Raw genomic sequence first — 57671 nt, 5'->3', positions numbered from 1 at the left:
GACAGAGAGGGGCTGATTGAGCAATTTAAACTGGATGGGCGTGTAAAGGTATTTTTGATGAGTTTAAAAGTCGGCGGAGTCGGATTGAATCTTACAGAGGCGGATTATGTGTATTTAATTGATCCTTGGTGGAACCCGGCGGTAGAAGACCAAGCGATCGATCGTATTTACAGAATGGGACAGAAAAAAAATGTAATAGCAGTGCGATTGATCTGTAAGGAAACAATAGAGGAAAAAGTGTTGCAATTACAGCAAAGTAAGAGTGAACTGTTCACTAAACTGGTCGATTCGATAACCCTGACTAAAACATCTTTCTCTAAAGAAGCGTTGTTGCAATTATTATCCCGTTAAAAAGTCCTAAATCTTATACAAGACTAGGACTTTTCCAGGTATAAATACCTCCTAAAAAGGAGGTAAGGAAAGGTTGATATGTATGTTTGTGCTGCGTGGATAAGCGCGCGCATATTCGTCATAATAATATTCAGGATGTCTTTCTAAGGGTATATTTGCCATTAGCTGTATGCGGGCTCTTCCAAGATCGACATTCGCTAAGAAGGCCGGAACATTTGGTGTGAAAATCCAACGATTGCTTGACCAATATACATAGCCTCCACGATAGGGGTCGTAGAACGTACAATAATCCCTGAAATAAACATGATGTCTCGCTCGATAACGATGCGCACGGGCCCACCTGGGATATCCATAGTGATCATAACGGCGGTGCTTTTCGTAATATCTTGCCTGTTTCTTATAGTGTTTATGGCGTTTTTTATAATAATCTCTGTCGTATCGGTAGTGGTGCCGATGCCGATCATCGTCGTCATCATCATCCCAACGCTCATGCCCATATCCTCGGCCATGCCCTCTCCCATGTTGCGCTAATGCCTCTGAGTAGCTAAAAATCGATAAGAGGACCACACATAAAGTAATAAATCTTGCTGTTTTCATGTTGTTCATTTTACATCCTATTGGAATAGATGTTGGAAAAAAGGTTTAATTTTTTTTACAAAGTATTTTTTAAGAATCTTCTATAAAACCTGTCGCTTTATTTTTTGAAAGTCGTTTTTGATGATTGAATTTTATAATATATTTGATGATCAGCATCAATTCTTGCCGCTCCTTATTAGGGGTTAGTTCTACAATATGACTTGCTAAAATAGTTAGTAATAGAATCGCGATCGTTTCTTTCGCCAAACACTACGGTTTTTTTGTTTAAGACGGAGCTTTCAGGCTCAAGAAAGCATTGCGAAATTCATAATCATAAATTGATTCGTTTTTTAATTTGCTCATAATGAGTTATGTATAGCTATTTGTGCAGGCTCTACTTTAGTGTGAAAGGAAACAAGGATTCTGATATCTCTTTTTAGCTCATTTTCGATTCGTTAATTATTATGAAATTCGCAAAAAGATGACTGATTTATTTTTAATATACTTATTGTCAAACGTTTAGTATGTCTATTTGAACTCGTGATCTAGCGTTATTTTGATGTAAATCGGATTTTGATGAGTTGTTTTTTTTTGATACTATAAGCATTATAACGGCGCGAAAATGACACTTTGTCAGCGGTGTTTAGGGCGTTCTGAGGCAATGAAACCTAATTCACTGCAGGATATTATTAGCTGTTTTTGATAGGGTGTAATATTTTACCAATGTTTGAATATGATAATATGTGTAGTTGCTTATATCGTGGGGTAAAATAAATCGAGATGCAGAATCAAGGTAGTTAAATGAGAAATATAAAGAGAACGAAGAACAACCGGAATTCTTTTAAAATAAAAAACCCCACTTGGGGAGTGGGGCCGAAACCTAAGTTTCAAATCAACCTAAACCTGTCCTCTTTTTAGCATATATCGTGCCAATATTGAAGAAAGATGAGGCTTTACAGCCTATTTTTAATTCAAAAACGGCTTTGCATGTGTTTGTTTTAAGATATGTGAGTAGCCCTTAATTGGTTACGGGTAAGTCGTGCTGATTAACGCATGTAAATAAAACTATAAGTAACTAATAAGTTACCTTTTTATGGGTGATTTGTATACTTGTTGTTGTAACATTTGTCAATCGCGAACGACTAATGTTCAAAAAATAGATCAGATGAGTATAAGCAAACAGTTATTTGTATGTATTTTGATGCAGTTGAGTGCTTGCGTTGTGTTTGCGCAACAAGTGGGTGGACCGGGAAAGATAAAGGGGCAAGTAATAGATTCCTTAACGAACAAACCTATTGATTTTGCGACGATAACCCTTTTAAAAAGTACATCATCACAGTCCGTCACCGGGGCCCTTGCAAACGAAGGAGGGTCATTCAGTCTAGACAAAATACCCCTAGGGAAATATAAGTTGATTATCAGTGCGATGGGATACAGTCCAAAAACAATCAGTCCGATAGAAATTACAGAGCAGCTTACTTCCTTAAACGTGGCCAATGTGTTATTAAAACCTTCCGCAACCGAATTGCAAGCGGTTGAGATTACGGGGCAGGTGCCTGTGGTCGAAAATAAAGTGGATAGACTTGTCTATAATGCAGAACAAGATGTTACAGTAGCTGGTGGAAATGCCGCCGATGTGTTGCGGAAAGTTCCTTTGTTATCAGTAGATATGGATGGTAACGTGTCCTTACGGGGAGATCAAAACGTTCGTATCTTTATTAATGGAAAACCGTCCGGGGCCATGACGAACAATGTAGCGGACGCGCTACGTATGATTCCGGCTGATCAGATTAAGAACGTTGAAGTTATTACGAGTCCTTCAGCGAAATACGACGCCGAGGGCACTTCGGGAATCATCAATATAATTACTAAAAAGAAAGACGTTGTGGGTGTGAACGGTTCCATTTCGGGAGGTATTGGCACGCGCCAAAACAATTTCAACGGAAACGTAAATGTGCGAAAAGGCAAGCTGGGCGTTACCGCTAATTTGGGCGCTATGTGGGGTTGGCCCGTTACAACGGATGTAACCTTTGATCAACGATCTTTGACAGATCAGCCATTGATTTCGCAAAACAGCGCCAGTACCACGAAAAGAGGTGGAGGAAGAGGTAGCTTAAGTGTTGATTACGACATAGATGATAAGAATATTATTACATCCTCTTTCAATTACAATCAGTTTCGAATGGAAACAGATGGAGATATGACGTCCATTTACGGTGGGATTAACCAAATTTTAAGTAATTCGAGAAACCAGATTAAATTTCATGGCTTTGATTGGAGTGCCGATTACACCCATAAATTTGAGAAAAAGGGGCAGGAATTGACATTTGCCGGCCAATATTCTAAAAACAACAATAATACTGATTACAATACCTTATATAGACAGCAGGGTTTTAGGCCCAATGAAATGGGCTATAATAATGGTGTAAATGATGAACTCACCTTTCAGGTAGACTATACTCATCCTTTTAAGAAGGTCGTACTGGAAGTAGGTGCAAAAGCGATCCTTCGAGATATCTCTTCCGACGTCACGGTCGACACCATGCTGCAGAATGGTTCATATATCAATCATGCACAACGATCTTATGATTTCGGTTACAAACAAAATGTGGGTGCCGGTTATTTTACGGTGAGTGTTCCCTTTGCTAAAGATTATGAATTGAAAGCGGGTGCGCGTTATGAATATACACTGCTTGACGGTGATGCAGTAGCAAACTTTCCGGCCTTTGAAAACAATTATCACAACCTGCTTCCCAGCGTGGTGTTATCGAAAAAGCTGGGGCAGATGTCTAATGTTAAACTAAGCTACAACCAGCGTATCCAAAGGCCAAGCTTGTTCTACTTGAATCCCTTCCGTAATGAAGCAGATCCGGTGAATCAACGGCAGGGAAATCCTGAATTGGATCCCGAGCTATCGCACAACGTTGAATTGGGTTATTCAACCATGATCAAAAGTACGATTCTGAATGCATCGCTTTATTATAGGCGTACAAATGACGTTATAGAGTCAATATACACCAATATTGGAACGGAGGAGCAACCAATCGTACTGCAGAGTTTTGAAAATATCGGACGGAATAATTCATTTGGTACCAACCTGTTTGCTTCTGTCAATCCGATTAAGATTTTGACGTTAAGAGGTAACCTGAATTTGTATACTTATGATATTAACCTTCAAAATATCGATGACAACTTAACTTCGCAAGCAGGTAATGTTTACTGGATGTACCAGGCTTTCCTAAGTGGTACGGTGAATTTAAAAGGAGGGCTTATTGCGGAAACGTTCCTTATATTGAATGCGCCGAGACGTACTTTTCAAGGTTACAACCCTGCATTTAATATGTGGAGTATTGGTATGAAAAAAGAAATATTCAAAAAACAGGCAAGTATCGGGTTGAATATTATCGATCCATTTAATGAGAAAAAGAATTTCAGATCAAAAATTCAAACCGCTAGCTATAAGCAAGAATCGAATTTCGCCGTACCATTCCGTTCCTTCGGTATAACATTCAGCTGGAAATTTGGTAAAATGAATTACAATGCTAAACCGCGAAAAGAACGAGGTATACAGAACGACGATCAAAAAGCGGGTGAAAGTGGACAAGGGCAACAAATACAATAAAGCATAATATCATACCGACTTAAGGAGCTGGGCTATTTATTTAGCCCGGCTTTTTTGTTCAAAATAAACTGATTGCCTCTTCTGTTGAAGTGAGGTCGTGAATAAAGGCATTTGTTAAGCTGGTAGGTCAGAGATAGAATGATTATGGCGCAATTTTTTTTGTATGAGAAAGTAAAAATAGGTTAATTCGTGTAACAATATAGGCTTAAACAGATCAAATGCAAAAATACCAAACCAAATGCTTCCAACGCATTACAACAATCAACACATATGAATAAAAAAAAGCTAGTAATAGGCAGTATGCTGATTGGTCTACTTGGCTCGAGCAGTTTACTGAATGCCCAAGAAAAAATCCAATTCAAAGAATTTAAGCTCGACAACGGATTAGATGTTATTATGCACCAGGATAAAACCACCCCTATTGCAGCCGTTTCTGTGCTTTATCACGTGGGTTCAAAAAATGAAAAACCCGATCGTACGGGATTTGCACATTTCTTTGAGCATTTGCTATTTGAAGGAAGCGAAAATATTGGCAGAGGCGAATTTATGAAAAAGATACAGGGCATAGGAGGGACGCTAAATGCCTATACCTCAAATGACCAAACCTATTACCATGAAGTCGTTCCGTCTAATTATTTGGAAACTGCCTTGTATATGGAAAGTGAACGAATGTTACACGCAAAGATCGACTCAGTTGGAGTGGAAACGCAGAGAGAAGTTGTTAAAGAAGAAAAACGCCAACGAATGGATAATCAGCCTTATGGTTCCATACTGATTGAAGTCTTAAAACGAGCCTATCACAAACATCCGTATCAATGGGCACCCATCGGCTCCATGGATCACTTGAACGCTGCTTCCTTGCAGGAGTTTATGGACTTTTATAAAACCTACTATGTACCTAACAACGCCGTTTTGTCCATCGCCGGAGATATCGATTACGAACAAACGGAAAAGTGGGTTCGTAAATATTTTGCAGAAATACCCAAGGGAGAAAAAGAAATTGTGCGGCCATCAATCGTAGAGCCCAAGCGAAATCAGGAAATCCGTGATGTCGTCTACGATAATATCCAATTGCCGGCAGTGGTGGAAGCATACAACCTTCCGCGTAAGGATAGCCCTGATAGTTACGCACTCAACATGTTGTCTACCTATTTAGCGGGTGGAAAAAGTTCGCTGCTTACAAAAGAAGTAGTGGATAAGCAGCAGAAAGCGGTACAAATAATGGCTATGCCTTTAGATTTGGAAGATGGCGGCCTATTCCTATTTTTAGGGATTGCTAATATGGGTGTCAGCGCTGATTCATTAGAAGTTGCGATTGATGCACAGATTGAAAAACTCAGAACTACCGGAATAACCGATAAAGATTTTGCGAAATTAAGGGCGCAAACAGAAAACGCTGTGGTAAGCCGTCACGCTTCCGTTGCCGGTATCGCCGAAAGCCTGGCCGAAGCGAAGGTGTATTATGGTGATGCAGAAGAAATCAATAAAGAGCTGGCCAATTATAATAAAGTCACCAAGGAGGATATACAACGCGTAGCCAGAGAATACCTGAACAAAGACGGTAGAGTCGTGTTACATTACCTACCTAAAAAAGGAGAAAGCAAATAGATGGGTTGTTTCTAATAAAAATTAAGACTCGATAGCCACGAGCTTCCAAAAAAATAGTTATGAATCGTCCATGTTTAAAATTTCATTTTCATCTCACAGGAATATCAAATTTAAAGCATGGTAAGCTCCATCTGACCGATGGAATAAAAACCGGTTCGCGGTTCATGAGTGCGAAATAGTAAAATATAATTGACGAATAATTATTTACAGATGAAAAGAATTTATATATATACACTGCTATGTTTTCTATCAACCGGCCTTTCTCAAGCGCAAGTTGATCGTACGAAATATCCTGAGCCTGGTCCCGCTCCTCAAATTAATATTGGCGATGCTGAAACTTTTACACTGCCTAACGGATTAAAAGTATTTGTTGTTGAAAACCATAAACTGCCCCGTGTTACCTATTCGCTAGTGTTGGATCGTTCACCTTTGCTTGAAGGCGAGAAGGCTGGTTTAACCAGCTTGGTAGGAGATATGCTGATGGGAGGTACAAAAAATCGGACGAAAGACCAGATCGACGAGGAGATCGATATGATTGGCGGAAAAATTTCTTTCGGATCTACCTCCGCTAATGCAAGCTCATTAACCAAGTACCAAGATAAACTGTTAACGTTATTTGCAGACATTCTATTGAACCCGTCATTTCCCCAGCCGGAACTTGATAAACTGAAGAAACAGGCAATTTCCGGCATTGCAAGCTCAAAAGATAGCCCGGATGAAATTTCGGAAAAGGTCTCCAACGTTGTATTATATGGTAAAGACCATCCCTACGGAGAGTTTGCAACCGAAAAAACAGTTTCCAATGTGCAGCTATCTGATATCAGAGAGTACTACAATGCATACTTTAAGCCGAATATTGGATACTTGGCAATTGTTGGTGATATTACAATAAAAGAAGCAGAGCGTTTAACTAAGCAATATTTTGGCGCCTGGCAAAAAGGAGAGGTCAAGAAGCGGGAATGGCCCGTACCTGCTGCGCCGCAAAAAAATGAAGTGATTTTAGTCAACCGCCCTTCGAGTGTACAATCCGTTGTTAACGTAACTTATCCGCTTGCGCTCAAACCTAACGACGCTGATGCAATTCCTGCTCAATTGTTGAACAATATCTTAGGCGGAGGTTCTGCGGGGCGTTTGTTTCTAAACCTTAGAGAACGTAAAGGCTATACGTATGGTGCCTACTCTTCTTTATCGCCTGACAAAATCGTCGGAAATTTCAGCGCCGGGGCGAGTGTTCGGACGGAAGTGACAGACAGCGCTGTATACCAGTTTTTGGAAGAACTGAAACGGATCGATAAAAAGACCATTACTGAACAAGAATTAACCGATTCCAAAGCTATATTAAGTGGTAGTTTTGGCCGTTCGTTGGAACAGCCCGCTACCATTGCCCGCTTTGCCATCAATACGGAGCTGCAAAATCTTCCTAAAGATTATTATAAGAATTATCTTAAAAACCTAAATGCCGTTACCGTTGAACAGCTCAATACCTTAGCCCCTAAATACATAAAGCCTGAACACGCATATATTGTCATTGTTGGAAATACGGATGCTTTTAAAGATCGAATAAAGCAATTTGGTGAAGTAAAATATTATACAAATGCGGGTGAACCGGAGGTGAAAGCCGCTATTCAAGACGCTAGCTTAACGGCAGAGAAAGTGATTGATAAGTATCTTGAAGCGATTGGAGGGAAAGATAGACTTATGAAAGTTAAAACATTGAAAAGCGTGCAAGAAGCAGAGATACAAGGTATGAAAATAACGGCGGAGTTATTGGTTGACCAAACGAAACCCATTGCGATACAGTCAATGAAAATGGGTCCTCAGGTCATGTCGAAGTTTATTATTCGGCAAGATAAGGCTACGATGATTAATCAGGGGCAACAACAGGCTGTGCCTGATGATATGTTCAAATCCTTAAAGAACGCGTTGGAGATTTTTCCGGAACTAAATTATATGAAAAATGGAACGAAGCTTGCTTTGGATGGTATGGTAAAGGTAAATGACGAAGAGACCTATAAAGTGTTAGTTACAACGGCCGATGGATCAAAGTCTGTAAACTATTATAGCGTTGTTAGTGGTTTGAAGTTAAAGTCAGAGAGTGCCAGCGAAGGGGAGGCGGAAATAAATGAATACAAAGACTACAGCGGTATTAAATTGCCGGCCGTTAGTACGATTAAAAGCCCCAACATACCGGTACCACTAAAAATGGTAGCAATTGAACAAGTTATAAACCCGGCACTTACACCGGCTGATTTTCAATAGTAATATACAAGGAGGTAATACATTATAGTATAGCCTCCTTGTTATTGTCGATAACCTTTCCTGCTAGTTAAGAATGACTATTCTCGGTAATAAATTCGTAGTTGATATAATCCGTCTTTCTAAATCCGAATTTTTCAAATAAGGTCTGAGAGTTTACATTATCGACCTTAGTTGCTAGGTATACTTTGCTTTTATTGGTTTTCTTGCTAAAGAAAACAGCTTCGCTGAGCAGCGACTGAGCAACGCCCTGATGCCTATATTCATCAGCAATATAAATATCGTTTAACAACCATATCTCCTTAATTCCTGCTGGTGTAAAGAATGGAAACAGCAGTGTAAACCCCGTAATGCTGTCGTCTATAATGGCGATGAAAATAATGCAATCTTTCTTCGTTAAACGATCTCTTAAAAACTCCTTCCCACCCGCTAGATTGTAGTCTTGGCCCGCAGTTGTTCGGTATTCGGCAAAAACAGCGGCAAGTGGTTCCAAATCTTGCAAATTGGCTTGTCTGATTTTCATTTTGTTCTTTTTAGTAATGAAGCCCCGCTTGTAGCAACCGCATTGTTCAAAAGGGCGTCACAATATAAATGAATTATTCACCATCGTTCTTTTTTCTAATGGAGCCATTAAAAATTTGTATGGTAATGCAATCTCATAATTTCTACTACAAACCTACTATAAAAATTTGCCATTTCCGTCATATAATCGACAATTAATGGAATTTTAATGTGTTTTTGGCATAACAGGGCATGACAGTTCCCTGCTATAGATGCTTTATCTTGCGCCACATGATAACCAACAAGAACCTTAGTATATATGCAGGCATTATTAGGTGTATTTTTTCATTTTATCGGTGGTTTTGCTTCAAGCAGTTTTTATATACCTTATAAAAAGGTACATGGCTGGGCTTGGGAAAGTTTTTGGATTGTCGGAGGCTTGTTTTCCTGGCTAATAGTACCACCTTTGGCCGCCTGGCTTACTATTCCAAATTTTGGTCATATTATTAGTCAGACAAGTACAGCAACTTTAGGTTACACGTATCTTTTTGGTCTTCTGTGGGGAATTGGGGGGCTAACCTATGGTTTAGGCGTACGGTACCTGGGCGTTTCTTTGGGTAGTAGCATTATGTTAGGGCTCAGTATGGTTATTGGATCCATGTTGCCATCCATTTACTATGAATTCGTTCCTCAAGAAGGGAAAGACACGATCAGTATGTTCTTTGCAAACGCTTGGGGTTTATATACATTGGGCGGCCTGCTGATTTGTATTATCGGTATTTACCTATGCGGTTTAGCAGGAGTAAGAAAGGAACGGGATCTAGGAGGGCATAGTGATGCCAGTGGAAATAAGGAATTCAATTTAAGCTTGGGTTTGATTGTTGCAATTATCTCAGGAGTATTAAGCGCTTGCTTTAATTTCGGTTTAGAAGCTGGAAAACCCATGGCGATCGTAGCCAACGATCTATGGAAGGCAGCCCATCCAGGCGAAGGGGAATTCCTGTTTCAAAATAACGTTACCTATGTTGTCGTGCTTTGGGGAGGGCTTACCACCAACTTTATCTGGTGTCTTATCTTGAATGTGCGCAACAAAAGTTTCGGGAATTATGTAGACGCAAAAACACCGCTGTTAAGAAATTATGTACTATGTGCATTGGCCGGTACCACCTGGTATCTTCAATTTTTCTTCTATGGGATGGGAGAAAGTAAACTGGGTAACGGCGCCAGCTCATGGATTTTGCATATGGCCTTTATTATCTTATTGGCAAATGTTTGGGGCGTAGTATTAAAAGAGTGGAAAGGTGTAAGTAAGAAAACCTACGCAACAATTTTGGCAGGAATACTTGTTATCATCCTGTCGGTATTGATTGTGGGGTTCGCTAAAGAGATGGGTTAATAAATGGGGTTTAAAATTGGCAAATTAATATTGGTAATAAAGTGACAATGGCCGCTAGGCCTTAAAATGCAGTAAAAACATAAGAACATGGCTGAAATAGAAAAAAGAAAATCATTTAAGCACGTTAGCTATTTATGGGATGATCAAGAAGCCGCCAAACTAGCGGGAGATGAGGTAGGCTTGTTAATTTATCGCTCTAATCTTTTAGGCGCCGATTTGCGCCTTACAAATTACGGTGGAGGGAACACCTCATGTAAAGCCATGGCAAACGATCCGTTAACAGGAGAGGAAGTGGAGGTGATGTGGGTAAAAGGCTCAGGAGGTGATTTGGGAACACTTAAAAGAAGTGGATTGGCGGCGCTTTATGTGGAGCGGTTACGCAATTTGAAAAAGGTTTACAGAGGGATTGACCATGAGGATGAAATGGTGGAACTCTTCAACCATAGTATTTACGATTTAGCGTCTAAAGCGCCCTCTATCGATACACCATTACATGGCTTTCTACCATTCAAACATATCGACCATTTACACCCCGATGCAGCCATTGCCATTGCGGCAGCAAAAGACGGTAAACGCATTACTCAGGAGTTATTTAAAGGTACGATTGGCTGGGTTGAATGGCAGCGGCCCGGTTTTGATCTTGGCTTGAAATTAAAACAATGCCTGGATGAGAACCCTGGAATCAGGGGGATTATGTTAGGTTCGCACGGTCTATTTACTTGGGGAGATACTGCGTACGAAAGCTATATCAATACGTTGGAGGTTATTGAAAGCTGCGCCGAATATCTAGAGCAGCATTATGGTAAAAAAGGGCCTATCTTTGGAGGCCAAAAAATAAGCAGTCTTCCTGCAGAACTTCGTAAAAAACAAGCCGCTGCTATTGCGCCCATACTAAGGGGGTTCTGTTCTTCTGAAAGACCTATGGTGGGCCATTTTACCGATGACGATCGTGTACTTGAATTTATAAACTCCAATGATTTAGACCGACTAGCACCCCTAGGTACAAGTTGTCCTGATCACTTTCTTCGCACCAAGATAAGTCCATTGGTTTTAGAACTGCCGGCTGACGCAGACTTAACGGATGTGGAGCAATTAAAAGTGAAGCTTAAACCTGCATTTGAAGCTTATCGCGCGATGTATGCCGATTATTATGAGACTTGTAAGCATCCCAATAGTCCGGCCATACGTGATAAGAACCCTGTTATTATACTGTTCCCCGGAGTCGGTTTATTCTCTTTTTCAAAAGATAAACAAACAGCCAGAGTGGCAGCGGAATTTTATATCAATGCCATTAATGTCATGAAGGGTGCAGAGGCCATATCGGAGTATACCTCGTTACCTCGACAAGAGGCTTTTAATATCGAGTACTGGCTCTTAGAGGAAGCGAAGTTGCAGCGCATGCCAAAACCGAAAGCTCTCTCTGGTAAAATTGCCCTTATAACGGGAAGTGCAGGCGGTATCGGAAAGGCGATTGCCGTTAAATTTGTGGAAGAGGGAGCGGTGGTTGTTATCAATGATAATGATGGAGAGCGGCTAAAAAAAGCTGACGACGATTTTAAAGGTCGTTATGGAAAAGATGCTTATATCACGGCGAAGCTAGACGTAACCAACGATGCCGACATCGCAGCGGCTTACAATGCAGCAAGTTTAGCCTTTGGAGGGGTAGATATTGTGGTTAACTGTGCCGGACTATCTATATCTAAACCGCTACAAGATCATACAGACAAAGATTGGGACTTACTTTATGACGTGCTTGTAAAAGGACAGTTTAAAGTAACGCAGCAAGGTGTAGCGATTTTAAGAAAACAGGAAATCGGAGGAGACGTTATTAACATCGTTAGTAAAAATGCATTGGTGTCCGGACCGAATAATGCGGGATATGGTTCTGCAAAAGCTGCACAACTACATTTGAGTAGACTAAACGCTGCTGAACTTGGTGGCGATAAAATTAGAGTGAATGTGGTAAATCCGGATGCCGTAATTTCAGATAGTAAAATATGGGAAGGTGCGTGGGCAGAGGGGCGTGCTAAAGCATATGGAATAAAGGTGGAAGAACTTCCTGCGTATTATGCAAAACGGACCTTGCTTAATGAGATTATCCTGCCAGAGGATATTGCCAACGCTTGTTTTGTGTTTGTAGGAGGCTTACTTAATAAATCAACGGGCAATGTTTTAAATGTGGATGGAGGTGTGGCTATGGCATTTGTGCGATAAATTTGGAATATTAGCTAATTAGCCAATCGGTTAATTAGCTAATGGAAAAACTTGAATGGATTTAGTAAATTCACCTGCTAGTAGCGGCTAACTGATTAGGATTATGAATATAGAAAAGTATAAAATCGAGGAATATAACCAACAAGCAAAAGCGAAACACGTTCGCAAATTGGAAAGTTTGGTTGAAGATATAAATAACTACCATGAGGTTTTAGAGAAACTGATTGATTTTCAGATTGCCATTCCAAGTTGGGCGCTTGGATCAGGAGGAACACGCTTTGGGCGTTTTCCCGGTGGTGGTGAACCCAGAAGTTTAGAGGAGAAAATCGAGGATGTCGGATTACTACATGCCTTGAATCAATCGAGTGGTGCCATTTCTTTGCATATCCCTTGGGATGTGCCAAAAAATTATCAGTCTATAAAGACCTTAGCGGCACAGTATGGGCTTGGCTTCGATGCGATGAACTCAAATACCTTTCAAGATCAGCCTGATCAAACCTTTAGCTATAAGTTTGGATCCATGCAGCATGTAGACGCTGCCGTTCGTAAGCAGGCAGTCCAGCACAATATCGAGGTCATACAGCATGGGATCGAACTTGGGTCAAAGTCGCTCACAGTTTGGTTGTCTGATGGATCCTGCTTTCCTGGTCAACTGAATTTTAGAAAGGCTTTTCAACGAACCTTAGAAAGTCTTCAGGAAGTGTATGCGGCGTTACCGGCAGATTGGAAAATTTTCGTTGAATATAAAGCTTTTGAACCCAATTTTTATTCAACAACGGTGGGTGATTGGGGACAGTCGTTATTATATGCCAATAAATTAGGGCCTAAAGCATATACCTTAGTTGATCTTGGACATCATCTGCCGAATGCCAACATTGAACAGATTGTTTCTTTGTTACTCATGGAGGGTAAACTTGGGGGCTTCCATTTCAACGATTCTAAATATGGTGATGACGATTTAACGGCCGGAAGTATCAAACCCTATCAATTGTTTTTAATATTTAATGAGCTGATTGAAGGTATGGATGCTCGAAAAATGAATCATGCAACTGACTTAGGCTGGATGATCGATGCCTCGCATAATGTAAAGGATCCACTGGAAGATTTACTGCAATCTGTTGAGGCAATCATGCTGGCTTATGCACAGGCGCTTTTGGTGGACAGAAAAGCTTTATCCGCTGCACAAGAAGATAATGATGTTGCCAAAGCTCAGGAAATACTACAAGCGGCTTTTCGCACCGATGTTAGACCATTGGTAGCAGAAGCGAGGTTACGTGCAGGAGGTGCTTTAAATCCCATAGAATTGTATCGATCATTAAATGTTCGTGGAGAGCTGATCAAAGAAAGGGGCTCTAAGACAGTGGCCACTGGGTTATAAGTTATAGGTTCTAAGTAATAAGTTTTAAGTGATAGGTTTCGAGGCGTTCCGAGCTTATGATTTAAAGCGTAAAACTTAGAACCTATAACGTACAACTTAAAACGTATAACTTAAAACGTATAGCCAACAACGATGAAGATACCGGTTATTGCCATATTTGATGTAGGAAAGACTAATAAGAAATTATTTTTGTTTGATGAACATTACAGGATTGTATTCGAACGTTCCGCTCGTTTTACTGAAACGGTAGACGAAGATGGCGATCCCTGTGAAAATCTTGCCAGTCTTCGCTTATCCGTTTTTGACTCCTTACATGAAGTATTCAGAAAGGATGAATTCGAGATTAAGGCTATCAATTTCTCAACCTATGGGGCAAGCTTCGTATATATTGATGAGAGTGGTAAACCCTTAACGCCGCTATATAACTATTTAAAGGATTATCCCCAAACCTTAAAAGATCAGTTTTACAAGCAATATGGTGGCGAGGAGAATTTCGCCTTACGGGCCGCTTCGCCGGTATTGGGAAGCTTAAACTCCGGTATGCAATTGTATCGATTAAAGCATGAAAAACCGAGCGTCTTTAAGCAAGTATATAAAGCCCTGCATTTGCCCCAATATATGAGTTTCCTAATATCGGGTAAGGTTTACAGCGATATGACAAGTATTGGTTGTCACACCAATTTATGGGATTTTCAGAAGAGCGGATACCACGAATGGGTAGAACAGGAAGGAATTTTAGACAAATTGGCGCCCATTGTACCTGCTGATTCAGTCTTTCAGGCCTCCTTTCCGGGTAATAACTATGCTGTTGGTGCGGGCTTTCACGACAGCTCAGCCGCGCTAATTCCTTATTTAGTAAGTTTCACTAAACCCTTTGTGCTCCTTTCTACGGGTACTTGGTGTATCAGTTTAAACCCTTTTAACGAAGAGCCGCTAACAAGTGAGGATTTAAAAGCTGATTGCTTATCCTATATCCACTACCAGGGAAAACCGGTTAAAGCTTCCCGTTTATTTGCCGGATATGAACATGAACAGCAAACCAAGCGAATTGCTGCCCATTTCAACGTGTCTACCGCCAAATTTAAAAACATTGCTTTTGATACGCATTTAGCCAATAAATTGCAAGAACAGACGGATCAATCGGTAGGGATGAGTCCTCAAGAAAGCTTGGCTATTTTCGGTAAACGAGATTTAGGAAAGTTTAGAACCGAAACAGAGGCTTACCATCAGCTGATGATCGATTTGGTGAACGCTCAAAAGATATCAACTACATTGGCTATAGGTGCATCTACCGTGAAAAGACTCTTTGTTGATGGCGGTTTTGGAAAGAATGTTATTTACATGAATCTGCTTGCTGAAGCATTCCCGCAAGTGGAGGTATTCGCAGCTTCTATGGCACAGGCAACAGCGGTCGGTACAGCTTTAGCTATCCATCAATCATGGAATAGCCTCCCTTTTCCGAACGACATCATTGAGTTGAAATATTATGCCCCGGTGAAAAAAGTAGCCTCTTAGCACAAAGATTAACATGTTGTCTTGGGTGTTAAATAGGAAACAGCAGTTTAAAGACAGTTCCTTGATCAGTATCGGATTCAACACTAAGGGCTATATGGTGATAATTGCAAATACTTTTTACAATGGTAAGCCCCAGCCCGTAGCCGCGGTTTTCGCCATCGGTCGACTTTTTGAATCGATCAAAAATAAACGGAATTTGTGCTTCCGGAATGCCAACACCTGTATCTCGAATGCTGATTTCATAACCGGGGATTAAAATACGATCGCTGATATATATACGGCCGTGCGCTCGATTAAATTTGATGGCATTATTGATTAGATTATAAAACAGATGGAAGAGTAGATCTCTGTTCACGTTTGCTAAATTTTGATTGATGGTTAGGTTTACTTTGGTTTTAATTTGCTTTTCTTCCAGTTTTATTGCCAATTCCTCTAAGATTTCTCGAACCAATTCCAAAGGATAGACTAAGTCTTTTCTCGCAAATTGCGCATTGTCGATTCTTGAGATTAACAATAAAGAACTCGATATTTTTTTTAATCGAGTTAAGGTTTTCATCATTTCAACGATGTGTTGTGCGAACGGTTCTTCAAGCCCTTCTCCTGTTAGTAAATTTTCCATTTTGCTCTGAAGTATACTAATGGGTGTCATCAATTCGTGAGAGGCGTTTGCGGTAAATTCCTTTTCTTTTTCAAACGCTTCGTTTACTTGTTTCATTAAAATTAAAATCGATTCATCCAGGTATCTGAAGTCATAGGTGCTTGTTTTTATGGGGGGGTGTTGTCCTCTAAATGGGAACTTGCGGTTCAGTAACCGCGTCCTTATGATTTTATTTAGTGGACGAACCAACAAACGTAGGAAGCTTAAATCGATAATTAGGGTGAAGGCGATTAGTACGATCAGCGTATATAAGGTGAAGCGTTGGAGCGGTTTGTTATATTGGTTTATGCTATTTACTGTTTTCCCTATTTCTAACAAATAAGTTTGCCCATTATGTTGAAAAGTATGGCTTAAGATTCGATATCGTAACGTGTCGTTCTCCACAATACGCTGAGATTCCTTAATATTATCTAGGTGAAGATTGGTAGGAGCGGGTTCAATTGCTATGTATTCCTCCTTTAACATAGTGTAGCTTCCATATTCTTTATCGCCTTGCAGATAGTAATCCAAGCCATTCTGTTCCAAGTCCGCCAATACTTTGGTCTTTTGCTGGCCCAAAATGTAGTTCGTGTATTCAGAAGCGATCTGATCAACCAGCATAGGTAAAAGCAGTATAAAGATGATTACGATAATCAATTTTGAACTACTTATAAATAGTAAAAGCTTGGTAGATAGTTTCATCGTAAAGACCCTATTATATAGCCATTAAAGTAATCTATCCTTTGATTCGGTATCCGACACCGCGTACCGTTTCAAGCCATTCGGTACTTGCCCATAGACCGAGTTTTTTTCTAATATTCTTGATATGAGCATCAATGTAGTTTGAGTCATTATCATCTATAGCATAAGAACCCCAAATGTGCTCACTTAATTGCATTCGCGTTAAAACCCTATTCTTATTCAACAGCAAATAGCTTAGCAAATCAAACTCTTTCCGGGAAAGGTCAATCGGGTTACTATCAAATAGAACCAAGCGTTTCGGTAAATCAATACTGAAATCACCTAAGCGTATGAGTTCGTCCTGCAATTTGAATTTCCTTCGCGCAATAGCCTGCATACGCGATTGTAATTCCAAAAGATAAAAAGGTTTTGAAAGGTAGTCATCCGCACCTAGATCCAATCCTATGATCCGATCGTCCAAATTACCTCTTGCTGTCAATATTATATAAGCGGCCTCCTCATTATGTTTTTTTGCTTTCCGTAAAATATCCAGTCCATCCCCGTCCGGTAAACCTAAATCAATCAATATGAAATCATATTGATTCAAGGCGATCTTTTCAGCCCCTTCCTGATAGGTATGAGCTAAATCGCAAATATAAAAGGCCTTCTTTAAGAAATCAGCCATCTCATAGGCTAAGGTTTTTTCATCTTCTACAATGAGTACTTTCATAGTGCGGCTTTAAAATTGATAATAAAAGGCCAATCCAAAAAAAGATTGTGCACGTTTTATTGCTTCATCTGAAGGGACCAAAAGCGATAATTGATAGCTTAATTCTATTAAATAACTACTACGACTATAACTTAAAGGCAGTTTAGCGTTGTATGTAAGCATGGAAAAGGATTTAGATGGAATATATTCGGTCACCCCTCCTGAATTTCCCGGGTTTGTTGGCGGCTTCCCATTTCCTTTATCCTGCCCACGTTGGTTCTTAGCTCGTACATAGGTCTCATAGTAATTTCTCGTTCCTGCTACCAATTCTATAGAAGGTTCTATGCTAATCAGATCTTTATCATCAAATAGGTTGCCCAGACTCGCGTCCTTGGAGTTGGAAAGCGTTAAAAAAATGTCTTGTTCATCTCCAAAAGCATAATCGACATCCAAGGCACTCTTAAACCAAGGCCAGTGATAACTTAACGAGCCATTGAGGTTATTCGTGAGCGATGCTTGAAGCAAAGGGGAATTGGTGGGATAAAACGATCGTGTATAAGCTAAACCGCTCGATATCTTTTCGTTGAAATTGTAATCGTAACCTATGCCTAGATCGGTTCCGGAAATTCCGGATCCGTAATTTAAAAATTTGTATGAACTGGCAGAAAAATATAATCCAAAGGGTAAACGAACTGTTGCATTTAGTAAGACATAAGGCAGCTTCTCATCCGTAACTTGCCCATAATAATTAATATTGCTGTTATAAAGTGCTGCAAAAGTATAGCTTGCGCTTGCTAAACTATCGTTGATTTGCCTAGCTTGCAAGTGCGAAAAAATTAAACAAGTGAATACAATCGAAATAGCTAATTTCATCTGATGCCAATCATTTAATGCTTCTTAATTTTTGGTCGAATCACTTTTGGTTTAACTTTTATATTCGGTTTTACTTTAACAGGTGCGTTTTGTTTCTTCGCTTTTGGTACTTGCTTTACCTCCACTTGCTGTTTAGTTTTTTCCGGTTTCTTATTCTTTCCTTTATCGTCCTGTTGTCTATTAGATGCAATGGAGTACTCATCATTTACCGAATTTGTAACTTCAGGTAATGTGGGTACTGTAAATGCATGGCAAATAGAGGCGTTTAAAAAGAACAAAAATACGGTATGCAAGTGATAGTGCCTCAACATGAGCTTATGATTTTGATAATTCAGAACCCATTTCGGGTCCTATTAACAAAGATCTGTTCTTTGTATGAAAAATAAATGAAATGTCGAAATAAAAAAGATTTAAAATTTCATGTTGTTTTCATCTTGTCTCCTCAATTTTGAATCAACATCTATTTATGGGAAACATGTTTAAGCAATAGGGTGTGCATGTTAAACGGATGAAACAAGCGCACACACCGAAGGAAACATAAAAAACAGATCGTATGAAAACGAAAAACGTTTATTTAGCATTAGGAATAGCAATTATAGGACTTTTAGCCTTTGCCGGCTGCGATAAAAACGATGATAGTGCCGGGGGCGGAACAACTAGGGTAGAGGTACGTATGACAGATGCTCCAGGTAACTTTGATGCAATCAATTTACATGTCAAAGAAATTGTATTAAAGTCGGACGAACGATCCTATACTTTTGCCGCTGAAACGGGTTTGTTTAATATTCTCGATTACAGAATCGGAACCGCCAATCCTGATATTTTGGTGGCTTCAGGTGAAATGCCCAGTGGCGACATTACTGAAATCAGGTTGGTGCTTGATGACGGAAATACGATAGTTGTAGATGGAACGGAATATGCATTAACAACACCAAGCGGCCAATCTTCCGGTTGGAAAGTAAAATTGACAGAAAACCCTGTCTTGGTGCCGGGAGTGACTTATACACTTTTATTAGACTTCGACGCGGCTAAGTCCATTGTGCAAACCGGAAATGGAAAATATCTACTAAAGCCTGTTGTTAGGGGAGTGACGGCGGCTACCTCTGGACTTATATCCGGTTCCGTATCACCGATAGAAAGTTACCCCGAAGTACTTGCTATTCAAGGTACCGATACCGTGGGAACCGTTGCCGATCCATCAACAGGCGCATTTACAATCGGAGGTTTAGCTGCGGGAACTTATTCGCTGAAAATTGTTCCGCAGGATACTCTTGCCTTTCCTGATAGCACGATTGCTAATGTATCTGTTTCACTTGGTCAAAATACCAACATGGGTGTTATCAACTTAGAAAATTGATAAACGCGGAGCAGGCAGCCGACAACTAAAAAAAATAAAAATGAAAAAGCTATTATTACTTGTCATTTTAGTGACAATAGGGTTTATACCAATAAAGTCCGCAGCACAGGTGCAAGTAAGCATCAATATAGGATCACAGCCTCTCTGGGGGCCCGTAGGATATGATTATGTCGATTATTATTACTTGCCGGAAATTGAGAGCTATTATTACGTGCCATCCAGACAGTTTATTTATCTAAGCAATGGATCCTGGGTTTTCAGTTTAAATCTACCTCCACGATATAGAGGATATGATCTATACACGGGATATAAGGTAGTGATGAACCAGCCCCGACCTTATATGTATTTTAATAACCATAAGGTTAAATATGTTAAATATAAATCGAATCATTCGCAAGGAGTGATTGCACGGAGTAATAATCCTAAATACTATGTTGTAAAAGGACACCCAAAATACATGAAAGCCGGAAATGGGGGCAAGGGGAAAGGGAACAATCTTATTAAAAAAGGTGGCGGCCAGCACAAGGGACATGGCGGTCACGGACATAGTAAATAAAAGTCCCTATTCTAGCTTTGTGCCATTGCACCTGGCCTAATTTTGGCCGGGTGCATATGGTTTTGCTGACTTGGACCCCGTTGCTTTTTTGACCTGGCCCGGAGGCACTTTTCCACTTCTGCCTGCGGTTCTTGTGGTATAACAGGAACTAAATAAAAGTATGCTAGACAATGTGAGTAAGAAGTAAATCTTTTTCATGGCGTTATTTTTAGCACTTCTATCGAATATAGTGCCAAAAATAAGTTAACTCAAAATCCCCGCGCTTATATATTCCTGCTCTCTAACATCCGGGATGTTATTGCTGATCAACCAACTCTTGAATAGGTTTTCATCCGGGGCAATGTAATGTACAATGCTGCCATCCGTTAAAAGCAAAGTGAAAAGTTCTAAATTACTTATATATCTTTTTATTTTATAGGCTGGATATTCAAATCCGTCCAAATTGGTAAAGGAAGTTTCCATAAGCCAGCGATCATTTAATTTTAATTATAGCCTCTAAATTATTGGTTTTGTTTTGTAAATAGCTGATAAATAAAAAGTTGGTCAATTAACGCGAAAGTGTGTGTATAGCTGTTAAGAGCTTTCCTAGCTTTCAAGAAAATCTGAGTTATTGGGTGACCTTTTTTTACCACAGTTTGCGCAGAATTGTATTTTTTGGCTAAAAAATGTCCATTGATCGTAGCCCTTCACCAAATGATAGGCATACCTCGCCTAATCAAAAAAGCCAATCATTTTGTTTAGTGATTTACTTGATAAATGGTATCTTGCCTTATCAGCTAGCAGCTAGTTTCTTTAACATTCATATGAAAGAATTTTTAATTGTATATAGCACTTTCGTCGCTTTGTTTTTCCATAGTCCTGTTTTTGCCCAACAGTCCCAATTGATTCATTTTGTACAACCTTTGGCAGGAACCGCGGTTAGCGGCACTGACGCAGCAAAAAAGCATAGTGAGGCTAGCTCCGAACAATATGCCAATACAATCCCGGCAGTAAGTACACCGTTTGCTATGACTCAATGGACGGCTCAAACAAGAAAGACGGAACAGAAATGTGTAGCTCCTTACTATTATAGCGATTCGTTAATCAATGGTTTCCGAGCGAGTCATTGGCTAAGCGGTTCTTGTACGCAAGACTATGGTAGTTTCAGTGTAATGCCTGTTAGCGGCTCTTTACAGAAGGCGTTGCGACAGGCATCGAGCTCCTTTTCACACAACAATGAACAAAGCACCCCGGCTTATTATCAGGTAACACTCGATCGTTATCAATTGCTTGTAGAATTAACCGCTACTGCAAGATGTGGTATAATACGGGTCACTGCCCAGAAAAGTGATAGTGTTTATTTGCTAATAAATGCAAATAGCGATCAACATCAAGGGCAGTTGCATTTTGGAGGAAAGGGAAAAGTTCTTGGAAAGAACCCGGTTCATCGTATTTATCAGGGATGGGGTGAATATGCGGGATTCGATGGTCATATGTGTCTAATAACAGAGAGCGTACCATCAATTAGCGGGAGTTTTCATCAGGGTAAGATACAAAAAAGTGTTCTGGGTAGAAGTGACGAGACGAGTGGTATTTACCTGGGGTTTTTTCTAAAAAAAGGAGAGAGTATTTGCTTTAAAATAGGTACTTCCTTTACTGATATAGCCGGCGCCGAACAAAATCTAAAAGAGGAAATTCCCTTTTGGGCATTCGATGAGGTTAGGCAAAAAACAACAGATTTGTGGGAACAAGCTTTGGGAAAAATTGTGGTAGAGGATAATGACCTACAAGGCAAGCGAATCTTTTATACAGCCATGTATCACGCGATGCAACATCCACGCTTGTTTAATGATGTTGATGGCAAGTATCCCCGGTTTGCAGGAAGCAGCGGGTATGCACTGGCCGGACCAGCTGATTATTATGACGACTTTTCAATGTGGGATATCTATCGTGCACAGATACCCTTACTGGAAATTATAGAGCCGGAATTGGTGAATAATTTTGTGAGCTCCCTCATCAACAAGGGCGCACAGGGCGGATGGATGCCGATTTTTCCTTGCTGGAATAGTTATACTGCCGCCATGATCGGCGATCATGCCACGTCGGTCATTAGTTCAGCTTTTCTTAAAGGAATCGGACGGACCGACCCTTATGAAGCTTATGCGCTCCTTCGTAAAAATGCATTTATTGTGCCTGATACGGTCAGTTATCATGAGGGTAAAGGTAGACGCGCTTTGGCAACTTACCTGCAATATAATTATATTCCAATGGAGGATAGTGTGCCAATTGCCTTCCATAAAAAAGAGCAGGTGAGCCGAACACTAGAATATGCTTATGATGATTATGCATTGGCTATGTTCGCAAAATCTATCGGACAAACTGCAGATTATAAGCGGCTGCTCGCACGGGCAAAGAATTATGAAAACGTGTTCGATAAAGAGACGGGGATGGTCCGCGGACGCTATATTAATGGAACATGGTACAAACCATTCAATGCAAATAAGAGGGAACCCTATATTACGGAAGGAACACCGCACCAATATACATTTTATGTGCCTCAGGATATCCCGGGTCTCGCTAAATTGATGGGAGGACGAGACGTATTGAAAAATAGTTTAGATAGTTTATTCTCAAGCGGAGGCTATTGGCACGGCAATGAACCGGGGCACCAGATTCCCTTTCTCTATAATTTTACAAGTTCGCCGTGGAAGACACAGGAACGTGTAAGGCAGCTTTTAAAGGAAGAATATACGGACGGGCCGGGCGGACTCAGTGGGAACGATGATGCCGGGCAGATGTCGGCCTGGTATGTTTTTGCCTCGCTTGGCTTTTACCCGGTGGATCCGATCTCAGGTAGTTATCTGTTGACAAGCCCTTTTTATAAGAAGTATGAAATGTTGCTGCCTGACGGTAAAAAATGGATAGTAACTTGTGATAAAGATCCCGAAGACCATCCCTATATCCGTTCGGTTAGTTTAAATGGACGAGATCTCCGAAGGAACTATATTAAATACGAAGAGATCATGCAAGGCGGCAATTTGAAATTTCAATTGGCAAAAAAGCCCACGCAATGGGGAAGTACTGAAAAAGAACAAGTGCAGGGACTCAGCATTAGATGAAAAAAAGGCCCTTTCTCTACAAGAGAAAGGGCCGAATATTTGTAACTTCTCAAAGAAGTTAGTAATTACTTAACACCTGTTCGGGTATCCCACCACATTTGTTGGCCCCAAGCGTAATCAGAGACATTGCTTAATACTACGTCTAGATTTTCTCGATTAAAGAGATACTCATTGTTTGGATACGGAATGCGGAAGGGCTGGTCATTGTGCGCGTCGCCGTATATTGAGTTTAGCGATGGATAGTTCGTCGAAGGTATTCCTGTTCTACGATATAGCGCCCAAGCCTCGAAATTATCTTTGAAAAGTGCAACCCATTCATCCCACCAGATGCGCTCTTTAGTATTATCCCATTTGCCCTTCCCCGCAAGGTAGGCTTCGGTAGCTGCTTGGCTAATGCCGTTATCTTCCATTGATAACCGTACGGCGTTTTCGTATGCCTCTTGTGCGCTAATGCCTACATTATAACCCAGCATAGCGGCCTCTGCCATAATATAATAACTTTCACAAGATTTGAAAAAAGGTGTAAAGCCCGCGGCATTCTTCATATAACGGTCGCCTATGTATGAAATCCGGGTTAATACAGGAGGAGGAGTCTTTGCACCATTCTGATAGCCACGATATTCCCCATCCGAAGCAACATTGGCCACGCTGGCAATCCGTGGATCTTCCATTTCTTTTAGGTGATCAATAAAAATATCGGCCATGCCAAAGTTATTTACACGCGAATCCCCGGTATACCCAGTTTCATACCATGGTTCATAATATGGTGCTGCACCAGGCCAGTATAAATAGCAATTAGCCGCATTAGAATTGATTACAGGATATTTCTCGGGTTGCGTGCAAATTTCTTCAATAGTGCTCTTCGCTAAATCTGGGGCAACACCCGAAATATGGATAGCCATACGAAGTCTTAAAGAATTGCAAAAGCGTTGCCATTTTTCCATGTCACCTTGGTAGATAAAATCACCTTCTCCAACTTCATCAGTACCGAAACCTGTGGCCATTTCATCTGCAATGGCTTTTAAACTAGCCATCACTGCGGGATAAATATCCTCCTGTTTGTCATATTTCGCTTTTAATATACTACCTTCTTCTTCAGCCCCCTGAAGCGCTTCCGAATAAGGAACGTCCCGCCAACCATCCGTTAAATATTGCCACATATAACATTGCCACAAACGGGCAACTAAGCGAATATTTTTGTACGCATCGGCAGCTTCTTCCGTTTTAGCCAACAGATCCTTTAATTGTGTATTGTTATAATAGCAAGCATACCATCGGTTGCCATAACCATTATTGGTAGGGACAAGCCCTCCGAAATAGTCCAAATACTGTATTTTGACAATATAGCCAGCAAAAGTGCCATAGCCATCAATATCCCCGCCAAACTGTTCCCCGGAATTTCGTAAAACGTTTGCGAGCATATTCGTTGGTGGTACATCCGGTAGTGCATCCGGATCGGTGTTGACTTCGTCAAAAGTTCTGGAACATCCACTTATCGCCGTCATTATTGCAACGATAGCTACTGTCATCAATCTATTTCTAATTTTCATGATTTTTCTTTGTTAAAATGTAACGCCTAACTTCAATCCAAAACTACGGGATGTAGGTACGGACGCTTGTTCAAAGCCTACACCGCGGCTATCGCTCGACACACCTCCGGTTTCAGGGTCAAGACGCATGGTATTCGATTTATGTACCCAGAGTAAGGCAAGATTAGAGCCGATAAGCGAAATATTCGCCCGTTTAATGCCTTTAAAACGCTGAAGGTATTTTTGCGGAACGGTATAAGTGATGGAAGCTTCACGAAGTTTCAAGAAAGACCCGTCGAACACATACATTTGATCGATACCCCCTGATTCATACCATGTTTGAGCATCCGTAGCGATGGTGTTCTGTACCCAAGATCCGTCCGCTGCTTGCATAGCAAAACGTTCGTTAGGCATGACATCTACACCAGCTACAATGGCTCTTTCACGCACACCATTTTCAGCGGTAATTTCTGCAGTTCCCGCTACATAGCTATGCGCCATGGTTTGCGACCAAATATCCCCTCCCTTACGCATATCTAACATGAACCCGAAAGAAAAGTCTTTAATGGTAAAATCATTACGCCAGCTTAACAGGAAATCAGGATTGATATTTCCCAAATTCTGACTAGCTTTACTTCTGACCAAACCATCAGAGGTTACTTTTATCGCACCTGCCATGGGGCCATCCTCCACACGATCATATCCGGGACCCACCAACATACCCCAAGGCTCTCCGGCTCTAGCCATTGTGGCAATCCCCCAAGTCCAGCCAATCTGATAATCGTTAACGCCTAGTTGTGGATATAGCTCAATTACCTTACTTTGGTTTTTAGCAAAATTAACCGTGCTTCGCCAATTTAAACCGGTCTCTTTTTTAATAATATCGCCATACACCATAATTTCAACACCTTTGTTTTGTATCTCACCGGCATTTAAAACCATGCGGTTAAAGCCTACTACATTGGACGTATTCACATTTAGAATCTGATCCACGGTTTTTTTGTAGTAGTAAGTGAAATCGGCGTGTAAGCGGTTATTTAAAAAGCCTAATTCCGTTCCTACCTCCCAGGTAATAGTGTTTTCAGGTCTTAAGTTCTTATTTGGATAAGTCATACTCTTATACATTTGCGCTACACCGTCAAAAGAATTGTTTTGCGCATAGTAATACAGCTGATTCTGATAAGCTGAGGTCCCTGCACCAATCTCGGCCCAACTGCCACGTAATTTCCAGAATGACAGGACTGTTCCGCTTAGACTAGGAAAGCTTGTAGTAGGCAGCCAAGTTAAACTAAGTGAAGGATAAAAGAAGTCGTCTTTTACGGTTGAGCTCCAATCATTACGCAAACTAGCATCGAGGTACAATTGCTCTCTCCAGCCTAGTGATGCAGACCCATACACGGAATTCGATCGGATATGTGTATGATCCATTTCGGTAATCGCGTCTCCTTTTTTATTGGCAATAGTATAGACTCCCAATACGGTTAACGCATCGGCGCCTTGCATTGTTCTTGACCATTTCGCATCTCGATAGTTGACTCCCGCCATGGCAAATAGGCTGAAATCGTTTAGTTGTTTATTGAAAGATGCAATAAAATCCAGGTTTAACTCCGTGTTATCCTGTTTGATGTCTCTGAACATGCCCTCCCGATAAGAGGTGTTGTAGTAATTCTTTTCCAACGCTTTTGACCCATAGTAGTCAAATCCCATTCTACCTTCAAATTTTAAAAATTCAAAAGGTTGATAATACATGGAGGTTTTTCCGAAGAACCGATCCCGTTGAAAGCTATTGGTGTTTTCATATACATTAAAAAAGGGATTGATATGGTAGCTTTGGTTCCAGTTATAATAGGTATAATCGCCTTTCTCATCCCGCTGATCCCACTTAGCTTTTAAGCTCGCCATATTAACCTGGCGGCCAGACCAAATGAACCCATTGATTGGGTTATTTCCTTCGTAACCTTGGTTTAGCAAATTATCACTTTCGGTTCTTGAATAATTACCCATCACGTCGTAGGAAACCTTGTCACTAATATTCATGTTATTATTCAATTGTAAACTGTACCTCCGTTGGTCTGTATTTGGAACAGTACCTTGTTGATTTCTGTACGACATTGATACGCGCGTACTTGATTTATCCGTACGAGAAAGTAATGATACGTTATGATTCATTGAATAGCCGGTGCGTAAAAATTCCCTCACATTATTTGGGTGTGAAATCCAATCGGTTGCTTGGCGCACCCCATCAATTACCGGGCTGTCAAATTGGGGTAACTTTAAGCCTATATCCAAACGAGGGCCCCAAGATTCGTCGAAGCCATCATTGACACTGTTTTCATCATTTCCGGTGCCATCTACATATCTAAAGCTTTTTTGAGCGGCATAATCTTGATAGCTCAAACCGTCTTCGTCTAGACCGTAATGGTACTCGTCACCATCATGCCCTTGTCCATATAAATTCTGGAGCTTAGGGTAGGTGTACGCGCGATCAAGGGTAAAATTACCATCATAGGATATGCTCACGCCATGGTTGGCATTTTTGCCTGATTTGGTGGTGATTAAAATAACACCATTTCCTGCGCGCATACCATAAAGGGCCGCTGATCCACCTTTTAAAACATTAATCGATTCAATATCCTCTGGATTGATATCATTCAACCCCGAACCGTAGTCAACCCCTTTATAGGTGTTATCGCCCGAGCGCTGGCTATCACCATTAATTGGTACCCCATCCACTACTATAAGTGGCTGCTGATCACTGTTTAATGACGAATTTCCACGGACTGAAATGCGTGAAGAAGCACCAACCGTTCCGCCGAATTGATTCACTTGCACACCTGCTACTTTGCCCGAAAGTGCACCTGTAACGCTTAGCTGTCCGGATTTCGTCAAATCTTCTGACTTTACTTCCTGAACTGCGTATCCTAGAGACTTCCGCTCTCTGGTAATACCAAGTGCAGTGACCACCACCTCATTTAATGTTTGCTCGTCAGCATTTAATACGATTTCTAATGTGGTTTGTTTTTCAATGGTTATTTTCTTTTTTTCGTACCCGATGGCGGTTACGTTTAAAACAGTTGGACCGTCATAAGTAACGGAAAATTCCCCATTAGGTCCTGTTGATGTTCCTGTTCCATTTGCTAATGTAATGGAAACTCCCGGGATTGGCTTTTGTTCGCTGTCTACCACCCTTCCTCGCAGAAGCGTCTGCGCATAAAGAGTAGTAGACAAGAAAAAGCAAAAAACCAAAAAGGTAAAGATCTTTTTTCTCATGGTGTTTAGTTTTTGTTGAATTGGGTTGATCTTTTTATTTTTTTTAAAAAGTACAGCTCAAATTTATCGTTCTGAGTCAGCTGTTTTTAATCGGATTTTAACCTAAATTTATCTAATTTTAACCTTATTTTAATGTGGGGTTATTGAGAGAAGGTGCGATTGTGGTTTGGATTGGTGCTTCTATAGTGTCTGTGGTACTTAATTTGGGTGTTTTTCTGTTTTTTGTGATAGGTTTTTGTTTGTTTTTGAGATATTTTGTGCTATACGTGTGCATTTTCTTTATGCTAACCCTTATATAGTGAATTGTTAATACGTTTTAGCAGAAAAAAATTTAAAAGAATATAGAAAAGCATGCCTGTTCCGGTCGTACTGAGTACTGATAACAAATGTCAATTACCGGAAAGAGTTAATGGAGTTAAAGTAATCTCGCCTATAAGGCCGGATGGTTTTGGTGTCCAATTTTTCGCTGTAAATTTTCCATCTTCGCCCATATTTTTTTTCTTCCGTGCGTTAAAATTTGTATTGTAGAAAATTCGCCACTGAACGTTCCTTTTATCGAGATCAGCAATTCGGTTAGCCATAAGATTCGATACCTTTATCTCCAATTCATCATTGCCTTTCAGTTGATCACTTGGAATTTCTAAACTGTAGGGTGTGCTGAACAACGTTGTTAGATATCTACCATTTAAGTATACGGCAGCACTTTCGTGTACCTCGCCAAGATCCAAGCGCCAGGCATCAGCTTTAGTAGGAAGTGCCGGGATTTTTGTTTTATAGGTTGCGGTTCCTGAAAAGCTTGTATAAGCTTCTCCATAATCTGTCCACGATTGCAATTCTTTTGTGTATAGGATATTTGGAAGCGTGGGACCACCTTTTATAAAGTTTATTTGCCAGTCTTTTGCGAGTGTAATCGCATCGCCACTCACTTCATAGTAAGGGTAATGGTTGCCTTTGTAGCTGCCTTTAAAAGTTTCTAATACGATCGATTCAGCTGGTTTCAATTGAAGGTAGATTTCTACCTGATTCCCATGCCGACGTGTCTTGGCGTAACCATCGATACCTGTCATCAAATTATATAAGGCAGCCGACTGATAGTCCGCATTTAAGGTAATCCAACCTTCAAAAGGCGACTGCAATGGATTGTGAATAAAATAATAATAGTTACCATCTTCTTTCACCCTCCGGATTCTTTGGAGTCCAACGGCATATATCCTTTCCGGGACAACGTCGGTATGCACGCTTAAGTCAACCAACCCTTCGCTCAGGACGATTTGGCCTTTTCCATATTTCGCTATTTGGCTGCCTTGATTTCCTGTGAAAGCGAGCTTTTCTTTTAGTAACTGCATTCGTTTCCTAGCTTCAGTCAAATTGGCGAAACCTGATACGTCAGTTGGCAAGTTTTTGTGAAACACAATGCTTGCTCCCTTTTGCGCAAGCATCATTAGCTTTTCAAAAGTCGCGACAGGCATATGGTGTGTTTCAGGCACTACAATGGTTTTATAACTATTGCCACCAATAAGCAAAGCGGTATTTTGGTACTCAACATCCAATAACTGCTTATCACTAATGGCGTCCCAACTATAACCGTGCTCACTTAAATAAGTTCCGCAAGCTTTTAGTGATAGTTCATCAAAGAAGCGGTTGGAATGAAAATGATGGAGCATACTTTTGCCCGTTTCAGACCAAAGATCGGATACACCAAAATAAAGTAAGATATCGTTCGAGGGTTTGCCGGCTTGTAGGAAGGCCTGTCCTCTTGCTACATATTGATTAAAAGCACCGAAATGATCCCAAAGGCTATTATTAGGTGTAAAATGTACGGCCGCGTAAAAAAGCCATCCGGGCCATGTAGCGTCTTGAGGAGAATAGGCAGTGCCATGATAAAATACATGATTAACACCGGCAAGCCACAATTTATCAATGGCTGTTTTGACATCTCCTAAGTTCGATTCAAAATGCTCGTTTAACCAGGTAGCCGATTCGGAAGAAATTAAGTTCTTTCCTGTCACATGCCCTGCGGACGGAGCACTTTTGAGATTGACGATATCTGTACCTTCAATTTCAGGAATGTCACTGGCTGCATATAAGTCAAGTACATTAGCCGGTGAGCCATGCGCTTGATTGCGGATCCCCTTTCCTTGTTTAGCGGCCCAACGTTGCCAATTTTTGGTGTATACTTCCAATAATAGATCACTAACAGTAAGTCGGTAGTCGTACAATATTCTTTTATTTTTCTCTTCGGTGTCAATTCCCAGCAAAGCCGGGATATGTTGGCGGAGGTCATACCCTCGCATTTTTTTAAATGCTGTAAAAAAGTCGGGTGTCCAATTTGCCTGTCCTTGTGCATCGTCTACTTCATATGAATCATTAAAGAAATAACGGAGGTAACTCAAATCATATCCTTTAAAGGCTTTGTCAAATTGGAGCAGATATTTTTCAAGTGCTTCTGCCGAAAAGTGATCGATCACGTTGCCCTCGCCGCCTGGTCCTGCACGTTCCACCATTTTTCCATGGTCGCCTTGAAAAAGAGCACATACTAGCCATTTGCCATTCGGAGCAGTCCACTCCAACCTGCCATTTATCACGTTGTCGGTTAAATCAATAACCTCATCAAAGCCTTGGCTAGTTATTTTATTGGCAGTTACCGAAATGAGTGGGAGTTCTTTTTCAAAACGTACCTGATCAAAAGCATAGGCTTGTAGATTGTTGTTGGCGGTGATGGGGTCTTTTAGCTCCCTTATGTCAACCTTCTTATCACCGGCAGTACGTACAAGTGGTTTCTGTACATATTTTATAGATTCCGTTACCTTTTGCCCGCCTTCAATAGTAAATGTTTTTGAAACCATATTTTTACAGGCGATTGTTTCATCGACCCACGGACCGCCGAAAGGCCAGCCGGAAGCGTTGGCTAAATCGACTCCTAAGCCCAGCCTTTTTGCTTCCTGTAAAGTGTAGCTTAATTTGTCCATCCAAGCGGGTGAGAGAAAATTGATAAATTGGTCTTCCGCTCCATGCACACCATAAATCGGTGTTATTTCCACGCCACCTAATCCTGCTTTTTTATAGGCTTCAAGGGCAGCCGTTAAGTCCTTTTCCGTAACGGCATTACCGAACCACCACCATCGCGTCCATGGCTTTACTTCTTGTTTAAGTTCGGGCCAGTGAATTCTTTCATTTTCTTTTTCCTTTATCGGTTTTTCTATACGAAAACTGAAAAAAGCAGCTGCCATTACGAGCAACAGAATTACTTTTCGGGATATACTTAAAAATGGTTTGAACATCACGAGCTTTCCTGGTTTATACTAAAAATGACACAATAATTTTTGTCTTATTCCCATCCAAGTGTGCACTTGCCCACAGCGTAGAACTTTTTACCATTCTTGGACGTCAGCGCTGTATAAATAACCGTAAAAGTACCGTCTTCTTCTTCAATGGCGCAAAGTGGTGTACGCATGGCATGATCCCCCGGGTCTCCCCAAAGATTCTTTTGAGATTGTACTTTGATGCGTGTCTCATGATTCCAATGTATCCCATCCTTTGAAAGGCTGTAGCCGATTTCTTGATCACCAAATGAGTCAAAAACGGTTAAATAACGTCCGTCTTTCAACTCAGTAACCTGAGCATTTTCGTTAAAAATCTCCGTTAAAGGGATCGGATTATGTCCTTCCGGCATTCTTGTCCAAGGCCCACTCAGCTTGGTTGCCGTTGCCATACCGGTAGGCCACGGTCCTTGGGGTACATGATTGTGCCCGTCGTAAAAAGCATACCATCGATCACCCACTTTATAGGGATTAAAGGTCGCTACGGCCTGCTGACCTTCCCACGGTTGCGAGTTTTCATCCGGTTGTAGCACGATACCCATATCGGCATAAGGGCCGGCAATACCTTTGCGGCCGGGTATAACTGATTTGGCTCGCCAAATCCGGCCCGCATAGTCATTTCCCTCGATCTCGTCTTTGGTTTTATCGCCTGCGCGATAAGCTACATAAAAAATGTTCCAGGCATTTTCATCTTCGTTAAATTCAACCGCGGTGACCCATACTTCTGATCGCGGATTGGATGGGCTCCGTCCGGCAATACTTTCGACGAGTGTAGATTGGCGTTTCCAATGAATAGCGTCCCCACTTGTCCAATAAGCAATTCGCATATCCCGATGTGGCCGTTCAAACATCTCATTAATAAACATATGATAAGTACCATCGATTTTTACCACTTGTCCTGTTTCAAAGCCTGCCCGATTTTTACTGGATAAAACATCAGGGTGGTTTGGACCAATGACCGGTTGCTCAAACTCTCCGATACGTTTTAAGCGAATCTTAGATAACTCGTCCTTTCTAGTAGCTTTCACCGTTTGCGATAATGCGATGTCGGTACTGCTGAATACTAAAATGGTCAATAAAATTAAGTGACGTATTAATAACAAGGTGTTTTTATTCATGATCAGGTCAACGCTACGATCTTAGGATTATAAAGCCATCGGTTATCTTTCAAAAGAAAGATTTTCCAAGCTTAAATCCATCCTGTACTGTTATGCATGCTTATATCGTGAACTCCGGAATCGTTTGCGTAGATTTTTTATGTGTTTAAGCGCTCCTCTGCTAAAACGTTTCCTTTTTTTTCTTGATCCATTTACACGTATAATCGTTAAAAAAACACAGGATGGGGCAGGTTGCGCCAACTCAACAAATATTGTTCTTTCGTTAGTAAATGTCTCGCTAACATTTATTGAGACACACCAAAACCAATTATTTTACTAATTAATCAACAAATGAAGAAAAACCTATTGCAACCGAATGCTTTGTTAACCCTGTTGCTTGGCATTTTCTTAATGCTTATTACTGCTCGAAGTTTTGCCCGGCAAAGCACCCCGATATCCGGGCAGGTAAAGGATGCTTCAAGTGGAGAGCCCCTGCCGGGAGTAAGTGTCTTTTTAAAGGGAGGTACCACCCAATCAAAGACAGATGACAAAGGAAATTTTGTTATTTCAGCCGAACGTGGTCAAACCCTTATATTTAGGTATGTAGGCTACGACGAAGTTCAACAAGCTATTGTTAATTCGACCATGCAAGTCGTGATGGCGAGCAACTTACAACAACTGGAGGAAGTTGCCGTGGTAGGCTACAACGTCGTCAAGCGTGAAAATTTGACCGGTGCTGTTGCTAGTATAGGCAGTAAACAGATTGAGCAGCTACCTGTCCAAAATCCCTTGCAGGCCATGCAAGGACGAATTGCGGGCGTCGATGTAACTGCCAATGCGCGCCCTGGTGAAATGGGAAGTATCCGGGTACGTGGTAATCGGTCTTTGCTGGCTACTAACAATCCTTTATATGTGGTAGATGGCATCCCGTTATCAGCCGGTGGGATTGATGCCATTAACCCGCATGATATTGAAACGATCGATGTGCTAAAGGACGCTTCCGCAACAGCCGTTTACGGTTCCCGAGCGGCAAATGGTGTCATTATGATCACAACAAAAAGAGGAAAGCAAGGGACCGCACAAATTAATTATAACGTTATCAATACATTTGAACGCATTAACGATCTGAACACCATGTTCAATGCGGGTGAGTATGCAGAATATCGACGTAATGCTTTTCGTTCGGTTTCTACCACCAATGCTACAACGGGTTATACTACCCCGTATCCAAATCCTGTACAGGACAAAAGAATATTGGGCGTTGACCCCTATGCCTGGGAAAGCATTGCAAAGGGGTATACGTGGGTAGATAAGGATAATCTGATTGCTCAAATGCGGCCTACTACCGCTGAGGAGAAGGCGAAGTGGGGCGTTGATGAAGTACCCATGTATGATGCAAGCCAGGTTCCTACCACAGATTGGACCGATTATGTCACGCAGACAGGATTTACAACTGATCACACCCTGGGAGTGTCCATGGGATCTGATAAGATGACTGCTAATTTTACGGGTGGATATCTTAATCAGAAAGGGACTAATAAGGGGCAAGATTATAAACGCTATAGCGGAAGAGTGGGTTTGGAGCTCCGTCCAACAAATTGGTTTACACTGGGAGCGTCGATTAATGGCACATGGTCTGTTCAAAACTACGGCTATACCGGATCCGGGAGTCGGGCTGCTAATGCCATCTATGGTGCGGCACAAGGTATGCTACCCTATGCGGTGCCTTATGATAACCAGGGCAACTACATTTACCTGCCGGGCGGCGACATCAATATTGTAAATCCTATTTTGGAACATGAATATGTAATTAATGAACGAACGGCTTTGCGTGCCCTGGGAAGTTTTTATGCAGAACTCAAATTATTCGATGGTTTGAAATATCGTATGAACTATGGGCCTGATTTTAGAAATTTCCGTAATGGCCAGTTCCAAGATGCCCGCTCTATACTTAGAGGAGGTGGTGCTTCTACGTCGACTAATTATGCGCGTCTTAATAAGACGCAAAATATCGCCTGGACATGGGATAATCTCTTGTATTACAACAAAACCTTTGCTGAAAAGCATAATCTGGACATTACGTTGTTGCATAGTATGACATCGAATCGATCCGAAAGTTCAGACATGACTGCTATCGATTTGCCTTATAACAGCCAATTGTGGTATAATTTATCTTCAACCGCTCGAGGTGAATTGCAAGGTTGGGGCTCGGGTTATTCCAAAAACACCTTAATGTCCTATATGGCTCGGGTTAATTATACCTTTGCCGATAAGTATATTTTAACAGCCTCTAACCGATGGGACGGAGCTTCTGTTTTAGCACCTGGTAATAAGTGGCAATCTTTCCCCGCAGCGGCATTGGCCTGGAGAATGGAACAGGAAAGCTTTATTGAAAACAGCTCATGGGTCAATCTATTGAAGCTTCGCGTAGGAGTAGGTACTACTGGAAACTCCGCGATTGATCCCTATACCACGATGGGCGGGTTAATTGAAATGCCCATTGTATTTGGCAATCAGGTAGAGATGGGATACATTCCATCGGACCCAAAAGCTGCTAACCCCGGAACCATGGCCAATCGCGATTTAAAATGGGAGCGCACCACGCAATGGAATGCGGCGGTCGACTTTGGTTTATTCAAAAATCGGCTGAATGGTTCATTGGATTTCTATATGTCTAAAACGAGTGATCTATTAATGAATCGTCCTATTCCAACTGTAAATGGATTTACCACCATGTATTACAACGTGGGTAAAACTAAAAATCGTGGTGTTGAGTTAACGCTGTCTTCCATGAATATTGATCGACCTAATTTCAAATGGTTAACTGATTTTAATATAGCTACTAATAAGGATGAAATTGTCGAATTGCTCGATGGCGAATCCGATCTTCCGGCATCTAGTTTCTTTATCGGACAACCTTTATTTGTTTACTATGATTATGAGAAAATAGGCATTTGGCAAACTGCCGACGCCGCGGAAATGGCAAAATTTAATGAAAACGGTGCAACTTATAAGGCCGGCGATATCCGCGTGGCGGATTTAAATGGCGATTATATTATTGATAACAATAATGACCGGAAGGTGTTGGGTAGCAGATTTCCGCGCTGGACTGCCGGTATAACCAATACCTTAAATTATAAAAATTGGGAATTGTCCTTTTTCTTTTATGCGAGATGGGGCTTCTTGATCGAAGGAGGAGCGGTGGATATGCAAGGGCGCTACGCGTCACGAAAAGTAGATTACTGGACACCGGAAAATCCTACAAACGCTTATCCGCGAGCAGATTATGGTAATGGTGGGCAGCCGATTCATTATTCGTCTATGAACTACCAGAATGGATCTTTCATTAAACTAAGGAATGTTTCTTTAGGTTATAATTTTGCGCCCAACGTGTTAAAAACGCTTCATATGAGCAACTTAAAGTTATACGCGCAAATGATTAATCCGTATATCTATGCAAGGAACGGTTTTATAGATCCTGATATCAATTCATCAATTTCATCAAGAAGTTTTGTTCTTGGACTTAATGTTACCTTCTAAGTAGACCTAATTATGAAGACTCTTAATAACAAAATATATATAGGCTTGCTGTTGGCAAGCACGATCTTACCCAGTTCTTGCTCCAAATTTTTAGAAGAAGAGGTCGTAGCCACACTGACTAATCAACATTATCAAACCGTGGAGGGTTTAGAAAGCTTGGTGGTTGGTATGTATGATGGATTGCGCTTTCATTTTAATTATGAATGGGCTTATACGACCACTAACTATGGTGTTGACGAATTTACGAATGGCGGCGGCTTGGACAAAGTACATTTCAATACTTATTCAAGTGTATTGGATCCGACTGTCGGGGAATTCGCTAACGTGTGGGATAATATGTACGCTAATATTAATACCGCCAACACCGGCATTAAAAACATACCCGGTGTTTATCCGGACGGAGAGCAGAAGAATACGCGCTTGGGCGAATGTTATTTTATGCGGGCATTCGACTATTTTAAGCTGGTAAAACAGTTTGGCGGTGTTCCGTTAAAACTGGAACCATCCGAAAGTTTGCAAACCGATTTTGTCCGGGCACCCGCAGAGCAAGTTTATGCGCAGATAATAAGTGATTTTAGACGAGCTGTGGATTTATTGCCTAGCACGGCCGCACAAGTTGGTCGTATTACAAAGGCTGCCGCACAACACTGCGTGGCTAAGGCATACCTCTATCGAGCCAGCGAATTGAACGCATCTTTTAGTAAACAGACCGACTTAGATAGTGCCATCTATTACGGAGAGCAGGTTATAAATAACTCTCCCTATCAATTAGCCTCCGATTATGCTGATTTATTTCGCTATACCAAAGTGAATGACGTAAATGAAACGAATTCGGAAATTATTTTGGCAGCGCAGTTTGATAACCAAGATGCCTTGGCCGGACGCTACGGTAATCAAACGCACCTTTACTTTCTTTCGATTTATCAAACACTACCAGGTATGGTAAGGGATATTGCGAATGGTCGGGAATTTCAACGATTAAGACCCACTGATTACGCGCTTGACGTTTTTAATAGAAAGATTGATTCTCGATTTTATAAGAGTTTTAAATTCGCGTACCTTGCCAATAATGCAAATACGCTACCTAAATGGACTGAAGCTAATGCGCCGAGTTCTAACCTGATAGGACAGGCTAAATTTAATCTTGGTGATACCGCGGTAGTTTACATCGCTAATAGCAGCAATGATAACCGTTTTACTGCCGAAACCATCAATAAATCTGCACCTACTCTTTTTGTTCGTTACTACCTTGATAACGGAGAAGTTAAATCTAACTGGACGATTAGCCAGTATCTTTCTTTATCTAAATATATTGATCCTTTCAGAACAACTGTCGCCAGTCAGTTTGGAACACGGGATGGTATGATCGCCCGTATTGGCGAAACCTATTTAATAGTAGCAGAAGCATATGGCAGGAAGGGTGATTACGGTTCCGCTTTACGCTATATCAATATATTGAGACAGCGAGCAGGATTTAATGAAGGTGAAAATCGTACGCCGGTTTACTATCGCGCTGAAAATGTACCCGCCGGTACGGTAAGTTCAACAAAAAACGAAATGATCGTAACGGAGGCTGCTTTTACACCAGGGACAACACAAGCCGCTGCTGAAATGTATCCTCCTTCAGCTAATTCCATGGCGCAATGTTTCATCCATTTTATATTGAATGAACGCTCAAGGGAGTTGCTTGGCGAATTCCATCGGTGGGAAGATCTATCACGTACCAAAACGTTAGTGGAACGTGATCAACAATTCAATCCGGAGGCGGCACCAAATGTGCGGGAGAAACATTTGTTACGCCCTATCCCGCAGAGCTTTCTGGATGCGGTGCAACGTAACAGCGCCTCTTTGACTTCAGAAGAAAAACAAGCGATGCAGAACCCTGGCTGGTAAGAAACCTTTTTTTACATACATATTGTTCTAGTTCATGTTGGTTCGGCGAGGCTGCTTAAGGGCAGCTTCGTCGTTTTAAAGTAGGACGTTTTCGTCGTCAGGACAGTCCCTGACAGTTAGCTTTGTCGGAATGATTATCTTGTGCCTGTATTTAAATGAAACTTAAAATTTGATATAACCAATTAGTAATGAACTTCAAATTGAAACCTTTTCGAACAGGCATATTATCGGGTGCACTAAGCCTGTTTTACTGTATGTCTTCCTTATCCTTAAGTGCACAATATATCAGTAAGGGCGGAAATGATGCCTCGGCGCCTTTGCATCTTCTTAAGCCCGGCTATGATATACCTTATGGTGAAACAAAACCGGAAGGGGTGAAAAACACTTTGGATCGGATATACCGATATTTGAATACCACAACCCCCGCAGCTTTAGTTGATAAGTCTACCAATAAGGTAATCGACCTAGGGCAGGCAAATGACAACAGTATCTTTCAACCTGGCGATTTCAGACTAATCAGTTATGAGTGGGGGGTGACTTATACCGGTATGTTGGAAGTGGCTTTGGCAACGGGCGATCAAAAGTATAAAGATTATACGATAAAGCGGCTTGATTTCATTGGTGCTGTTGCCGAGCAATATAAAAAATATCTTCGTCAGCATAAAAATGCTACGACCCCTGTTCGGAGCGTACTGGAGCCGCATGCCTTAGATGATGCGGGGTCCATGGCTGCCGCTATGATAAAAGCTTTGGACGCAGGAGCTAAGTCAGCTCTTCTACGTCCCTTGGTAGACCATTACCTGAATTATATCTTACACAAGGAATTTCGATTGAAAGATGGGACTTTGGCCCGCAATCGGCCGTTACCGAACACACTGTGGTTGGATGATTTGTATATGAGTCTACCTGCGCTGGCACAAATGGGTAAATTAACAGGAGACAAAAGTTATTTCGACGAGGCACTGAAACAGTATAAGCAATTTGCCGAGCGTATGTTTAATGCGGAAAAAGGGCTATATATGCACGGCTGGGTGCAGGATATGGATCCGCATCCGCAGTTTCATTGGGCCCGAGCAAATAGTTGGGCTTTGATGACAAAGGTAGAACTGTTGGACGTATTGCCAGCTGATTATTCCGGTAGAGCAGAAGTGCTCGAAAAGCTTCGCCGACATGCTGTAGGGCTTGCCGAAAGGCAGGATAAAACCGGCTTTTGGCATCAGTTGCTGGATCGTAATGACTCGTACCTTGAAACATCCGCAACAGCCATCTATGCTTACTGTATTGCGAGAGCAATTAATAAAGGTTGGTTGGATGCGAAAGCTTATGGCCCCATGGTTTTGCTTGCTTGGAATGCAGTGAATACAAAAGTAACGGAACAAGGACAGATAGAGGGTACATGTGTCGGAACGGGGATGGGCTTCGATCCGGCCTTTTACTATTATCGTCCGATCAGCAATTTTGCTGCCCATGGCTATGGTCCCGTACTCTTGGCGGGTGCAGAGATCTATCGCTTGTTACAACAGCACCCCTTTGAAATTAACGACAGTGCGGTGCAGATGGTTAAATAAAATCGTAAACATAAAAGGCATCCATTAACGTTCAGTTCACCTCAATGGATGCCTGATAAAGGTTTACTATTGCTGTTGAAAGTTTAACACATTTTCATGAATATGTTTTTTTTCTTCTACTGTTTTCCCCTCGACGTTTTTTAAAACAATGTTTTCTATGGGAAGTTCCTTTTGACCCAATATCCTGGAAACAAATTGCACATTTTTAGCTGTTACGTTGTTTAAATAAACGTCTTTTATTGGTGTTAGTCGACGTTCAACAGTGGGTACTAAATTTCTCCATTGATACAAAACATCCGTCTCAATTCCTAATATGCCGAGCTCTATTCGTCCCGCCTGAAGATTGGAGGCATAGATGTTACGGACATAGCCACCCATGCGTTCATTGGTTTTTATAAAGAGCAGATGGTTTAATTTTGCCCCGTCCATCACTACGCAACTGTCCACGAATACATTTTCAATACCTCCGGAAAGCTCACTGCCAATGGCGATCAGTTGATGCCCGTTTTTTACCGTGCAATTGCGGATTATAATATTCTTTGACGGGGTCTTCAGTCGCCAACCTTCGGGATTCCTGCCGGATTTTATAGCAATCGCATCGTCGCCCTGGTCAAATACGCAATTTTCTATCAATACATTTTGACTCATCTCTGGATCTACACCGTCATTATTATGACCATGTGCATATACATTTAGGTTACGAATTATTATATTTTTCGATAGATAGGTGTGGATGGTCCAAAAAGGACTATTGGTGATGGAAATCCCTTCCAATAGAACGTTTTCACTTCGATTAAACTGGATGAACTGTGGACGTAGGTGTGCGGTGTCATTCACCATTTGTCTTTGCTCCACAGGAGTATAAGCGGAGGCTAAATTATATAGTCGTTTAATGCTCTCCATATGTGGTTTGGGTCGTGTAAACCACGTCTCCCATACATCCATTTTAGCTTTGATCTCACCTTGGCCGGTAATGGCTATATTTTTACATTCATAGGCATAAATGAGTGGTGAATAATTATAACATTCCATACCTTCCCAAGAGCTATGAACAGCGGGTAAATAATCAGCAGGATTTTCCGAGAATAAAAGAAGAGCACCTTTATCCAAGTGAAGATTTACATTGCTTTTCAGGTGAATTTTCCCGGTTAGCCATTCGCCGGCAGGTATAACTACAATACCGCCTCCAAGCTTATGGGCTTTTTCAATAGCAGTTGTAATGGCTTTTGAAGTAGCTGTCTGATTGTCCTGTAGCGCGCCGTAATCGGTGATTGGCAGTCGCTCACAGCTATTAAAATTCGGACTTTCAACAGAAACAACGCCAAAAGGAGTCTTTATTTTTCGCTTATCTAAGGTAACTTCGGTTTCCGTGTCATTGCCGGCGCAAACGAAAATAGGCAGTAAACATAGAAGATAGACAAAGAATTTTTCCATACTATTTAAGATAACTCATTTATTTCATTCCAAACAAATCGTTGCGTTATGTGCCTTCACGACAGCAAATCCATATATGTTATATTACTGCATCTGCCAGGGCTGCTATTAATAACTCAACTAGTTAACAATTCAACAAGAAACAATAGGTCTCACTTCAAAGAAAAGCGATTTAAAGCTTATCACTGTCATGTTCTGTTAGGCAGGAAGCTCATAACTTTTTGATGTATGTTTCGGGAAGAGTACGGTAAGCCTTCTTTAAGCCACCTAAATCTATACGGATTTCATCTACAATAACGCCTGGGTCCACACAGAAAATTTTCAGCTGATGTTTGCCGGTTTTCAAAAAAGGCATCTCAATTTTTCGCTCGGCCCGGTTTCGCAAGACATTTTGTTTCCACTCCTCGCTTCTTCCGACCGTTCGGATATTGACCATTTTTAAAGGGCCGTCGTCAATGGATACGGCATAACGGACCTGATAGTTATTGTTGATGGGATGTGTAGGTAAAGCAAAAATGGTAACGGAAGGATTGGTCTCCGTAAAATTGTAAAAGTCATACGCGACAAACGTACCATTTTTCTTCATCGCATCGAGATCGGTTGTGACATTTCCTTCCACCGTTAAGGGAAAGGCCTGGATGGCATTTTCCGTATACCCTAAGCCTGGGATCACTTTCCACTGTTTTGCTTGTTGACTATTTTGTCGATTAAAATGATTGGCGTGTATACTAACAAAACCATTGTTTTCAACAAAGCCCTTATAGTTAGCTAGCTGTAGTATGGCAGGATTACTGGCTGATAATGAAAGCACTATTTGCTTGCCGCCCCCCGTGATCGTAATGCTACCGGGTACGCTTTCTTTTTTATTTATGTTTTTCCAATCAATATCTACCCACAGACGCACTTGGCTTTTTCCCGAATCAGGAAAAAGCTGTCCGTTCATTTTTGATAACCGAATCCACGGGTGCGAAACGGAGGCTTTCCATTGCATAGGCTGGCTCTTTTTTAAGAAAACATCAACAAAATACCGCTGCTTATTGAACACATCAAAGGGAGGTAAAGATAGCCGAGGCTGATTCGTTAATAAAGAAGAATCTTTTGTCACCAAACCTTCAGGAGCTATATCCCAAACGTCGACGCTATCGATATGAATAGGGGCTATAACCGGTTCTTGATATACAGCCAAATCTCGTGGTTTCATAGACATGATATGTTTCCATTTCCCCTTGGCTAGTTTTGTGTTGTAATTTGTTGTTTCCGCAATGATTCGTTCGTAAGCCTTCTTTGCCAATCGGGCATAATCATAAGCGCTAATTCTATTTTGTTTGGAGTAGAAATAACTTTTGTCGCGGTACAAGAACTTTTTATTAATCTGTGAGGCGCCAATCACCGGATAATATACCAGTTGAAAAAAAGCATCGGCGTCGTGAGGGGGTATCTGTTTACGCAAATCACCAACTGTTAACTCCAATGCTTGGTACTGATCGATCCGCTTTTGTGCTTCATCGCCGTAGTAAAAATGATTAAAATCGGTATAAGTAGTCTCGGTATTGGGTTCCGTCTGGCTCCATCCCATAAACTCGGGACGACGCTCAAATGCTAGCTGATAGTACTTCCAAAGAATCGATTGAATTAACGGTGCTTTTTCCGCTCCGAAAATACTTTGCGTCCAGTGCAATAAGTGTTGTTGCGTATACTTGCCATCTTGAAAGGGAGCGGGGTTAAATGCCATATCCAAAAATTGTTGGATGTTATATTCTTGCGGTTTAATATCGCCTACATTAAGTACCCATAAGGTACGGGCACCCGTTTCATATGCCTTGATCATCTCTTCAGCCATTAAGGCTGGATGCGTTGATGGCACCCATAGATAGTCGTGGGGACGGCCCCAGTAGGAGGCGTGATAATAAACGCCGGCACCTCCTGTACGATTCCGTTCCTGTTCGTTGTTCAGTCGATGAATATAGCCATAATTGTCGTCGGGCCATACTAAAGTTACATCATCGGGCACCTTTAAGCCATGGTCATATATATCCAGTACTTCTTTATAGGGAGTAAGAACTTGCGGTACGGCTGTTACATCCTTATTAATATACTTGGAAAGCAAGGTTCTTTCCTCATGGATGATACTTTGTATCAAAGGGACAGCCTCTTTCAAATCACTCACACCCTCCATTTGGCCGTCGTGAATACCACGCATACCTAGTGTATAAATAGCATCAATCCCTTTACTTTCTTGTATTCGTCCTTCCCAATATTGAAGGATTCTCTTCTTGTTAGTAAGGTAGTTAAAGTGTCCCATCGCCTTTGTGTCCCACTCATCTACATTATTGCGGAGCATCGGTTCAGCATGAGAGGAACCGATCACGATTTGATAGTCTTCGGCCGTTTTTCGATTACCTGGGTAATGAAAGAAGGCTTTCGTACTCGGGTGCATAGCAGGCCATATAAGGTTTGCTTTTAACCGTAATAATAATTCGAATACCTTAGCATAGGTTTTAGGGCCAATGTCGCCGGTTTCAGGCTCAAAAGTTTTTGCAGCCCAAGGTTGTAATCCCCAGTCCTCGTCATTAATAAAGATTCCTCGGTATTTAACAGCAGGTGATTTCGAAATGTAACTTTCCTGTTTTAATATCAATTCTTTGCTCTTTTTTACAGGCGCATCTGCCCACCAGTACCAAGGGGAGACGCCAATTTTCTCGGAGATCGTAAATACACCAAATGCCGTACCGCGCGGATCGCTTCCCGCAATTACCAGTGCTTTCGATATGTTTTTGGTCGGTTTATTTATGATATTTAATCCAAAGCTTTCCCATTTGCCCTTGAGTTTTTCTGTAAAGTCATTGTCTTTATGCAGTACTGTTCTTATCATCGCAGATTGTATACTGCCTATAGCAATAACGTTTCCACTTACTTGGGAAAGTTCGGTAAACACCTGCGGTTTGCAAGATGTGACTCTTTCGATATCTTCGGCAAGCAGATTCGCGATAATTGAATCTAGTTTAGGAGCCTGTTTATCGTATAGAATCGATACTTTGTCTGTTTTGGTAACGAACGGAAACAGATCGTCTTGCGCTATGGCACAGGTGGAAATCGTTAATACGAGAATGAGTAAACAAAAACTTTTTTTCAAATTCATTATTTAGTAATGTTACATTAAACATTGATTAATTTTCAATAAAATTGCTCCAACTGGCAGAAATCTCGCTTTTAAAATCTAAAAAAGGAACCTTTTTAATCATTTGTTAACTTTTAAAGGCATTCAAGCTTCCCTACGGAAGGTTTCTTGGCAAAAAGTTGAACAAACCGAAGAACGTAGTGATGAGTTCATGAGCACCTTTTAAAATAAACAAGGGCGAATAAACCCAAGGCCGTTTTTCCGACACTCGATACCTTTTTGGTTATTCGCAGGAACCCCCCGTTCTACTTGAAATGCCACATCGGATATCCTGCGGTTTTGCAGGTTGATGCACTACCATTGCAGCAGGAGATCCAAGTGGCGAGTTTATTCGCGTTCCGTTCATTTTTGGCGCTCATGAGCTCCCTACGGTCGGTTTTAGTTTCTTTTTTGCGGAAAAAAGAAAAACAAAAAGGTTCTTTTAATATAAACACCTTCATCTGTATGTTAAAAAGCGAAGCCTTTGCTACAATTAGTGGTCATTTTGATCAATTACAATTTTATTCAGTGAAACCATGTATCCTGTACTTCCGTAAAGACGTTTTCGCTTGTCTGACCAGTTGCCGCGTTCGCCCATTACGGTAACTGTCAAGGTATAATCATCCTTTGAAAGACGAGGACTCAGAAATTTGAGCGTTGAAATGGGGTACTTGCAGTACATATCAACGATAGAAGAAAACACGGTTTGTCCATTGCTGTTTTGAAGTTCTACAAGCGCATAGCCTCCATTGGAGCGTGCCATCCCATAAAAACCAACCTGCGTACCTTGGAACTGTATGGAGAAAGAAGCTCCTTTTACATCAGAACTTCGTGAAGACAGGGTGTCTTGTTGCCAATTGCCCGAATACTTTATTCTGTGCATATTAGCACTTTCGATAGTTGTACCTTCCAACAACGTTGGCGATGCCATTCCGGTTGAAACATCGACATTCCAAGCTTCCAAGTATACCGGAATAGATAGGGAGGTGCCATTAACAATCAGCGGCTGCCAGACATAGGTAGCAGCAGAATTTTGTTTGGGGAAAGACCAACGATCACCCATATACATATAAGTAGTGTCTTTTGTTCCTTCAATTGGTAATACAAAGGTGCATTGCGAGTTCCATGTGAGGGAACCTACCGGTGCTAATAGACCTCTTTTTATCCAAGGTCCTTGTAGCGATTTAGCGGTGAAGTAATAGTTGTCATTTCTTTCCCAGCTCGTTAAGTTAGAACCTAAAAAATAGTACAGACTATCTTTGCGGAAGATAACTGGTGATTCGAATCCGGACGTCATGGTTTCGTTTACCTTTTCTTTTACACTTTTATAATCGTTTGCTAGCTTATAAATTTCGCCACCGTGTATCAGCACGTAGCCGGATCCATCCCGATCCTGAAACGCACCCATATCCCATTGCCTAATAGGATTACCTTCGAAAAGCAAAGCTCCTTGAAAAGTGTAAGGGCCGGTAATTTTTGGAGAAGTGGCGTAACCCACAAATTGATCCTTATACCCCAATGTATCCACATGCATATACATAATGTATTCGCCTGTTGGGCATTTCATGACTTTAGGTCGTTCACCCACCCTGTTTGGTCCTAACTTGCCTGCTGGCTGCACGGGAAGAGCCATGCTTTCAAATTTCCAGTTACATAAGTCGGTAGACGAATAACAAGAAAAGCCATTAAATACATTAGCAGAATCAGTTTTGTATTCTCCAAAAAGATAATATTTACCGTTTTCCCTTACGATGTTTGCCCCATGGGCACTCAGGGTTTTGCCTTGATTGTCCATCCAAGGAATACCGGAGTGAATGGCATTATAGGCTTTTCTGCTTTGTGCCGAGGTGATGGATGTGCTCAGTACAAATGTTATTATTAATATGGATTGAGCCAAGCGTCTAATTATGATTAACATCTTGTTTTTAGGTGTTATATAATGAATCCAAGCAAGCATGCCATATCTCCCTTGGATTCATTTCGTTAGTAACCGGGGTTCTGCGGGTAACCTTCCGTATCGCGATCTATAACGGATTGCGGAATAGGACGTAGATAGTATTTATCTACTAGGCCTCCCGGGTTTGCCATTTTTGTTAAAATATTATATTCGAATGCACGAGCTAAGCGTTGTGTTCGTTTAAGATCCAACCACCTTTTGTACTCCCCGGCCTGTTCACGTGCTTTTTCATCCAAAATAAAATCGATGCTTACATCTGCAGCATTGATGTTCATGTTCTGCCCAGGCTTTGCTGCACGTTGACGGATCGCATTCAGCTTCTCTGCTGCTTTGTCGAGCTGGCCGAGCTTAAAATAGGCTTCAGCAGCTAGTAAATAGGTTTCAGCCAATCGAAATAAGAATACGTCTTTTGTACTTGCGTAGGCAAATTCATTGTTATAAGGAAGACCGGCATTTGGATCATAAAACTTATTGATCATAGGAAACTTCTCTAATCCTCCTACATTGTTAAAAGCTTGCTTCCATTTATCAAGGCGAATGATTTCAACATTCGGATTGGACGCCTTGAGCGCAATGGAATCGGCCGTTGTAAAAGGTTGGTCGGGGTAGGGGAAATAATAACGAAGGTTACCGGCCTGTATCGCCCCGTCTGTTTTGGTTGCATAAAACCGACTTAAAAAGGTGGCATCGTAGCGAGAATCCTTGGTGGTATTGTATAAGGTGTACAAAAATTGGGTAGGCATAAAATTCGAAATCCGCCTGTTGTAATCTCTTAATCCGGTTACCTCGTCAAAACCTTTCTCGCGCCAATATCGCCAGCCGAATAGGATGTTTTGGCCGTTACCATTGTATCCCGGCTGTGCTCCATACTGAACAGCGAAAATGATTTCTCTATTCAGTTCATTACCAGGTTGAAATACTTCGGCAAAAGTTGGAAGTAGTGCGTAATAAGAACTGCCAATCAATTCTTCTGCCAGTTGGGCGGCACGCTCAAAATCGGCCGCCTCACCGAAGGATTTATATCCGCGTGTTAAATATAACAATGCAAGCAAATGCCGGGCGGCCCCTTGCGTTGCCCTTCCCGGTTCTGTGCTTGCGGGGTTTGCCTCTAAATTAGGTAAGGCGGCATTTAATTCGGCAATCATAAAATCATATACCTCTTGTTCAGAATTGGGAGCGAAATGCGTAACCGGTGAACTGATCTCTTCCTGCACAATAGGTACATTTCCAAAATTTTCGACCAGTAAATAATAAAAATAAGCGCGTAAAAAACGTACTTCCGCAAGTCTTCTATTTTTGATGTTTTCTGCTAAATCAGGAATACCCTCCGCTCGATTAACCGCTGTATTGCAACGTTGTATTCCTCTGTAGGCTACTGTGAAAAAAGTGTCGATGGGAACATTGTCAGCGGTTAATGAGCGGTATTCGTTAAGCTGAATGGCGGGGACCTCATTCGCCTGCCCACTTACCAGTTCTATTTCGCCTCTTGTGGTGATGTCGGTTCCCCATTCAAATAAATTAGGGTTAGGGCTATAGATACCCCTAAGCGAAGCATAGCAGGAGTTAATTAATGATTCGTAGCCGGCCGCATTAGTATAGTAATTTTCTGCAGTAATGCCGCTTAAATTTTCTTCGGTCAGAAATTTTTTACAGGAAGTGAATCCCGCAAACATTATGACAACTATAATGATAAGTTTCTTCTTCATTTGATTCAATTTTAAAAGGAAAGATTTACCCCAAAAAGATAGGTAGCAGTACTTACAGCGGTCCCATAAGTGTTTTGAATGGCCCACTCGGGATCATATCCTTTGTAATTAGTAAACAAAAATGGATTCGTAGCCGTTGCGTAAACCCGTAAGCGGTTTAGTTTAAGCTTTTCGATAAGGCCGCTTGGAAAAGTATAACCTAAAGTATTGTTGCTGATTCGGACGAAATTTGTCTTTTGATAATAGGCTGCATTTACAAAAGGACCTGGGTTACCAGGTTGAAAATGGGCCTGAGAGGGACTGCTTGGTGTCCAATAATCTACTTTTACCTGGTTATAAATCTGATTGTAATTCATAAAAGAACCATCAAACGAGCTACTAAACTGCTCGCCTTGTCGGGTATAAGCCAGTACATAAAGGTCCACGTTACCGTAGCGGAAAGTATTGGCAATCGAACCTGTCCAGTCGGGTACCCGCTTACCAATAATCTGCCGATCGCTGGCATTGATGACACCATTATTGTCTATGTCTTTTACGCGGACCTGGCCGGGGAGTTGATTATATTGTGCGGCAAGGCTTCGTTCACTTTCTTGCCAAATACCGTTAAAAACGTAGTCAAAATTTACCTGAACGGGTTGGCCAATAAACAAACGGTTTCCAATGTCATCGTTTTTTCCATTGGCTGTTTCCAGTATTTCATTTTTGTTAGCATCGAAAACGAAATCGGTTTTCCACGAAAATTTGTCTGTTTGAATATTAACGATACTCAATCCGATTTCAATTCCTTTGTTTCTCAGTTTGCCCAAGTTGTCTGTAACAAAGTTCCATCCCGAAGGTGCCGGCAGATTGCGGTTTAATAGAATATTGTCGATTTTTCGGTTATATAGGTCGATCGTTCCATAAATGCGGTTTTGTAGCAAAGCAAAATCTAATCCTAAATTGATTTCTTTCGTCGTTTCCCAAGTTAATGCTTTGTTCGCTAAACGATTAGGAGAATAACCCTGTATAAGGGAATTTCCGAAAAAATAAGTGGATGCTCCAAGTGTTGCCTGTGTAGTGTAGGAGTCTATTCGGTCGTTTCCGGAAGCACCGTAACTTAATCGTAATTTCAAGTCATTAATGGCATTTATTTTTTTGACAAAGCTCTCTTCTGACAATCGCCAGGCAAAAGATGCGGAAGGAAAAAAGCCCCATTGATTGCCTTCTGCAAATCTTGAAGAACCATCCCATGTACCCGATGCGGTTAAGAGATATTTATCTTTATAACTATAATTAATACGAGCCCGTGCAGAAGCTAAAGTATATTTTGTATAGCCGGAACTTACGGTAGGTCCACGGAAGGTTCCGTTGAAGTCGGTATTTGTTGCCGAACCTACATTGTACCACAAAGAATTATAAGGTAAATTGTAGACATCGATTCCACTGGTTTCCAGGCGGTCCTTCTGCATACTCTGTATGGCTGTAACGGTCAATTTATGCCCTCCATTAAGCTCTCGCTCATAAGTTGCTTGGTTATCCCAAAGCCAGTTTATTTGTTCATTCGTGTCGTAGTCCCTTGCCTGCGCGTAACCTCCATTGCCTGCGCCCTCCTTGGATAGCGCACCAAAATACCAACCTCCTCGGCCTATGTCCAAGCTTGGTGAAAAAGTCGTTTTTAAGGTGAGGTGGGCAACAGGCTTTACTTGAATATAAAGTTGACCAAATGCCCGAATGGATCGGTTTTGACGAATATCGTTTTCTTGATCAAATAAAGGGTTGATAACCCCATCTCCTCCTAGTACACGGAATACCCTATTGCCATTGTTGTCGTAAGGAGATACAGTAGGTGGCATTCGATACGCTGAACGAAGTGATTCATAACTGCCTAGGTTTTGTAGGTTCTGTGCAGCATAGAAGCTCATGCCTGCTTTCCACTTCTCATTGATCTGTCTGTCAACACTTCCGCGGAAGGAATAGCGTTTAAAATCTTCGGGGCTCACATTGCCTTCTTCGCTTAGTATACCGGCGCCAAAAGCAAACTGGGTTTTCTCATCTCCTCCGCTTGCAGATATATTATGATTCATTTGCAAACCATTTTTTAGCAAGAGAGAAGGCCAATCAGTAAACCTTCCTGCGTCTATATTTTCCCATTGTTCAGGTGTGAAAAACGCTGCATTCGTGCGTGAGGTATCTCTCCCCGTCGCTAGAAACTGTTGGGTACGGAACTCTACATATTCCGGACCGTTGAACATGCGGGGCAAATTAACCGGCTTTCTTATTCCCATATAACCATCATAAGAGATAGTGGTTTTTCCTTCCTTCCCTCGTTTGGTGGTTACAATAACGACCCCTTTAGCACCGCGGGAGCCATAAATAGCGGTAGCCGATGCGTCTTTTAAAATGTCTATTTTTTCAATATCTGCCGGGTTCAAATCATTTAATCCCGAAGTAGTAGGAATTCCGTCGATCACAAACAAAGGTGAACTTGGGCCACTAAAAGAACTGATCCCCCGGATAGTGATGTTGTAACCCGAACCTGGTTTCCCTACATTTTTTACCACTACCGCACCGGGCGCCTGGCCCTGTAAGGCTCCGGCAGCGTCGGGGGTAGCAGCTCGTGCAATGGCGGTTGAGCTTACGGAGGCTATTGATCCGGTAACGTCGGCTTTTCGCTGCGTGCCATAACCTACAACCACCACCTCATTCAGATCCTGTCCGGCTGACGAAAGCTGTATAGTGAGTGATGTTTTTCCCCCAACAGGCATCTCTATCGTATTATAGCCTAAGTAGGAAATTACCAAAACAGCATCGCTGGCCGCTTCAATTACAAAGGCACCATTGCTATCCGTTGACACCTCTCTGTTGATACCCTTTACCTTTACCGTCGCACCAGCTAGTACTTGTCCGGTTTCATCCACAACCTTACCTGTAATCTTAATATCGGCTCGTATCGGATTTTTCGGAACAATGGCTAGCAGTTGATCGGGTAAAATTTGTAGTGTAAACGGGGTGTTGTTAAGGAGATCATTAACAACCGTTAATACATCTTTATCTTGCACGGAATAATTCTCATATTGTTTAAGAGGAATATTCCTTTCGCTGAATACAAATCGATAGCTGCTTTTCTTCTCAATCTCCGAGATGATTTCCTTAAAACCGGCCTTTCCGATATTTAAGGTAACCTTGGTTTGGGAATATCCCGCTGCTAACATTTGAAAGTTGAAATACACAATCAATGCAAATGTTAATTTCATAATAAGAATTGGCTTTTTGAGGCAATAAATCCCCGAAACACCTCGATGGTGTCTGAAAAATTTCATAACTTTAAAAATCTTAAGGATGGTCAAAAGCAGACTCCCGGTCAAAGCAGTCTGCATTAATTACAATCGTCTTTAATGTAGCGGGGATGGCGAGTCCCCGTTGCTTTTTAATCGGGTCCTAATTCAGTTTTCATAATGTTTTTGTTAATGGTTAGCTGTTCGTAGTTTTAATAAATAAGTATTTTTTTGTCTTGCATGGTATAAGAAAATGGTTCAACTAAACGTAGGGCATTTAAAATGTCCGTTACCGACTCCCGCTCAAAATGGCCGGTGAACTTTAGTTGCTTCAGGTGTTGGTTTTTGAAGTCAATTTTTACGTCATAAGCTCTTTCGATCATTTTGGATACATCCACAAAAGATTGTTCTGCGAAAATAAGCTTATTGAATATCCATGAGGTTTCTATTACTGTATTGTCCATCTTTTGTAAATGCGTAATTTGGGTTATGGCACTCGACTTGCTTTCCGGAAGTTCATCTTTGGCAGTCGGATTCCTGACAATCAGTTTTTCAGAAGGCATTAATGTAAGTCGGTCAGCGGGTCGATCCTTTAACGTTACCTCTATAGCCCCTGTCAATAAGGTTGTTTCGCTAAACGGGTCATCAGGATAAGATTTAAGGTTAAACGATGTTCCCAGCACCTTGATATCCATTTGTTCGGTATGGATAATAAAGGGATGTTTGGGGTCTTTAGCAATGTCAAAAAATCCCTCTCCCACCAAGGTAACCTGTCGTTGCTTATCCTTAAATGTTTTGGGGTAGATGAGCTTGCTTTCCGCATTTAAGACTACTTTACTTCCGTCGGGTAAAGTAAAACTTTTCTTAGCTGCTCGTTCAGTGTAGGCAATTTGCCGCGTAGAAATTCCGACGAGATAGGTCATAATTGCAATAGAAGCTATAATAAGCACAAAAACGGCGGCAGCAACTTTCCATAGATACCGTTTGTTCTTACTTTTTTGCGAAGAAATAGGGAACGCTTCCTGCTGTGCGATTTTTGTCCGGATCTTGTTAAAGACACGCTCGTCCGATGAGTGGTCGGATTGATTATTAGATAGATAAGCTTTGAACAAATCGTACCGCGCCTTAAGCAAAGGATCTTGGAGCAAGCCTGCTAATTCGCTCACCTCTGATGCTGTTAATTCATTGGTGAATTCTTTTGTTATCAATGTTATGAATCGATCCTGTGACATATGCGGTTTATACCTGTATATGGAGAGGACAAATTTTTTGAAGAAATTACCTACAAGAAAATAAAAAAATGTTATTTCTTTAAAATATATCAGGACAGCACAGGTTGCAGTTAACAAAAGAACACCCTTTTTTTGGAATAAATGCAAATGGCAGCTAGGCACTAACCTTATTATAATCATTAGAAAAAATGCAAGATAAAAACCTGATCATTTTAGCTTTCGTGTTATTCTTCTATTTCCTTGGTTTCAAAAATACCGGGAATTTATTCGCGCAAAATTTTCCGGATGGAACGCCTATTCCGGCTTGGTTTTCAGATACAAATAGGATCGAAGCGAATGCGCTCGGGGAAAAATATATCATTACTGACCATGGTGTAAAAAACGATAGCACCCTCGTACAAACAGAAAGTATCCAAAAAATTATTGACAAGGCGTCTGAAAATGGTGGTGGTGTTATTGTTATTCCAAAAGGCGTTTTCCTTACGGGATCACTCTTCTTCAAACCTAAAACACATCTATACCTAGACGAAGATGCGACGCTCAAATGCAGTGACAATATTGCTGATTTTAAAGTGCTTACTACCCGTATTGAAGGACAGTCGCTGAAATATTTTGCGGCCTTGATCAATGCCGATAGTTTGGATGGATTTACGATTTCAGGAAAAGGGATAATCAACGGCAATGGATTACGTTATTGGCAGGCGTTCTGGCTTCGCCGCGAGTGGAATCCGAAATGTACTAATATGGACGAACAGCGCCCGCGGCTATTATACATATCGAATAGTAAAAATGTACAGGTATCAGGCGTTCAGTTGCTTAACTCGCCCTTCTGGACCTCGCATTATTACAAATGCGAAAACCTAAAGATTTTGGGTGTGCGCATTCTTGCAGGTTCAAATAATGGAAGTGAGGTTCGCGCGCCAAGCTCCGATGGCATTGACCTAGATGTATGCCAAAATGTGTTAATAAAAAACTGCTATATATCAGTAAATGATGATGGTATTTGCTTAAAGGGTGGTAAAGGGCCGACAGCCGATAAGGACCCAAATAATGGGGCTAATCGCAATATCATCATAGAAGACAATACGATTGAAAACTGTCCGTCTCTTACATTGGGTAGCGAATCGGTTTTTAGTGATAACGTCATTATGAGGCGTTGTACTGTAAAAAATACCTCTTATGTGCTTCGATTGAAGATGCGGCCCGACACACCGCAAAAACATAAAAATATATGGGTAGAAGATATTACCGGTACTGCACGTAACTTTCTTTCCATAGATGCATGGACGCAGTTTTTTGATCTGAAAGGGCAACCGGAGCCCAAATCTTCAGTGAGCTATTTGACTATGCGTAACTGTAATGTAGCCTGTGATCGCTTTCTCCATATCAAATCTTCGAAACAGTACACGCTTTCCAATTTTACGTTTGAAAATTTAACTATTTCAACGCCGAATGAAAGTGGTGTCGTGTTTGACTTCATCAGAGGTTTACAATTGAAGAATATCATTGTAAATGATAAGAAAGCGGTGAAATAAAAGGAACGTTTTCTTTAGTCACTTTTATTCGTTATTGTTTGTTTTAAAAGGCACTCATGCTACTTCGTGGTTTCCGCAAAAAGTGACGCAAAACCGAGCAAGGCGAGCTCATGAACCCCTAATGAAATAAACAATATGTGAATAAACTCATCGCTTGGAACTTTGCTACGATGGTAGTGCTTCAACCTGCAAACCGCAAATTTCCTAGGCGATATTTTAGCAGAACGGAGGGCTTTTGCAGGCAGCCAACAAGGCCCCGTGTATGGGAAAAACGGCCTTGGAGGATACCAACGCAACGAGCAGCAAAGCATTTGCACGTCTGTTTATATCGCAGTATCCAAGCGGATTGAGGAAGTGAAACGGCTCCAATACGCGGAATGGATGCTTTGCAATCAGGTGCAAGGTAGCCTACACCGCCTTGATTTGTGGTTTTTTTCATCTAAGGAAAAGAACATACGTTAAATAAAGGTTGACTAAATAAATCCTTTTTTTCAAAAACAGCTGCTCTGTAGAAAAAGAAACAGCGCGATGGCTGAAGCAATGTTCTTAATAATTATTGCAGCATCAGACGCTTGGTGTTTGGTCATGACGGTGTTTAATTTGGTCATGGCTCGGTAGATTTGTGCATGTACCGTACGTACCGAAATATTCAAAATTTCGGCCACTTCAGCGCATTTCATTCCATCTTCCTTAACGAGCTTAAAGATGACGCGGCATTGATGGGGTAAAGAGCCTATCGCCCGATCTAACTGCATAAAAAGTTCTTTCCTTTCCAGTTCTTCGTCGGGGCGATAGGCATCAATTATTTCGTTTGTTTCTTCGTCTAGTGACACTAACTGCATGGAAGATTTTTTTTTCCAATGATTGAGTGCTTTATTCTTTACACAAATTAGGAGATAGACCTCGGGCTTTTTAACATGCTCCAATTTACTACGATTAAGCCATAAATCTACAAAAACGTCTGAAACAATCTCCTCTGATGTCTCCCGATCGCTAATATACTGTTGGCAGAATTTAATAAAATTGGCATTGGTCAAGCGGAATAATGCTTCAAAGGCATTGACATTGCTTTCAAAAAGCACTTGCTTCCAACACTTCAATATCTGTGTATCTCTTTCCAATTTTTGCGTTTTTGACTTGTAAGGCAAGGATTATCGGTTTATAAAAATAAAACTCCGGTTACACAAAAAAAAATATATTTCAATTGATTTTCATCCTGTACCGTTATGTTGGCTTCATTTACTAAATTTCCGCTATTTAATAAGCCTTTCTTCCAGCCATTCACCTACTGCCTCATTCTGTTCTTTATAAGTCCAATGTCCGGTTTCTAAAGCAAGATAGAGTTCTTTTGGAGACTGGATTACGTTATACACGGCATATAAAGAAGTTGGCGGACAGGTTTCATCGTTAAACCCCCATGAATAAATACCAGGCACTTTAAGTTGTCTTGCAAAATTGACAACATCATAATAACCCATTGTTTGTAGCTTTTCTTTCGTATTATTAACTTCCCGGCTCGCTGAATCGAGATAATGTGGCCAGCCACCGGCTCGGCCTTTTAGGTATCCTGTTAAATCACTTAGTGCGGGGTAATAGGAAGCTAAAAATTTGACACGAGCATCTAACGAAGCGGTTACAATTGCAAGTGCTCCGCCCTGACTGCCGCCAATCACTGCCAGTTGCTCACCATCAAACTGAGGTAATGAAGTAATGAAATCATTCGCTCGCACGCAACCTAAGTATACGCGTTTATAGTAAAAGCGGTCCCGATTATCTAAGTTATAATTAAAGTAGTTCCCCAACCCACCCAAACGGAGACTGGCATAAAGTTCAGGGTCCATGTTTACCGGTATGCCATGAATGCCTATTTCTAAGGTTATAAATCCCTTCTCGGCGGTTGCAATGTCGCCATTATAAGGTCTAACGCCCGCGCCCGGAACTCTTAAAATAGCGGGGTATTTGCCCGTTGCTTTAGGGATGCACAGAATACCGTAGAGCCTGGAATTACCATAGTTCTGCATGTTGACATGATAGACGTTCACTTTTTCCGTACATCGTTCGGGCAATAGCGTCATCTTTGCATCTAGCGGAATTCCGGCCAGTTCTTTCTTGGCTTGATCCCAGAATGCGACAAAATCATTCGGCAGTTGGGCTGTTGGTTCAATTTGTTCCGGTGTAAATCCAGCGGTGGCAAGTCCTTTATATGCTTTGCCATTTACATAGGCATAGGCAGTTAAGCGAAGAAAGCCTGGCTGCTTCATGCCTTCACTTTTAACAGTATAGGACGCGGACGTCAACAGCAGCGAATCTTTCTTAAGTGCAGGCATTTTTTCCGGGCCGAGCTCATAACGTAAAGGAATATTCTTTAATGGATTGCCATTTTGAAGAATGGTAACCGTGAATTTCACCGGTTCATTTAGCTTGTATTCCCAGTTCTCATGATCGGGTGCTACTATCACCTTAATAAATTGCTCGCTAGGTTGGGCAGTTACTCGAAAAACAATTACAAATAGTAGAAACGCCCATAAATAAATAAATCGCATAGTCATAATTTAAGTTTAATAATGCCATTATAGCAAGGTTGTCGTTTACTTTTGCTAAAGTAATGAGAATTCGATATTGTTCAATTGTTATCTTCCATTTTTTTCAAGCCGATAAGTATCAAGACATAGAGTACACACGCTTTAATAATTTCGCTTTTAACATACAGCAGAAGGTATTTATATTAAAAGAACGTTTTTTTTAATCACTTTTATTCGTTATTGTTTGCTACAATGGTAGTGCATCAACTTACAAACCGCAAATTTCCTAGGCGATATTTCAGTAGAATGAAGAGATTCTGCCAAGCAGTGTAATACTTTGTAAACGATTTAAGATCTGTAAACTATGGCACGTTTGGTTAGAAGCAAATACTTTTCGCTTTCGACAATGCCGCCTCCAAAATTTACGTCATGCAGTGGGAGGCACTAACATTCCTGTAAATTTTGCAGCGGCGAGTTTATTCACTACTTAATTATTTTCAAAGGTGTTCATGGACTCGCTACGGTCGGCTCTTTGACTACTTTCTTTGCGGAAAAGAAAGTAGTTGGCGGTGTCGCTGCCATTAAGCGACAAATTAATTTTTCCTTTTTTAAAAAGCAAACCCCTAAGTCAGGACGGCGCAGGTTGCGATTGCATAGCGTTTATGTGTATGTTTGCTTTAAGTCATTATATACACAGTAAAAACCGATTAAAGCCAACATAATAAGTATGAAATCATTCCTTCTCACAATCCAGCTATGTCTATGGACTTGTGCCTCTTCCATATTATATGCACAGTTACCCCCGGTATTTGAATCAATATATGATGGAAAAATACAAAAAGATGAATTGACGCGGATTTTTATATCACCCCAACGGATTGTTTGGAAATATGCTGGAGATGGCAGTTTGGTAACAAATGAAAATGAACTCTTAAAGATAGGGAATAGCCAGACCGAACTCGGTAAAAAAAATATGTGCGAAATGGTGAGTGCCGAAAATGAGACCGCCTCAATCTTATTGGATTATGGAAAGGAAATACACGGGGGGATACAGCTTGTATTGGGAGGCTCTACACGTCGCGAACCATCTTTAGTCCGTATTCGTTTTGGCGAATCGGTAGGGGAGTGCAATAGCCAAACCCGAAATTATGAATGGGGAGTTGGGTATTCGACTGACGACCATGCCAAGCGAGATATTATCACGGAAATACCTCGGGATGGGTTAATAGAACTCGGCAATACGGGGTTCCGCTTTGTTCGTATTGACCTATTGCAGAAGAATACCACTATCCATATTAAAGAAGCGAGGGCAATTTTGCGATACCGTGA

At 41.2% G+C, this 57671-nt stretch carries 35 protein-coding genes (2 of these 35 running past the window's edge); 16 read left to right on the top strand and 19 right to left on the bottom strand.

Annotated elements, in window-relative coordinates; translation table 11 throughout:
* On the top strand, positions 1-351 hold the 3' portion of the coding sequence (locus tag ACH11B_RS02645) for a DEAD/DEAH box helicase (RefSeq protein WP_149106281.1). It extends 3015 nt beyond the left edge of the window; 351 of the gene's 3366 nt are visible here — the last part of the coding sequence; its start codon lies beyond the left edge, outside the window; its stop codon occupies positions 349-351.
* A 51-nt stretch (positions 352-402) separates the two neighbouring features.
* On the opposite strand, the gene ACH11B_RS02640 is transcribed toward ACH11B_RS02645, so the two are convergent.
* Positions 403-948 carry a hypothetical protein gene (locus ACH11B_RS02640; RefSeq protein WP_377613060.1) on the bottom strand — a complete coding sequence of 182 codons (546 nt, stop codon included), beginning with the start codon at positions 946-948 and terminating at the stop codon, positions 403-405.
* 1144 nt (positions 949-2092) lie between these two features.
* Here ACH11B_RS02640 and ACH11B_RS02635 point away from each other — a divergent pair.
* The 3 genes from ACH11B_RS02635 to ACH11B_RS02625 all read left to right on the top strand — a co-directional run bounded on the left by ACH11B_RS02635 (position 2093) and on the right by ACH11B_RS02625 (position 8416).
* The gene (locus ACH11B_RS02635) at positions 2093-4549 is read left to right on the top strand and encodes a TonB-dependent receptor domain-containing protein (protein WP_242627393.1); all 2457 of its coding nucleotides are present in this window, start codon (positions 2093-2095) and stop codon (positions 4547-4549) included.
* A gap of 270 nt (positions 4550-4819) precedes the next feature.
* Positions 4820-6157, top strand: a complete 1338-nt coding sequence (locus tag ACH11B_RS02630; protein WP_210421334.1) for a pitrilysin family protein — start codon at positions 4820-4822, stop codon at positions 6155-6157.
* Between the two features lie 210 nt (positions 6158-6367).
* Positions 6368-8416, top strand: coding sequence for a pitrilysin family protein (locus ACH11B_RS02625; protein ID WP_289552580.1), 2049 nt, complete (start codon positions 6368-6370; stop codon positions 8414-8416).
* A gap of 67 nt (positions 8417-8483) precedes the next feature.
* Here ACH11B_RS02625 and ACH11B_RS02620 read toward each other — a convergent pair whose 3' ends face one another.
* On the bottom strand, positions 8484-8936 hold the full coding sequence (locus ACH11B_RS02620; RefSeq protein WP_013663829.1) for a GNAT family N-acetyltransferase: 453 nt from the start codon (positions 8934-8936) through the stop codon (positions 8484-8486).
* Between the two features lie 297 nt (positions 8937-9233).
* Here ACH11B_RS02620 and rhaT point away from each other — a divergent pair, with 297 nt between their 5' ends.
* The 4 genes from rhaT (at position 9234) to ACH11B_RS02600 (ending at position 15417) form a co-directional block, all read left to right on the top strand.
* Complete coding sequence (gene rhaT / locus ACH11B_RS02615; RefSeq protein WP_013663828.1) at positions 9234-10310, top strand: L-rhamnose/proton symporter RhaT; 1077 nt, start codon at positions 9234-9236, stop codon at positions 10308-10310.
* A gap of 87 nt (positions 10311-10397) precedes the next feature.
* A complete protein-coding gene (locus ACH11B_RS02610) occupies positions 10398-12524 on the top strand; it encodes a bifunctional aldolase/short-chain dehydrogenase (protein WP_377613057.1) in 2127 nt (708 codons plus the stop codon).
* Positions 12525-12627: 103 nt separating this feature from the next.
* A complete protein-coding gene (locus ACH11B_RS02605; protein ID WP_377613055.1) occupies positions 12628-13902 on the top strand; it encodes a sugar isomerase in 1275 nt (424 codons plus the stop codon).
* Positions 13903-14034: 132 nt separating this feature from the next.
* Positions 14035-15417 (top strand): FGGY-family carbohydrate kinase, encoded by a 1383-nt coding sequence (locus ACH11B_RS02600; RefSeq protein WP_377613053.1) that lies wholly within the window; start codon positions 14035-14037, stop codon positions 15415-15417.
* A gap of 28 nt (positions 15418-15445) precedes the next feature.
* Here ACH11B_RS02600 and ACH11B_RS02595 read toward each other — a convergent pair whose 3' ends face one another.
* From ACH11B_RS02595 to ACH11B_RS02580, 4 genes are read right to left on the bottom strand one after another with little or no spacing between them, the layout of a single operon-like run.
* Complete coding sequence (locus tag ACH11B_RS02595; RefSeq protein WP_377613051.1) at positions 15446-16756, bottom strand: sensor histidine kinase; 1311 nt, start codon at positions 16754-16756, stop codon at positions 15446-15448.
* A 34-nt stretch (positions 16757-16790) separates the two neighbouring features.
* Entirely contained in the window at positions 16791-17465 is a 675-nt protein-coding gene (locus ACH11B_RS02590) for a response regulator transcription factor (protein WP_377613049.1), read from the bottom strand.
* A gap of 9 nt (positions 17466-17474) precedes the next feature.
* Complete coding sequence (locus ACH11B_RS02585; RefSeq protein WP_130858202.1) at positions 17475-18317, bottom strand: hypothetical protein; 843 nt, start codon at positions 18315-18317, stop codon at positions 17475-17477.
* A gap of 14 nt (positions 18318-18331) precedes the next feature.
* Positions 18332-18628: a hypothetical protein gene (locus ACH11B_RS02580; protein WP_013663821.1), complete on the bottom strand. Its 297-nt coding sequence runs from the start codon at positions 18626-18628 to the stop codon at positions 18332-18334.
* Positions 18629-18870: 242 nt separating this feature from the next.
* On the opposite strand from ACH11B_RS02580, the gene ACH11B_RS02575 reads away from it, so the two are divergent.
* Positions 18871-19674: a DUF4382 domain-containing protein gene (locus ACH11B_RS02575; protein ID WP_013663820.1), complete on the top strand. Its 804-nt coding sequence runs from the start codon at positions 18871-18873 to the stop codon at positions 19672-19674.
* A gap of 40 nt (positions 19675-19714) precedes the next feature.
* Positions 19715-20230 carry a hypothetical protein gene (locus ACH11B_RS02570; protein WP_207303810.1) on the top strand — a complete coding sequence of 172 codons (516 nt, stop codon included), beginning with the start codon at positions 19715-19717 and terminating at the stop codon, positions 20228-20230.
* A 243-nt stretch (positions 20231-20473) separates the two neighbouring features.
* On the opposite strand, the gene ACH11B_RS02565 is transcribed toward ACH11B_RS02570, so the two are convergent.
* Complete coding sequence (locus tag ACH11B_RS02565) at positions 20474-20692, bottom strand: hypothetical protein (RefSeq protein ID WP_013663815.1); 219 nt, start codon at positions 20690-20692, stop codon at positions 20474-20476.
* A gap of 341 nt (positions 20693-21033) precedes the next feature.
* Here ACH11B_RS02565 and ACH11B_RS02560 point away from each other — a divergent pair, with 341 nt between their 5' ends.
* Complete coding sequence (locus ACH11B_RS02560; protein ID WP_130858200.1) at positions 21034-23328, top strand: GH92 family glycosyl hydrolase; 2295 nt, start codon at positions 21034-21036, stop codon at positions 23326-23328.
* A 65-nt stretch (positions 23329-23393) separates the two neighbouring features.
* Here ACH11B_RS02560 and ACH11B_RS02555 read toward each other — a convergent pair whose 3' ends face one another.
* From ACH11B_RS02555 to ACH11B_RS02540, 4 genes are all read right to left on the bottom strand, one after another.
* The gene (locus ACH11B_RS02555) at positions 23394-24878 is read right to left on the bottom strand and encodes a SusD/RagB family nutrient-binding outer membrane lipoprotein (protein ID WP_289552578.1); all 1485 of its coding nucleotides are present in this window, start codon (positions 24876-24878) and stop codon (positions 23394-23396) included.
* Positions 24879-24890: 12 nt separating this feature from the next.
* Complete coding sequence (locus ACH11B_RS02550) at positions 24891-28127, bottom strand: SusC/RagA family TonB-linked outer membrane protein (RefSeq protein ID WP_377613046.1); 3237 nt, start codon at positions 28125-28127, stop codon at positions 24891-24893.
* A gap of 389 nt (positions 28128-28516) precedes the next feature.
* Positions 28517-31408 (bottom strand): glycosyl hydrolase, encoded by a 2892-nt coding sequence (locus tag ACH11B_RS02545; protein WP_377613044.1) that lies wholly within the window; start codon positions 31406-31408, stop codon positions 28517-28519.
* 47 nt (positions 31409-31455) lie between these two features.
* Entirely contained in the window at positions 31456-32565 is a 1110-nt protein-coding gene (locus ACH11B_RS02540; RefSeq protein ID WP_377613042.1) for a hypothetical protein, read from the bottom strand.
* Positions 32566-32895: 330 nt separating this feature from the next.
* On the opposite strand from ACH11B_RS02540, the gene ACH11B_RS02535 reads away from it, so the two are divergent.
* The 3 genes from ACH11B_RS02535 (at position 32896) to ACH11B_RS02525 (ending at position 39545) form a co-directional block, all read left to right on the top strand.
* The gene (locus ACH11B_RS02535) at positions 32896-36084 is read left to right on the top strand and encodes a SusC/RagA family TonB-linked outer membrane protein (RefSeq protein WP_377613040.1); all 3189 of its coding nucleotides are present in this window, start codon (positions 32896-32898) and stop codon (positions 36082-36084) included.
* A gap of 12 nt (positions 36085-36096) precedes the next feature.
* Complete coding sequence (locus ACH11B_RS02530; protein WP_377613038.1) at positions 36097-37977, top strand: RagB/SusD family nutrient uptake outer membrane protein; 1881 nt, start codon at positions 36097-36099, stop codon at positions 37975-37977.
* 188 nt (positions 37978-38165) lie between these two features.
* Positions 38166-39545 carry a glycoside hydrolase family 105 protein gene (locus ACH11B_RS02525; protein WP_377613036.1) on the top strand — a complete coding sequence of 460 codons (1380 nt, stop codon included), beginning with the start codon at positions 38166-38168 and terminating at the stop codon, positions 39543-39545.
* A gap of 66 nt (positions 39546-39611) precedes the next feature.
* Here ACH11B_RS02525 and ACH11B_RS02520 read toward each other — a convergent pair whose 3' ends face one another.
* From ACH11B_RS02520 to ACH11B_RS02495, 6 genes are all read right to left on the bottom strand, one after another.
* A complete protein-coding gene (locus ACH11B_RS02520) occupies positions 39612-40979 on the bottom strand; it encodes a glycoside hydrolase family 28 protein (protein ID WP_130858192.1) in 1368 nt (455 codons plus the stop codon).
* A gap of 211 nt (positions 40980-41190) precedes the next feature.
* Complete coding sequence (locus ACH11B_RS02515; protein ID WP_377613034.1) at positions 41191-44118, bottom strand: glycosyl hydrolase 115 family protein; 2928 nt, start codon at positions 44116-44118, stop codon at positions 41191-41193.
* 511 nt (positions 44119-44629) lie between these two features.
* Positions 44630-46054, bottom strand: a complete 1425-nt coding sequence (locus tag ACH11B_RS02510) for a family 43 glycosylhydrolase (protein WP_130858190.1) — start codon at positions 46052-46054, stop codon at positions 44630-44632.
* 65 nt (positions 46055-46119) lie between these two features.
* Positions 46120-47799 (bottom strand): RagB/SusD family nutrient uptake outer membrane protein, encoded by a 1680-nt coding sequence (locus ACH11B_RS02505; RefSeq protein ID WP_377613032.1) that lies wholly within the window; start codon positions 47797-47799, stop codon positions 46120-46122.
* An 11-nt stretch (positions 47800-47810) separates the two neighbouring features.
* A complete protein-coding gene (locus ACH11B_RS02500; RefSeq protein WP_377613030.1) occupies positions 47811-51032 on the bottom strand; it encodes a SusC/RagA family TonB-linked outer membrane protein in 3222 nt (1073 codons plus the stop codon).
* 233 nt (positions 51033-51265) lie between these two features.
* Positions 51266-52285: a FecR family protein gene (locus tag ACH11B_RS02495; RefSeq protein WP_404274006.1), complete on the bottom strand. Its 1020-nt coding sequence runs from the start codon at positions 52283-52285 to the stop codon at positions 51266-51268.
* A 188-nt stretch (positions 52286-52473) separates the two neighbouring features.
* Here ACH11B_RS02495 and ACH11B_RS02490 point away from each other — a divergent pair, with 188 nt between their 5' ends.
* On the top strand, positions 52474-53820 hold the full coding sequence (locus ACH11B_RS02490) for a glycoside hydrolase family 28 protein (protein ID WP_377613026.1): 1347 nt from the start codon (positions 52474-52476) through the stop codon (positions 53818-53820).
* A gap of 491 nt (positions 53821-54311) precedes the next feature.
* Here the strand turns inward: ACH11B_RS02490 and ACH11B_RS02485 are convergent, their stop codons facing one another.
* Complete coding sequence (locus ACH11B_RS02485) at positions 54312-54941, bottom strand: RNA polymerase sigma-70 factor (protein WP_165447070.1); 630 nt, start codon at positions 54939-54941, stop codon at positions 54312-54314.
* Between the two features lie 132 nt (positions 54942-55073).
* Positions 55074-56363 carry an acetylxylan esterase gene (locus tag ACH11B_RS02480; protein WP_377613024.1) on the bottom strand — a complete coding sequence of 430 codons (1290 nt, stop codon included), beginning with the start codon at positions 56361-56363 and terminating at the stop codon, positions 55074-55076.
* Positions 56364-57069: 706 nt separating this feature from the next.
* Here ACH11B_RS02480 and ACH11B_RS02475 point away from each other — a divergent pair.
* Positions 57070-57671: the 5' end (the start) of an alpha-L-rhamnosidase C-terminal domain-containing protein gene (locus ACH11B_RS02475; RefSeq protein ID WP_377613023.1), read on the top strand. It continues 1177 nt past the right edge of the window; only the first 602 of its 1779 coding nucleotides appear in the window; it begins with the start codon at positions 57070-57072; its stop codon lies beyond the right edge, outside the window.

This window comes from Olivibacter sp. EAT-5, assembly GCF_044784325.1.
Classification (GTDB): domain Bacteria; phylum Bacteroidota; class Bacteroidia; order Sphingobacteriales; family Sphingobacteriaceae; genus Olivibacter; species Olivibacter oleidegradans.
This window is presented reverse-complemented; position numbering and strand designations above follow the sequence as displayed.

Coding starts and splice junctions, on each gene's coding strand:
- ACH11B_RS02490 (WP_377613026.1), top strand. CDS start 52,474: ATGCAAGATAAAAACCTGATCATTTTAGCTTTCGTGTTATTCTTCTAT.
- ACH11B_RS02540 (WP_377613042.1), bottom strand. CDS start 32,565: ATGAATAAAAACACCTTGTTATTAATACGTCACTTAATTTTATTGACC.
- ACH11B_RS02600 (WP_377613053.1), top strand. CDS start 14,035: ATGAAGATACCGGTTATTGCCATATTTGATGTAGGAAAGACTAATAAG.
- ACH11B_RS02570 (WP_207303810.1), top strand. CDS start 19,715: ATGAAAAAGCTATTATTACTTGTCATTTTAGTGACAATAGGGTTTATA.
- ACH11B_RS02610 (WP_377613057.1), top strand. CDS start 10,398: ATGGCTGAAATAGAAAAAAGAAAATCATTTAAGCACGTTAGCTATTTA.
- ACH11B_RS02555 (WP_289552578.1), bottom strand. CDS start 24,878: ATGAAAATTAGAAATAGATTGATGACAGTAGCTATCGTTGCAATAATG.
- ACH11B_RS02565 (WP_013663815.1), bottom strand. CDS start 20,692: ATGGAAACTTCCTTTACCAATTTGGACGGATTTGAATATCCAGCCTAT.
- ACH11B_RS02585 (WP_130858202.1), bottom strand. CDS start 18,317: ATGAAATTAGCTATTTCGATTGTATTCACTTGTTTAATTTTTTCGCAC.
- ACH11B_RS02525 (WP_377613036.1), top strand. CDS start 38,166: ATGAACTTCAAATTGAAACCTTTTCGAACAGGCATATTATCGGGTGCA.
- ACH11B_RS02640 (WP_377613060.1), bottom strand. CDS start 948: ATGAAAACAGCAAGATTTATTACTTTATGTGTGGTCCTCTTATCGATT.
- ACH11B_RS02510 (WP_130858190.1), bottom strand. CDS start 46,054: ATGTTAATCATAATTAGACGCTTGGCTCAATCCATATTAATAATAACA.
- ACH11B_RS02620 (WP_013663829.1), bottom strand. CDS start 8,936: ATGAAAATCAGACAAGCCAATTTGCAAGATTTGGAACCACTTGCCGCT.
- ACH11B_RS02545 (WP_377613044.1), bottom strand. CDS start 31,408: ATGTTCAAACCATTTTTAAGTATATCCCGAAAAGTAATTCTGTTGCTC.
- ACH11B_RS02590 (WP_377613049.1), bottom strand. CDS start 17,465: ATGAAAGTACTCATTGTAGAAGATGAAAAAACCTTAGCCTATGAGATG.
- ACH11B_RS02530 (WP_377613038.1), top strand. CDS start 36,097: ATGAAGACTCTTAATAACAAAATATATATAGGCTTGCTGTTGGCAAGC.
- ACH11B_RS02520 (WP_130858192.1), bottom strand. CDS start 40,979: ATGGAAAAATTCTTTGTCTATCTTCTATGTTTACTGCCTATTTTCGTT.
- ACH11B_RS02580 (WP_013663821.1), bottom strand. CDS start 18,628: ATGTTGAGGCACTATCACTTGCATACCGTATTTTTGTTCTTTTTAAAC.
- ACH11B_RS02500 (WP_377613030.1), bottom strand. CDS start 51,032: ATGAAATTAACATTTGCATTGATTGTGTATTTCAACTTTCAAATGTTA.
- ACH11B_RS02575 (WP_013663820.1), top strand. CDS start 18,871: ATGAAAACGAAAAACGTTTATTTAGCATTAGGAATAGCAATTATAGGA.
- ACH11B_RS02630 (WP_210421334.1), top strand. CDS start 4,820: ATGAATAAAAAAAAGCTAGTAATAGGCAGTATGCTGATTGGTCTACTT.
- ACH11B_RS02515 (WP_377613034.1), bottom strand. CDS start 44,118: ATGAATTTGAAAAAAAGTTTTTGTTTACTCATTCTCGTATTAACGATT.
- ACH11B_RS02560 (WP_130858200.1), top strand. CDS start 21,034: ATGAAAGAATTTTTAATTGTATATAGCACTTTCGTCGCTTTGTTTTTC.
- ACH11B_RS02635 (WP_242627393.1), top strand. CDS start 2,093: ATGAGTATAAGCAAACAGTTATTTGTATGTATTTTGATGCAGTTGAGT.
- ACH11B_RS02480 (WP_377613024.1), bottom strand. CDS start 56,363: ATGCGATTTATTTATTTATGGGCGTTTCTACTATTTGTAATTGTTTTT.
- rhaT (WP_013663828.1), top strand. CDS start 9,234: ATGCAGGCATTATTAGGTGTATTTTTTCATTTTATCGGTGGTTTTGCT.
- ACH11B_RS02535 (WP_377613040.1), top strand. CDS start 32,896: ATGAAGAAAAACCTATTGCAACCGAATGCTTTGTTAACCCTGTTGCTT.
- ACH11B_RS02550 (WP_377613046.1), bottom strand. CDS start 28,127: ATGAGAAAAAAGATCTTTACCTTTTTGGTTTTTTGCTTTTTCTTGTCT.
- ACH11B_RS02595 (WP_377613051.1), bottom strand. CDS start 16,756: ATGAAACTATCTACCAAGCTTTTACTATTTATAAGTAGTTCAAAATTG.
- ACH11B_RS02625 (WP_289552580.1), top strand. CDS start 6,368: ATGAAAAGAATTTATATATATACACTGCTATGTTTTCTATCAACCGGC.
- ACH11B_RS02505 (WP_377613032.1), bottom strand. CDS start 47,799: ATGAAGAAGAAACTTATCATTATAGTTGTCATAATGTTTGCGGGATTC.
- ACH11B_RS02605 (WP_377613055.1), top strand. CDS start 12,628: ATGAATATAGAAAAGTATAAAATCGAGGAATATAACCAACAAGCAAAA.
- ACH11B_RS02495 (WP_404274006.1), bottom strand. CDS start 52,285: ATGTCACAGGATCGATTCATAACATTGATAACAAAAGAATTCACCAAT.